The sequence below is a fragment of the Caulobacter sp. 10L414 genome, from assembly GCF_056395525.1.
Map to the genome: position 1 here is coordinate 57,672 of NZ_JBFTJR010000008.1, position 46,940 is coordinate 104,611.

The window sequence follows — 46,940 nt, forward strand, 5'->3', positions numbered from 1 at the left end:
AGAAACTGTGCCTCAGCGCCGCGACCGCCGCCCTGCTGGCCCTGACCGCCTTCGCCGCCGTCGCGCCCCGCGCCGCACCCGAACACGTCGTCGTTTCCGTTCAAGACATCGCCTCGCGACGTTCCGTGAACTAGGGTTCGAAGGACCGCCAGGAGGCCCGCCGTGACCGATATCATCGCGACCAAGCCGCTCGCCGCCGACGACCCCTACGCCCGCACTGCCCAGATCTTTCCCGTGCTGTCGCCCGAGATGGTGCGACGCCTTTCGGGCTACGGCGTCGAGGAGGCGATCGCGCAGGGGCAGGTGCTGTTCCGGCGCGGCGACCGGCGCGCCGACTTCTTTCTGGTGCTGGAAGGGCAGGTCGGCATCACCCGCAGCGGCGAGGAGGGCGACGACGAGATCCTCACCGTCCACGGCCCGGGCCAGTTCAGCGGCGAGCTCGACCAGATCAACGCCCGCGCCCTGCTGGTCAGCGCCCGGGCCCAGACCGACGGCCGGGTGGTGCGGGTGGCCAACAGGGATGTGCCGCGGATGATGGCGGCCGAACCCGACATCGGCGAGATCGTCATGCGGGCCTTCATCCTGCGCCGCATGGGGTTCCTGCATCACGGCGAGGCGGGGATCGTGCTGATCGGCCGGCCCGACGATCCCGACACCCTGCGCATCGAACGCTTCGCGGTGCGCAACGGCTATCCGCTGCGGCTGGTCGACGTGGAGAACGACGAGGCCGCCTCCGGCTGCATGGGCCGTCATGGCCTGGACGTGGCCGACCTGCCGGCGGTGGTGCTGCCCGACCGCAGCCTGCTGCTCAATCCCGACACCATGGCCCTGGCCGACCGCCTGGGCATGACCGAGCGCTTCGATCCGCAGGCGGTGTTCGACGTGGCGGTGGTGGGGGCCGGGCCGGCGGGCCTGTCGGCGGCGACCTACGCGGCGTCCGAGGGCCTGGCGACGGTGATCCTGGAAGGACTGGCGCCCGGCGGCCAGGCCGGGGCCAGTTCGAAGATCGAGAACTACCTGGGCTTTCCCACCGGCATATCGGGCCAGGCCCTGGCCGGCCGCGCCCAGGTGCAGGCCCAGAAGTTCGGCGCGCGGCTGGCGGTGTCGCGAGCCGTGGTCGGGGTCGAATGCGAAAAGCGCCCCTACCGCCTGAAGCTGGAGGACGGCCAGACCCTGCTGGCGCAGGCGGTGGTGATCGCCTCGGGCGCCCGCTACCGCAAGCTGGACGTCGAGGGCTACGGCCGCTTCGACGGCCAGGCCATCCACTACGCGGCCACGGCCATGGAGTCGGACCTCTGCCGGGGCCAGGCGGTGGTGGTGGTCGGCGGCGGCAACTCGGCCGGCCAGGCGGCGATGTTCCTGTCGCGCACCGTCGGCCACGTGCACATGCTGGTGCGCGGCGAGGGGCTGGCGGCGACGATGTCGGACTATCTGGTCCAGCGCATCGAGGGCTCGGCCCGCATCACCCTGCACCCGTTCTGCGAGGTCACCCGCCTGGAGGGCGAGCGCACCCTGAACCGCATCGGCTGGACCAACCATCGCACCGGCCAGGAGACGGTGGTCGACGCCGGGGCGCTGTTCGTGATGATCGGCGCCGTGCCCAACACCGACTGGCTGCGCGGCTGCATCGACCTGGACGAGAGTGGTTTCGTCCTGACCGGCGAGAGCGGCCGCGCGCCTAGCGCCCGGTCGGCCTACGAGACCGAGCGCCCGGGCGTCTACGCCGTCGGCGACGTGCGCGCCGGATCGATCAAGCGCGTCGCGGCCGGTGTCGGCGAGGGCTCGGTGGTGGTCTCGGCGATCCACCGCGACCTGGAGGCCCTGCGGGCCGGGTAGGGACGCCGCGGCGGCGTCCCCGGTCCGGATCAGCCGGCGACCACCTCGATGGTCAGCGGCGCGCCGCCGTCGACGATGGCCAGCAGACGGTCGACGTTCGGGTGCGCGCCGGGGCGCTGGCGGGCGTCCGCCGTGTGCTCGGCGAAGACGGCCAGGCCGTGCTCGGCGGCCTTGGCGTCCAGGGCGCCGAACGCCTGCTTCAGATAGTTGTAGACGGCCAGCGAGCCTTGCTTGCCCGGCTGGTTCTCGATGCTGGCGACGACGGCGCCGGCGGGATCGACGAGGTCGATGCGGCTGATCCCCTCGATGGCCGGCAGTTGCTGAAGGTTGTCCTTGAAGGTCGCGCCAGGTTGAATCATCGCCAGCTTGTCTCGAATTGCGGAGTGAGTTGCGGGCGGGGGCTGTAGCACCCCTTGCCGCCGCTCGGCTACGCGTTCGCGGGCGGCTCTATCCCTCGACCCAGCGCTTGATCGGGCGTGGGTGGGGCGTCTTGTAGGCGGTGAGGTCGAACATCACCTCGTCGACATAGCACCAGCCCCAGCCCTCGGGCGGGTCGTAGCCTTCGATGATCGGGTGCTGGGCAGCGGCGAAGTGGGCGCTGGCGTGGCGGCTGGGCGACTGGTCGCAGCAGCCGACGTGGCCGCAGGCGCGGCACAGGCGCAGGTGCACCCACCAGCCGCCGGTCTTGAGGCATTCCTCGCAGCCGTCGGCGCTGGGCGTCACGACGACGATGGTCGACAGGTGGGTGCAGCTCATCGGGTCGGCCTTTCTCGCGGCGTGCGGGCCTCGCAGCGTCCGGACGATCGGGCGATCATGCCGCCAAACCGCCCTGAGCGCTTGCGTTTCCCGGCCCTTTCTTGGCCGGCCGCGGCTACTTCTTCGGCTTGCGGGCGGCCTGGACCTCGATCTCGACCAGCATGCCGTCGGCGACCAGGGCGGTGACCTGGCTGGTGATGCGCGAGGGCTTGTTGGGCTGCTCGGCGGTGCCGAAGAAGGTCTTGTAGCCCTCCATCATGCCGGCGAAGTCCATCTTGCCGTCCTTGGCCGGGTCGCCGACCAGCAGCACGCGCATCATCACCACGTCCGACAGGCTGGCGCCCTGGCTCTTGAGCGCGTCTTCCAGGCGCTTGATGACGCCGATGGTCTGGGTCTTGGTGTCGCCGAACTTGGCCACGCCCGTGGCGTTGGCGTCGACCACCGGCGGGGTCATGCCGCTGACATAGATGGTGTCGTAGCCGGCCGGCACGGTGACGACGCTGGCGATGGCCGACTTGGGGTCGCCGCCGCGGACGATCTCCTGGGCCAGGGCGGGCGTGGCGACGGCGGCGGTCGCGACGAGGGCGAGGGCGAGGCGTTTCATGGGGCGGCTCCTTGGTTGTTCTTATGAGGCGAAAGATCGTCTCGAAACGGAAGCCCCCTTTTTCCGAGCTTCCCCGCGAAGGCGGGGATCCAAGCGGATTGGGGAGCTGGTTCGGGGGTTGCTTCATCCTGAAAGTCGGCTTGGGTCCCCGCTTTCGCGGGGATTGAGCGGTTTTACGGGGTCTAGTGGGCCTGCAGGCCGCGGGCCTTGGCGCCGGCCTTGGACTGGGAGCGGACGCCGGAGACGTCGGCATAGCTGACGGGCTTGCCCTTGTTGCCCCAGGCGGTGCGGACATAGTTCAGCAGGCCGGTCAGCTCGGCGTCGGACAGGTCGTCCTTGAAGGCGGGCATGCCGGCGCGGCCGTTGAGCACGACATTGGCCATGGCCTTGCCGTCGCCCTGCACCAGGGGCGAGCCGGCCAGGGCCGGGAAGGCGCCCTTGACGCCCTTGCCGGTGACCTGGTGGCAGGCCGAGCAGTTGTCGGCGTAGAGGGTCTGTCCGGGCGGGGCGGCGAGGGCGGGCGAGGCGGCGCCGGCGACCAGACTGAGGGCGGCGAGCGCCGGGAAAGCGTGGCGAAGCATCAGGTCTCCGAAGGTCTGGAAGAGGGTCGTCACGCGGCGCGGACGCGGGCGTGCAGCTTGGCGATCTGCTGCCAGGCCGACTCGATGGCCCCGGCCTGCCAGCCGCCGAGATAGCTGAGGTGCTCGCCGGCCAGGTACAGGCGGCCGTCGGGCTCGCACAGGACGGGGTAGGCGGTCTTGCGGCCTTCCTCGCCCCACTCGGCCCAGCCGCCCAGATTGTGCTCGGCCAGGTGCCAGCAGAACGAGAAGGCGTTCTCGTAGCTGTCGGCGTATTCGGGGAACACCTTCTGGCCGCCGGCCACGGCGAAGGCGGCGCGTTCGGCCGGGCTCTTGGCGCTGATGCGCGCGGCCTCGCCGCCGAACGAGTAGTAGCCCAGCAGCACGCCCTTCTGCGACTGCCAGCCGGTCGAGGGCAGGCTGATCGTGCCGATGCCGGGCATGTCGTTGTAGATGTGGCCGCCGTAGATGAAGTGGTCCTCTTCCCAGAAGCGGCGCTTCATCTGCAGGCCGATCTTGTTGACCGGGGCGTAGGCCACGCCTTCCATCGCCGCCTTGAACGGCTTGGAGGCCTGCAGCTCGACGCTGCGCAGCACGCTGAGCGGGATGGTGCAGATGCAGTAGTCGGCGACGACCTCGGCTTTCTTTCCGGCCGCGTCGCGGTAGCCGATCTTCACGCCCTTGGCGTCCTGGCCGATGGTCTCGACGACGCAGGAATAGCTGATCTTGTCGGCCACCTTGCGCTCGAAGGCCTTGGCCAGCTGGTCCATGCCGCCGATCGGCTGGAGCATGGTGCGCTGCTGCTCGTAGCCGGCCACCGAGGTCAGGGTGCGCCAGGCGCCCGAATGCAGGACGTCGGCCATGCTGCGCGGGGTCGAGGGCTTGCCGGGACCGGGCGAGACGCCGGCGCCGGGATGCACGTCGAAGCCGCGGCCGTCGGTGCCGGTATAGGCCAGGTCCGTCGCCGACAGGCGGCCCTCGTTGACCATGTAGGCGATGAAGAGGTCGCGGTCCTGCGCGGTGATGGCGCTGTCCAGCCCGCCCTTGGAGGCGACCTTGGCCATCAGTTCGGCGGCGTGGCCGCGGGCGTCGGCGGCGATCTCGCCCTTGCGCACCGGCTTGCCCTTCAGCGGGCCCTCGCCCTTCTCGAAATAGACATAGGCGGCGTCGTTGTCGTTGACGAAGCTCTCCAGCGGCACGCCCAGAAGCTTGGTGTAGTGCAGCGTCGAGCGGTGGTGGTACGGGATCCGCCAGGGGCCGTGGTTGATGTAGAGGCCCTCGTCGAACTGGCAGGTCTGGTCATTGCCCAGCAGGTCGACGTGGCGGAAGCCCTTGCGGGCGGTCTGGCAGCGACCGCCGGCGAAGTCGCGGGCCTCCAGCACCTGCACCTCGTAGCCGTGCTTGGTCAGTTCATAGGCGGCGGTCAGGCCCGCCAGGCCCGCGCCCAGGACCACGACCTTGATCCCCTTGCCGCCGCCCTCCAGCGGGGGCGGAGCGGCCTGGGCCGAGGCGAAGCCGTAGCCCAGGGCGTCCATGCCGGCCATGGCCAGCGACACCCCGCCATAGGCCGCGAGACTCTCGAAAAACCGTCGGCGCGTCAGAACCGCGCCAGATGCCGAACCTGCTCGACCGTCCATACGCCACCCCGTGCTCTCATGTCCGCCTGCCGGATGTTTCGGCGGCGGCTCCATCTCGAAATCCCCGTCCTGGCGGGGCAATCCCTTTAAGCCGGCGAGGGCGGGCGACCGGTCGCGGAACGGCGTTGTGCCGTCCGCTTGGGCGCCGTGATCGCGGCTTGGGCGAAGTTGGGGCGCGGCGAGCGCGCCCCGTGGAATCGCCTTCGGAAAAGGAGCCGGGCGGACGCCCGACTCCTCTCTTTCCGGTGCGATGGAAGGGCGGCCTAGAAGGTGTAGGTCAGGCGCCCGTAGTAGTAGCCGCCGTTGATCCCGAACGGCGAGAACGCGGGATACTGGGTGACGCAGCCGCCGCCGGAGGCGACGCAGGCCGACTGGAAGGCGGCCGAGAACTTGTCCGGATACTCGTTGAACAGGTTGTTGGCGCCGACCGCGGCGACCACGCCGCCCGGGAACTTGTAGGAGACCTCCAGGTCGGTGAGCGCGGTGGCGCTGACCACGGTGTTGAGCAGCGGACCGGTGCCCGGGTCGGCCAGGGCCGAGGCCTTGCCGTAGAAGGTCTCGGTCAGGCTGACGGTGAGCGGGCCGAAGCTGTAGAGGCCGTTGAGGCCGATCTTGTACTTCGGCGCGGCGGTCTCGAGCAGCGAGGCGGCGTTGCCGGCGAACAGGACCTGGCCGCTGGGGAAGGCCGTGCTGGTCACGCCCAGGGCGGCCGGCGCCGACTTCACCTTGGTGATCTTGGTCTTGTTGTAGTTGCCGCTCAGGGTCCAGTCGATGCGGCCCCAGTCGCCCAGGTCCGTCGGATAGGACACCACCACGTCGACGCCCGTGGTGCGGGTGTCGAGGCCGTTGGAGAAGATGTTGATGCCGGTGCTGGTGACGGTGCTGTCGAGGATGTTGCCGTTGGCCGCGATGGCGGCGTTGACGTTCGGGTTCACCACCACGCCGTTGCGCAGGCCGTAGACCGAGCTGGAGCCGAAGATGCGGTCTTCCAGCTTGATGCGGTAGGCGTCGATCGTGGCCGTCAGTTTCGGGATCGGGTGGGCCACGACGCCGACGCTGAAGTTGGTCGACTTCTCCGGCTTCAGCTTCTCGATGCCCAGCAAGGCCGCCGCCGCCGAGTTCGGCGCCAATTGCACGAAGGCCGAGGTCGGCGAGACGTTGGTGGCCGAGTAGAACGACTCCGCCAGGGTCGGGGCGCGGAAGCCGGTGCTGACCGTGCCGCGGACGGCGAACATCTCGTTGAAGTCGTAGCGGCTGGTCAGCTTGCCGACCGTGGTGTCGCCGAAGTCGCTGAAGTCTTCGTAGCGCAGGGCCACGTCGACCTTCCACGGCGTGATCGGCGAGACGGCCAGATCGGTGTAGAGCGCCCAGCTGGTGCGGCTGTGGCCGCCGGCGTCGGTCTTGGAGAAGCCCGGATAGGACTGCGAGCCTTCCTTGTAGGTCGAGGCTGCGTCGCCGGCGCCGATCGCATAGGTGTCACGACGCTGCTCGACGCCCACCGCCACGTCCAGCGGCGTGGCCAGGCCCACGTCGAAGCCGCGGGAGAGGTCCAGGTTGTTGGTCCACTGGGTGGTCTGCCAGCTGCCGGCGTGGAACGAGGTGGGGGTGAAGCCCCTGGTCGTGAGGGTCGAGGTGTCGGTGTAGAGGCTGGCGTTGGCCGAGTCCTCGACGCGGACCTCGATGTCGTCCTTGCCGTAGGTGGCGCTGAGGTCGAAGTTCCAGCCCGCGACGACGCCGGACAGGCCCAGCGTCATGGCGTAGTCGTCCTCGATGATCCGTTCGCGCGGGCTGAAGCCGTTGGGGAACGGACGGTCGGCCGCGCCCATCCTGCCCTGGATGCGGTTGTAGCGGCGGTAGTTCTCGTAGGCCGAGGCGTCCTTGTGGCCGTAGGTGCCGAACGAATAGACCTCGAAGTCGCCGGGCAGCTCGACGCCGCCGTTGAAGGCCAGGACGTGCATCCGGTACTCGGCGTCGCCCGAGATCAGGTTCAGGTTCGGATAGCCCTTGATCTGGCTCTCGACGGCGTTGTTGGCGGCCGAGTAGCTGGGGCTGGCGGGGTTGTAGACGCGCTGGTCGGGCAGGCCGCGGTTGGAGAAGCCGTGGTATTTGCTCTCGACCGTGAAGTTCAGGTAGCTGTTCTCGGTCGGGGCCGTGCCCAGGTTGGCCGAGAACGAGGCGGTCTTGCCGCCGCCGTCGAAGTATTCGCCGCCGGTGGCCGAGATCGCGCCGCCCGACTCCGACTTCTTCAGGATGATGTTGACGACGCCGGCGATGGCGTCGGTGCCGTACTGGGCCGCGGCGCCGTCGGTCAGCACCTCGATCCGACCGATCGAGGCCATGGGGATGAAGCCGAGGTCGGCGGCCGCCGCGCCCTGGTAGGGGCCAGACAGGACCGCGAAGTTGCCGGTGGTGTGGCGGCGCTTGCCGTTGATCAGCACCAGGGCCTGGTTCGGCGACAGGCCGCGCAGGCGCGCCGACAGGGTCAGGTTGGCGGTGTCGCCGCCGAAGGCCTGGGCGTTGAACGACGGCACCAGGTTGGCCAGGCCCAGGCGCAGGTCGACCTGGCCGGTGCGCTCGAGGGTGGCGGTGTCGACCACCTGGACGGGGGCCGGGCTGTCGGCGACCCGCAGGCCGGTCTGGCGCGTGCCGGTGACGATGACGGTGTCGAGTTCGACGGAAGGATCAGGCGCGGGCTCGGCCGCGTGCGCGATGGTCGAAATACCCAGAGCAATCGACAGAGTCGAAATGCTCGCAGTCAGGATTTTTTTGAGATTATTGTTCACTAGTGCCCCTCTCCGCATAGTCAATGCATGACTGATGGCTCCTTCGTGGGGTCCGCCCTAATCGTGTTCTTATTGTTGGAACGCGAATACTAGACTGAACAGCGGTTTTGACCGCGGTTCAGCGTTGATCAGGCGGATCGGTTCGGCAATGGGGGAGGGGGCGAGGAAGGGCTTTGCGGGCCTTCTTCGTATACGCCCGCCACATTTCAGGGCGCCGACCGGAGGTTTCCGGAATGTGCTGATCATCACACCGGCAACTCGGATAACGCTGTTTGATTTTACGCGCACGGCGAAAGGGACAGCCGGTTCCCGCCGTCGGCCGTCAGGGTCGCCGGGACCGGGAAATCGCCGCGCGGCCCTGTCGGCGCTGGCGTTCGGCCTGAACGCCGTGTGGGGAAAATTGCCGTTCCAACCCATTTTTTGACGGATCGGCGGCAAACTTGGTCGCAAGCGGTTCAGAAATTCTCGAATTCAATTCCCATCGATTCAGTGGGAATTGGCCGGAGCCGGCAATCAACCGGCACGACCTGTTCGTTTCGTCAGCATCGGGACGACGCGCCGGCATTTCCTGAAATGTGGATTGCGGGCGCGCTCGGGCGGCGGGGAGCGTCGGGTCGCAGTTCTGGAGGGGATACCATGAACACTCGCCTACGCGTCGCCCTGCTGGCGACCACGACTCTCTGCGCCGCCGTCCTGTCGGCGCACGCCTTCGCCCAGGAAGGCGAGGCCGCGACCGTCGAGGAGATCACCGTCGTCGGCTCGCAGATCAAGGGCGCCAAGGTCAACGCCGCCCTGCCGGTGACGGTGGTCGGCGAGGACCAGATCCAGGCCACCGCCGCCGTCTCGGGCGATGATCTGTTCCGCTCGATCCCGCAGATGGGCGACGTCAACTTCAACTCGCAGTACCTGCCGGGCACCAGCAACAGCGCCCGCGGCGACGTCGGCTCGGTGAACCTGCGCAACCTGGGCATCGGCAACACCCTGGTGCTGCTGAACGGCCGCCGCGTGGTGACCCACCCGACCAGCCAGGCCAACGACAACCTGGTGCCGGTGCTGACCTACAACTCCAACGCCATTCCGGTGACGGGCCTGCGCCGCCTGGAAGTGCTGCGCGACGGGGCGGCGGCCATCTACGGCGCCGACGCGGTGGCCGGCGTGGTCAACACCGTGCTGCGCGACGACCTGGAGGGCCTGAACGTCGCGGCCCAGTACGGCTTCGCCGAGGGCACGAACCTCAAGGAGTACAATTTCAACGCCTATGGCGGCCACAACTTCGCGGGCGGCCGCGGCAATGTCAGCGCCTTCTTCTCCTATGACGAGCGCTCGCACCTGCGTTCCTACGAACAGGCCTACACCGCCTCGGCCGACCGCCGCGCGCTGTTCGCCGACACCCGCTTCGCCGGCGCCACCAGCCTGGACGGCCGCGGCACGACCACGCCCTGGGCCTATCTGCAGACGCCGGCCAGCTTCGGCACGGTGCGCCAGGGGACCACGGCCCTGACCAGCAGCGCCGGCTACTTCCACATCCAGCCGACCACCTTCTCGGGCTGCCAGCTGAACATCGGCAACGGCCTGTGCATCGACGACGGGGCGCTGGCGACCTCGGGCGTCGACCGCGACCTGCGCTTCGACCCGGCCTCGCTGGGCACGACGGTGATCCCGTCGGTCAAGCGCGCCAACCTGTTCGCCACCGGCAAGTACGAGATCAACGACAGCGTCACCGCCTTCGGCGAGCTGGGAATCTACCACGCCAAGACCAACGCCGGGCAGGCGCCGATCTCGACCCTGTCGTCGGGCGTGATCACCATCCCGGCCAGCAACTACTGGAACCCGTTCGGCCCGACCGTCTTCGCCAACGGTTCGGTCAACCCCAACCGCCTGCCCAATCTGAACGTCCCGGCCTCGGGCCTGGCCGTGACCCTGCGCGGCTACACCTTCGCGGATCTCGGCCTCACCCAGGTGGACGTCACCAACAAGCAGTACCGCGTGCTGGGCGGCCTGCGCGGCGAGAAGTTCGGCTTCGACTGGGAGTCGGCCTTCGTCTACTCCGAGGCCACCGCGAGGGACGTGGCCGACAACATCTCGACCACCAAGCTCTACGCCCAGCTCGCCCTGTCGACGCCCGACGCCTACAACGTCTTCAACGGCTCGGACCTGACCTACACCAGCGGCGCCGACAGCACCCGCAACAGCCAGGCGGCCATCGACGCCATCCGCGTCAAGACCATCCGCCGCACCAAGAGCACGCTTGCGCTGTGGGACTTCAAGGTCTCGCGGCCCGACCTCGTGACCCTGCCGGGCGGCGACCTGGGCATCGCCTCGGGCGTCGAGTTCCGCCGCGAAACGCAGCTGGACGACCGCGACAGCCGCATCGACGGCACGACCACCTTCACCGACCCGGTCAGCGGGGCGGTGCTGAGCGACCTGATCAATTCCAGCATCAACCCCGACACCAAGGGCCACCGCACGGTGGGCTCGGCCTATCTGGAACTGGCCGTGCCGCTGGTCTCGCCGGAGATGTCGATCCCGCTGGTCCATCGCCTGGAGGGCCAGCTGGCCGGCCGCTACGAGCGCTACAGCGACTTCGGCGACACCGCCAAGCCCAAGGTCGCCCTGGCCTGGGACGTGATCGACGGCGTGCGCTTCCGCGGCTCGTGGGCGCAGGGCTTCCGCGCCCCGAACCTGGAGCAGATCAACGCCTCGGTGATCTCGCGCTCGAACACCCGCACCGACTACGCCTTCTGCGAGGCCGACCTGCGGTCGGGCCGGATCAGCGCCTTCTCGTCGTGCTCGCGCTCGCAGCTGACCACGGCGCGGCGGGCGGGCAATCCGGACCTGGAGCCGGAGGAATCCGAAACCCTGTCGTACGGCGTGGTCTTCGAGCCGAAGTTCGTGCCCGACGCCTTCGGCCGCTTCACCTTCACCGCCGACTACTGGAAGGTGAAGCAGACGGGTCTGATCGGCGTGTTCGGCGAGGGCAACGCCCTGATCCTCGACTACCTGCTGCGCCAGCAGGGCTCGAGCAACCCGAACGTGGTGCGCGCCGCCCCGACGGCCGACGACGTCGCCGCCTTCGCCGGCACCGGCCTGACGGCCGCCGGCCAGGTGCTGTACGTCAACGACAAGTACACCAACCTCCAGCCGCAGGTGGTCGAGGGGCTGGACTTCGGCTTCCTGTGGAAGCTGGGCACGCAGCGGTTCGGCGACTTCGACCTGAACGTCAACGTCGCCCACCTGCTGAAGTACTACCAGTCGCCGTCGCCGGGCATCGCCGAGCTGCTGAAGGCGCGCTCGGACGGCACGATCAACGCCGGCACCACCATCACCGGCGGCGGTGATTTGCTGCGCCAGAACGGCAAGCCGGAATGGAAGTGGTCGGCGGCCCTGACCTGGCGCTACGACCGCTTCACGGTCGGCGGCTTCACCCAGTACATCGGCGACTACGACGACACCGGCCTGATCGACTCCTCGGGCCAGCCGTGGGTGGTCGAGTCGACCCTGACCGGCAACCTCTACGGCGAGGTCGACGTGGCCGAGCACCAGACCAAGCTGCGGGTCGGGGTGCGCAACATCACCGACGAGCAGCCGCCGCTGAGCACGGCCGGCTACGACGGCACGGTCTACACGCCGTACGGCCGCTATTGGTACTTCAACGTCAAGAAGCGGTTCTAGACCGCGCCGCAAGCTCCCGGGCCGCCGCGCGCGGCGGCCCGGGGCGTCTTCCTTTCAAGAGTTCAAGGGAAACCCCATGACATCGCGTTCCGCCCGCATCCTGCTCGGCGGCCTGTGCGCCGCGGCGCTGTCCACCTCGATCGCCGTCGCCCAGACCAAGCCGCTGGCGGTGGTCGACGCCGAGATCTTCGACGCCACGGGCGCGGCGCCGTATCGCGGGACGCTGGTGGTCAAGGACGGGCGGATCCTCGCCGTCGGTCCCAAGGTCAAGGTCCCCAAGGGCGCGACCATCGTCGACGCCAAGGGCGCGGCGCTGATCCCGGGCCTGTTCGACGTGCACACCCACTGGACCCCGGCCGGCGCCCCGGCGGTGATCCCGAAGATCGCCGACGCCTACCTGGCCTCGGGCGTGACGACGGTGAACGACTTCCACCAGCAGCCGGAAAGCTTCGCGCCCCGTCGCGCCTGGCTGGGAACGCTGACCGCGCCGCACGTCAACTTCGTCGCCCGGATGAGCACGCCGGGCGGCCACGGCGCCGACTGGGCCGACCAGGCCACCACCCGCTGGGTCGACACGCCCGAGAGCGCGCGCCTGGCGGTCGACGAGATCGCCGCCTACAAGCCCGACGCCATCAAGGCCTTCACCGACGGCTGGCGCTATGGCAGCGCGCCCGACAACACCAGCATGGACGCCTGGACGCTGAAGGCCCTGACCGAGGCGGCGCACAAGCACAATCTGAAGGTCCTGACCCACACCGTCACCGTCGAGCGCGGCAAGGTGGCGGCGTCCAGCGGCGTCGACGTCATCGCCCACAGCCTGCAGGACGAGCCGGTCGACGCCGACACCATCGCGGCGATCAAGGCCTCGGGCCTGTTCTACGCCCCGACCCTGGCGGTCTACGAGCCGGTCAAGCCGGGGGCCAAGCCGCCTGCCGATCCCGACAGCCCGCGCAACGTGCAGGCGCGCCGCAAGTTCGGCTACGCGCTGGGCAACGTGAAGGCGCTGTTCGACGCCGGCGTGCCGGTGGCGCTGGGCACGGACGCGGGCATGCCCGGCACGCCGCACGGCCCCTCGACCCTGCGCGAACTGGAGCTGCTGGTGCAGGCGGGCCTGACGCCGAGCCAGGCGCTGGTCGCCGGCACGGCCACCAGCGCCAAGGCCATGAACCTGATCGCCGACCGCGGCACGCTGGAAGCCGGCAAGCGGGCCGACTTCGTGCTGGTCTCCGGCAAGCCCTGGGAGACGATCTCGGATGTGCGCAAGACAGAGAGGGTGTTCCTCGACGGCCAGGCGGTGTTCGGCCCCGGCGCGGTGCGTTCGGCCGCCAACGACAAGGCCACGCCGCCGGCGGTCAAGGCTGCGGCCCTGATCGACGACTTCGAGCGCGCCGACGGCCGCACCAGCCTCGACACCCTGCGGCTGGACGATTTCGACGGCGGCCGCGACCGCAGCCTGGAAGTCTCGCAGGTCATCACCCGCGAGGGCGGCGGCAAGGTGCTGAGCGTCGGGGCCCGCATGGCCACCAAGGACGACGCCTCGGCCGGCGTGCTGCTGCCCCTGACCCGGGGCTCGGTGGTTCCTGCCGACGCCAGCGCCTTCAAGGGGCTGAAATTCGCCGTGCGCGGCGATGGCGGGGCCTATGTCGTGACGCTGGTCGGCGCGGCCGGCCGCTGGAGCGCCAAGGTCGAGGCCGGCCCGCAGTGGAAGAGCGTCGAGCTGCCGTTCACGGCCTTCAAGCCGGTCGCGGTCCGCGGCGAGGCCCCGGCCTTCACCGGGACCGACCTGCTGCAGGTCGGCGTCGAGGGCGAGCGCGCGGCGGGAACCAAGCTGTGGTTCGAGCTCGACGACGTGGCGTTTTATTGAGGGCTTGGGTGCTCCTAGGTCGTCATCCCGGGCGGAGGGCCGCGTAGCGGACCGCAGACCCGGGACCCAGGGGGCTGGCGCCGCGTGCAGGTTCGCCGCCGGCAGGCGGTGGAAAGGCCCTGTCGCTTGCCCCTGGGTCCCGGCTCTCCGCTGCGCTACGGCCGGGATGACGATGAATTGGAGGCGGGAAGGGCTCCTGTCGCCGAACCGTCATGGGCGGCCGCTAGAGGGCGGTTTTCCGATCCGCCAGCGCCCGGTCCGCCCATGATGAAGACGCGTCTTTCGCTCCTGCTCGCCGCAGGCCTTCTGGCGCTGGCCCAGCCGGCGGCCGCCGCGCCGCTGGTTCCGCCTCTCGCCCAGAACGGCGGGACCTGGGCCTCGGGCCACGTGCAGGGCGTCGCCGTCGATCTGAAGGGCGGCTACGTCTACTACTCGTTCACGAACCTGCTGGCGAAGTACGACTTCGAGGGCAGGCTGGTGGGGACCCTGGTCGGCTGGACCGGCCATCTGGGCGACCTGGACTTCAATCCGCAGGACGGCCGGCTGTACGGCTCGCTGGAGTACAAGAAGGACCAAGCCTTCTACATCGCCGTGATCGACGTTTCCCGGCTGGACCGCGTGGGCGTCGAGGCGGCCAGGAGCGATCTCTTCCGCACCGTCTACCTGCCCGAGGTCGCCAGGGACTACGCCGCCGACCTGAACGGCGACGGCCGGTTCGACGGCGACACGGCCAGGACGGGCGACCATCGCTATGGCTGCTCGGGCATCGACGGGGTGAGCTTCGGGCCGGCCTTCGGGCGCGCCGACGGCCCGCGCTACCTGACCGTGGCCTACGGGATCTATGGCGACGAGGGCCGGAGCGACAACGACCACCAGGTGCTGCTGCAGTACGACGTCGCCGACTGGGCGAAGCTGGCCCGGCCGCTGTCGGAGGCCCAGCCGCACCATGAGGGGCCGGCCGCGCCGCGCGACAAGGTGTTCGTGCGCACCGGCAACACCCGCTTCGGCGTGCAGACCCTGGCCTATGACGAGACGCTGAAGCGCTGGTTCATGGGCGTCTACCAGGGCGGCAAGCCGGCCTTTCCCAACTACCTGCTGTTCGCGATCGACGCGCGGGCCGAGCCGGCGAGCGGCGACCTGGTCGGCGTGCCGGCGCCGGATGGTCGGGGCTGGGAGCAGGGCAGGCTGCTGTCGCTGGCCGGCGAGGGCCTGAAGGACGAGGCCAGCGGCGTGCGCGGCTGGAACCAGAAGGCCGACGTCGGCTTCCAGCCGATCGGCGGCGGCCTCGTCTATGTGGCGACCAATGCGAAGGTCGACGGCCGGCAGACCGCCGACCTGACCCTGATGCGCTGGACGGATGATGCGGCGCGGCCGCTGGTTGCGGCGACAGCGGCGGACCTGAACTCGCGCGCAGCGAGCGCCCGGGACTGACTGTCACAATCGGCGTCTAGCCAGGGCGCCGACTCGCTATGAGGCCACCAGCCAGCGGAACAGGCATGACCGGCGCCGACAGGGAAAGACAGCGATGGTTCGTGCGCAACGTCCTGCCGCACGAACCGGCCCTGCGCGGTTGGCTGTCGCGCAGCACGCCGGCGGGCGTCGATCCCGAGGACGTCATCCAGGAGGCCTACACCATCCTGGCCGAGCTGGAGACGGTGGAGACCATCCGCTATCCCCGGGCCTATCTCTTCCAGGTGGCGCGCTCGGTGATCATGCGGCACGTGCGGCGGGCCAGGATCGTCTCGATCCACGCGGTGGGCGACCTGGAGCGGCTGGACCATCCCGACGACGCCGCCTCGCCAGAGCAGCACGCGCTCGACAGGGACGAACTGCGGCAGCTGGCCCGGGCGATCGCGGCCATGCCGGCCAAGGTGCGCGAGGCCTTCGTGCTGCGGCGGGTGGACGGGCTTTCGCAGCGCCAGATCGCCGAGCGGATGCGGATTTCGGAGAATACGGTCGAGACGCACATATCGCGCGGCGTTTCGTTCCTGATTGATTGGTTCGGCCGTAGCGGAAACAAGCGGTCCCAAACCTCTAGTACAGTGGATGCGGAGATCGCCTCGCCAGATGGCCGAACGAGACACCAGTCGAGACATTGACGAAGCGGCGTCCAGCTGGACGGCGCGGCTGGATCGTGGGCCGCTGACTCCGGAGGAAGACCAGGCTTTTCAAGGTTGGCTGAAGGGCGATCCCCGCAGCCGGGGCGCGCTGCTGCGCGCCCAGTCGCTGTTCATGATGAGCGAGTCCGCGCAGGCCCTGGGCGCGCACTACGACCCGGCGGACTTCCGGGAGCCGACGGGGCCAAGGCCGCGCGGCCTGTCGCGGCGCGCGGCGCTGTGGGCGGGCGGCGCGGGCGCGGCCGCTTCGCTGGCGGCGCTGGCCGTGGGCGTGCCGGCGGCGGGCGCGGTGACCAGCACCCGGCGCGGCGAGATCCGGCTCGTGCCGCTGAAGGACGGCTCGACCGTGCTGCTCAACACCGACAGCCGCATCCGCGTGCGCTATGGCCAGAACGAGCGCTTCGTCGCCCTGATCAGGGGCGAGGCCTATTTCTCGGTGGCGCGCGACGAGCGGCCGTTCGTGGTCGAGGTGGACGGACGGCGCCTGCGCACCAGCCAGGCGGGCTTTCGGGTGCGCAAGCTGGCGGCCGATCCGGTCGACCTCCTGGTGCAACAGGGGCGGGTGGACGTAGCGATCCCCCGGCTGACGGCGCCGACGACCAACCTGGCCCTGGAGGGCAACACGCGGCTGGTGATGGCCGATCTGGCGCCGCGCCCGCAGCCGATCACGCCTTCGGTGGTCACCCGCGAATTGGCCTGGCGCGAGGGCAAGCTGGCCTTCGAGGGCGAGAGCCTGAAGGAAGCCGCCCAGGCCTTCGCCCGCTACAGCGACACCCGCATCGAGATCCCCGACCAGGCCCTGGCGCGCGAGCCGGTGGCCGGCCTGTTCGCCGCCAACGATCCCGTCGGCTTCAGCCGCGCCATCGCCAGGGTGTTCGACGCCCGGCTGGACCAGAAGGGCGACCTGGTCATCCTGAGCCGGGGCCCGGCCTCGAACTGAGAATTTTTTGTGACCGGTCACGGAAGCCCGTGGCCCGAGGGCTCTCAACCCGCGACGTCGCGATCTGGGCGACGATTGGGGGCTACCTGCCGATGACTTCCCGTTACTCCATCCTCGCCTGCGGCGTCGCCGCCGTGGCGCTCGCCGTCGCCTCGCAAGCCCAGGCGCAGGACCGCGACTTCGACATTCCGGCCCAGCCGGCCGTGCGCGCCATTCCCGAGCTGGCCCGCCAGGGCCAGGTGCAGATCGTGGCTCCGGCCCGCCTGCTGGACGGCGTGCGCACCCCGGCCGTGAAGGGCCGCATGGACGTGCGCACCGCCCTGTCGCGCCTGATCGCCGGCACCTCGCTGCGCATCGACAGCGACGACGGCCAGGTGATCACCCTGAAGTCGGCCGGTCCGGCCGGGACGCGCCCGTCGGCGGCCGTCGGCTCGGGCGTGGTGCGCGGMAAGGTGCTCAACACCGCCACCGGCCAGTACGTGCGCAACGCCGAGATCCGCGTCGAGGGCACGACCATCGTGGCCTTCTCGGAAGACGGCGGCGACTTTCGCCTGACCGGCGTGCCGGCCGGCGAGGTGGCGGTGGTGGCCAAGTACGCGGGCCTGGAGACGGCCCGCACCGTCGTCACCGTCGAGCCTGGCCAGACCGCGGCGGTGACCTTCGACCTGACGGCCTACGCCGCGGCCGGCGGCGACGCGGTCGAGGCGGTGACGATCACGGCCGCCCGCGACGGCCAGGCCGCCGCCATCATGGAGCGTCGCGCCTCGACCAACGCCAAGAACGTGGTGGCCGCCGACAACTTCGGCGCCCTGACCATGGGCGACGTCGGCGAGTTCATGAAGAACATGCCCGGCGTGTCGCTGGACTACACCGAGGTCGACGCCACGGCCGTGCGCATCGGGGGCCTTGATCCCAAGTACTCGACCTTCACCACCGACGGCGCACGCATGGCCACGGCCACCTCGAACAACAATTCGGGCCGCCAGAACTCGTTCGAGCAGATGTCGATCACCGGCATCGACTCCATCGAGCTGAACAATACGCTGCAGGCCAGCATGGACGCCGACAGCCCCGGCGGCTCGATCAACCTGCGCAGCAAGTACGCCTTCCAGCGCAAGAGCCGCCTGCTGCGCTTCCAGATCGGCGGCGTGGGCACCTCGGACTCCACCCTGTCGCGGCAGTACCTGCCTGACGACAAGAAGCACATGACGATCTATCCGTCGGCGCAGATCGGCTATGGCGACGTGTTCCTGGACGGCCGCCTGGGCGTGGCGTTCAACGCCAGCTACAACGCCAACTTCGTCCAGCAGGACCGGGTGCAAACCGACTGGTCCTACCTCGCCGACGGCCGGGTCATGCCCTACCAGGTGATGTGGCGCCCGGGTCCGAAGCTGACCAGCCGCAAGGCCGCCAACCTCAGCGTCGACTACAAGATCACCGACAAGCTGGCGCTGTCCCTGCGCAGCACCTACTCGTTCTACGACGTCGAGTACTTCAACCAGTACACCTACCTGATCTTCGGCACGACGACGGTGTCGCGGGCGACGGCCGACTCCACGCCGACCCACATCGTCGTGAACCCGAGCACGACCAACACCCGCCTGCACACCCAGTACTCGCACCGCTACGCCGGCACGCCGGCCTGGGTGTTCGCGCCGAAGCTGGAATATCGCGGCGACACCTTCGAGGCCCTGCTGCGCGCCAACTATTCCAGTTCGCAGTTCAATTTCGAGGACAACGACCAGGGCTTCTTCGTCCGCACCGACAGCTACCTGACGCGCATCGGCTTCACGCTGGACCGCGCCTCGGAGGACTCGAACGCCTGGACCATCAAGCAGACGGCCGGCCGGTCGTGGAGCGACCCGGCCAACTTCAACCGCGACGACGACATCGGCAACAACATCCGCACCTCGCAGTCGAACGCCAACAACCAGATGTACGGCGCCAACCTGGACCTGAAGAAGCTGCTGGTGGTCGGCGACGTGCAACTCAAACTGCTGGGCGGGGCGGCCTTCCGCACCAACATGTGGAAGACCAACGAAGGCTCGTACAAGCAATTCCAGTATGTGGGTTCCACCGGCGACCTGACCCAGAAGGCCCCCGAGGCCGTCATCCCGTGGACCCAGAACTACCAGTTCAAGATCCACGGCTTCGACGCCGGCAACATGAACGAGCAGGGCTGGCGCGCCGACAACAACTACGCCGTCTACGACATCTACCAGGCCCATCCCGAGTACTTCGTGCCCGACACCGTGGGCAACCTGAAGCGCCAGCTGGATAACAACAAGAAGATCGGCGAGGAGGTCAGCGCCGCCTACGTCGAGGCCCAGCCGCGCCTGGGCAAGGCCCAGTTCGATCTTGGCCTGCGCTACGAGAAGACCAAGACCCAGGCGCGCGTCGCCGACATCCGCTCGGCCAAGGAAGTGACCGCCGCGGGCCTGTCGACCAGCACCGTCGAGGGCCTGATGTACCAGTACCGCAACGGGACCTACACGACCCGCGAGGGCGAGTACGACGACTGGTTCCTAAGCGGCGGGGTGAAGTACGACTTCAACAAGCGCCTGGTGGGCCAGCTGGCCTTCAGCCAGTCGATCCTGCGGCCCGACTACGGCAACCTGGGCGGCGTGGTGGCCGTCGACGACAACAACCTGATCGTCACGGTGCCCAACCCGCTGCTCAAGCCCGAGCACTCGACCAAGTACTACGCCAGCCTGCTGTACTATCTGGAGCCGTCGGGCGTGGTGGGCATCTCGGCCTACCAGCTGGACGTCAAGGACATGCAGGTCACCGGCATCACGGTCGATCCCGAGGACGTCGGCTACAATCCGGGCGACTACGCCGGCTACACCTTCCGCAGCGCCCAGAACCTGCCGGGCACCAGCACCAACAAGGGGATCACGCTGGAGTACGACCAGCAGCTGGTCTTCCTGCCGGGCGCCCTGCGCGGTCTTGGCCTGCGGGCCTCGGTCACCAAGATCGATCCCGACGGCGAGCGCGTGAACCTGCCCAAGACCTCGGCCAACTGGGGCCTGCGCTACAGCTACGGCAAGCTGGACCTGCAGCTGACCGGCAACTGGCAGGATTCCTACCGGACCAGCGCGCTCAGCAACACGCCGACCACGGCCAACAACGGCATCCTCTACCGGGCCGAACGCCAGCTGTGGAACGTCAGCGCCAGCTACAAGATCAACAAGCGCTTCGAGGTGATGCTGGCCGGCCGCAACATCTTCAACGAGCCGGACATCGTCTACTCGAACGTCCGCAGCCGGGTGCAGCAGTACAGCATCTACGGCTCGATGTGGAACGTGGGCCTGAAGGGCGTCTTCTAGGACGCCTTGGGCTCCCTGGCGGTCGCGCTCCCATCCCCTCGGCGCGGCCGCCCTCCTTCTTCTCGTCATTCCATCGTTCAGATCGAAGAGGTCGCTTCGTGGTTCTGCACATCGATCGCCGCAGCCTGGTGCTCGGCGGCCTGGGCCTGGGGGCCCTGTCCCTGCCGGCCGGCCGGGCCGCCGCCCAGCAGATGCTGGGCGCCAGCGGCTTCACCCACAACGTGGCCAGCGGCGAGCCGGGGCCGGATTCCATGCTGCTGTGGACGCGCTACGTCCCGGCCGGCGACGGCGGCGTGACCACGCTGCAGGCCGAGGTGGCGCTGGACCAGGCCTTCGCCAAGGTGGTGGCCGGCGGCGTCGTGCGCACCGGCGCCTATCGCGACTGGACGGCCAAGATCACGGTCGACGGCCTGAGGCCCGGCACGGTCTACTGGTACCGCTTCGTGGCGCCGGACGGTTCGAAGTCGCCGGTCGGCCGCACCAAGACCCTGCCGGTTGGCCCGGTGTCGCGCTTCGGCCTGGCGGTGTTCTCGTGCTCGAACCTGCCCAACGGATACTTCAACGCCTATGGCCACGCCGCCGCGCGCCAGGACCTGGACCTGTGGCTGCACACCGGCGACTACATCTACGAATACGGCGTGGGCTCGACCCGCGAGGGCGATTGGGCGCAGGGCCGCAAGGAGCAGCTGCTGCCGGCCACCGAGATCCTGGCGCTCGCCGACTACCGCCTGCGCTACGCCAGCTATCGCGCCGATCCCGACCTGCAGCGCCTGCACCAGATGGCCCCCATGGTGGCGCTGTGGGACGACCATGAGTCGGCCAACGACAGCTGGGAGGGCGGGGCCCAGAACCACCAGCCCGACAAGGAGGGCGACTGGAACGTCCGCCGCGCGGCGGCCATGCAGGTCTATCGCGAGTGGATGCCGGTGTCGGACGAGCCTTGGAAGGCCTATCCGATCGGCGCCCTGGCCACGCTGTACCGCACCGAGTCGCGCCTGCTGGGCCGCACCAAGCCCGCCGACCTGGGCGCGGCGTTCAAGGCGGCCGATCCGGACGCCGCGCTGAAGGCGTTCCGCGACGGGGCCTGGCGCGATCCGTCGGCGACCATGCTGGGCTCGACCCAGGAAAGCTGGCTGGCTCACGAGTTCAAGGCGTCGTCAAAGGCCTGGCAGCTGGTCGGCATGGGCACGATCCTTGGCCGCACCGTGATGCCCAGGGACGCCGTCGACTGGCTGCGCCCCGAGGTCGCCGACAAGAAGGTCGCCGGCTATCGCAACAACATCCGAGCCGCCCAGCAKGGCGTGCCGATGTGGATGGACCGCTGGGACGGCTATCCGGCCGCGCGCTCGCGCCTGCTGAAGGCGGCCCAGGCCGCCGACGCGGACCTCGTCATGCTGTCGGGCGACAGCCACAACGCCTGGGCCTATGGCCTCATGGAGGACGGCCGTCCGGCCGGGGTCGAGTTCGCCGGCCAGGCGGTGACGTCCAACGGCATGGAAGGCGACATGGGCGCCGACCCCAAGGTCGTGGCCCAGGGCTTCATGGCCGCCAATCCCGAACTGAAGTGGGCCGACACCAGCCGCCGCGGCTACATGATGATCGAGGTGACGCCGAAAAGCGTGACCGGCGAATGGCTGTTCCTGCAGACGATCAAGGCCCGCTCGACGGCGCTGGCCGGCAGCCACCGGATGCGGGTCGATCGCGGCCGGCGGGCGTTTGCGGCTTAGAGCGGATCCATCTTCCACCGAGGTTCCCCGCGAAGGCGGGGATCCAAACTGCCTTTCAGGAGAAGGCGTGGCCTTGGGCGGTCCGCCGGCTCGGCTTGGGTCCCCGCCTTCGCGGGGAAGGACGGATCAAGGGCGGCCGTCGGGTGAATGTCGGCCTGCCCTAAAGCGGCGTGCGGATCATCCGGTCGACCCGGGCGGCCAGGTCCGACACGGCGAAGGGCTTGGTCAGCACCTCCATGCCCGGCTGGATGTGGCCGTGATTGAGGGCGGCGTTCTCGGCGTAGCCGGTGATGAACATCACCTTCAGCTCGGGCCGCAGGGCCCGGGCGGCGTCGGCGACCTGGCGGCCGTTGAGGCCGCCGGGCAAACCAACGTCGGTGATCAGGAGGTCGAAGCGGGCGTTGGACTGCAGCAGGCGCAGGCCGGCCGGGCCGTCGGCGGCCTCAGCGCAGGCGTAGCCCAGCTCCTGCAGCGCATCGACGATCAGCATGCGGACGGTCGGCTCGTCGTCGACCACCAGCACCGTCTCGCCGGCCGCCGCGGGGGCGGGCAGGACAGCGTGGACGTCGGTCTCGGGCGCGGCCTCCTCGCCGAAGTGGCGCGGCAGGTAGATGCAGACCATCGTGCCCTGACCGACCTCGGAATAGATCCGCACGTGGCCGTGCGACTGGCGGGCGAAGCCGTAGACCATCGACAGGCCAAGGCCCGTGCCTTCCCCCATCGGCTTGGTGGTGAAGAACGGATCGAAGACGCGCTCCTGGATCGCCTTGTCCATGCCCACGCCGGTGTCGCTGACGCAGACGCAGACATACTGGCCCGGCTCCATGCCGCGCTCGTCGGCGGCGCGGCGGTCGAGCCACTTGTTGCCGGTCTCGATGGTGATCCGGCCGCCGTCGGGCATGGCGTCGCGGGCGTTGATGCAGAGGTTGAGGAGAGCGTTCTCCAGCTGGTTGTCGTCGACCAGTGTGGCCCACAGGCCCCCGGCGGCGACCGTCTCGACCTTGATCGACGGCCCGACGGTGCGGCGCACCAGCTCGACGAAGTCGGCCATCAGCCGGTTGATGACGATAGGGCGGGGCGACAGGGTCTGGCGGCGCGAGAAGGCCAGCAGGCGGTGGGTGAGGGCGGCCGCGCGACGGGCCGCGCCCTGGCCGGCCGCCAGGTACTTCTCGACGTCGCGCGAGCGTCCCTGCGACAGCCGCGTGCCGATCATCTCGAACGAGCCGGAAATGCCCGAAAGCAGATTGTTGAAGTCGTGGGCCAGGCCCCCGGTCAGCTGGCCGACGGCCTCCATCTTCTGGGCCTGGMGCAGGGCCTCCTCGGCCTCGCGCAGGCGATCCTGCTCCTCCAGCCGCTCGGTGACGTCGTAGACGAACTGATAGGCGCCGGCCTGCAGGCCCATGTCGTCGCGCAGCACGCCGAAGCGCATCTCGTAGAAGCGGCGATAGCCGTTCGGATCGCCGAAGGCCTCGACCTCGACGAACTCCTCGCCGGCCAGGGCCCGCGACCATACCGACCGCACCTGGGCCTGGTTTTCCGGCTGGTCGGACAGCAGGTCGAGCATGCGCTCGCCGACGCGGGGGGTGACGCCGAACACCTGCTCGAACTCGCGCACCGCCGCGCCATTGACCGCCAGCCAGCGGAAGTCGTTGTCGACGACCTGCACGAGCGCGGCCGTCCCCTCGACGATGTCGGCCAGCACCCGGCGCTCGGCCAGGGCCGAGGCGACGCGCTGCTCCAGGGTCTGGTTCAGCTGGCGCAGGGCCAGTTCGGCGCGGCGACGCTCGGTGACGTCCTGGAACAGCACCGCCACCTGCTTGCGCTCGGGCGGCTCGATGCGGAACGACGACAGCGAAAGATAGCGGCCGGTGGCCACCAGCTCCTGCTCGAAGCGGATCGGCTCGCCGGTGCGCAGCACGTGGCCGTAGCGCGCCACCCAGGCGTCGGCCTCGCCCGGCACCATCTCGCGCAGCTTCTGGCCGACGACGTTGGGAATGCCGGCGTGGCGGGCGTAGGCGGCGTTGGCGTCGATGTGGATGTAGTCGCTGTCGGGGCCGTGCGGGCCGTCGAGGAACTCGATGATGCAGAACCCCTCGTCCATCGAGTCGAACAGGGTGCGGTACTTGCGCTCGCTGTCGGCGCTGGCCTGCAGCGACAGGCGAAGCTCCAGCTGGCTCATCACCTGGCGGGCCAGCACCTGCAGGGTGCGCTGCTGCAGGGGCGACAGCGCCTTGGGCGCGGTGTCGAGCACGCACAAGGTCCCGATCGGCAGGCCCTCGGCCGTCTTCAGCAGGGCGCCGGCGTAGAACCGCAGGTGCGGGGCCCCGGTGACCAGCGGATTGCAGTCGAAGCGGTGATCCCGGGTGGCGTCGGGCACCAGCAGGAAATCGTCTTCGAGGATCGCCTTGGCACAGAACGAGCTTTCCAGCGGCGTCTCGCGGACGCCCAGCCCGACCTCGGCCTTGAAGAACTGCCGCTCGCCGTCGATCAAATTGACCACGGCGATGGGCGTTTCGCAGATCTCCGCGGCCAGGGCGGCGATTTCGTCGAACGCGGCTTCGCGCGGCGTGTCGAGAATGTCGTAACGGCGGAGCGCCGCGAGGCGGCGGGCCTCGCGTTCCGACGTGTCGGCGGCGTTCATGCTGGTTGCGGCCCCCCGATCCCCGCAGCATCGTTTCGCCGGGCAATGAAAACCGGCGCGGTCCCTTAGACGCTTGGCGCGTCCAAGGGTTCCACGCAAGTACGGTGAAGCTGATTCAGCCCCAGCCTTCCGACACGCCGGCGCGGCGGGCCATGGGGGTGACGGCGGTCGGCTTCTGCGAAGGCTGCGGCTGGTCGGCCGGCTTGCCGTAGAGCCAGCCCTGGGCGAAATCGACGCCGGCCTTGCGGACCACGTCCTCGACCTCGGCGGTCTCGACCATCTCGGCGACGGTGCGGACATTGAGGTCGCGGCACAGCTCGACCAGGCGGCGGACCATGGCTCCGTCGCGGCTGTTGCCGGCCAGTTCGCGCACGTAGCGGCCGTCGATCTTGACGATGTCCAGCGTCAGTTCCTGCAGGTAGGCGAACGAGGCCGCGCCCGCGCCGAAATCGTCCAGGCAGACCAGCGAGCCCAGGCCGCGCAGGGCCTGGATGTGGCGGTTGGCGCGAGGCAGGTCGTCGATGGCGCTGGTCTCGGTGACCTCGAAGATCAGCTTGCCCTTGGCGGCCGGGGTCTGGGCCAGCAGGCGGCCGATGTGGTCGACGAAGGTCTCGCTGACGATGGTGCGGCCCGAGACGTTGACGGCCAGGCGGACGTTGCCGGCGCGGTCCGAGGCGATCCGGCGCACCGCCTGCTCGGCGATGGCGTGGTCCAGCTCCTCGATGATGTCGAACTCCTCGGCCATGCGGATCAGGGCGAAGGGGCTGGCGCCGTCCTCGAAGCGCACCAGCGCCTCGTGGTGATGGGCCTGGCCGGTCGAGAGGTCGACCACGGGCTGGTAGGCCAGGGTGAAGCGGCGCTGGCTGACGGCCGCGCCCAGGGCGCCGGCGCGGGCCAGGGTGCGCTTTACGGATCGGTTCATCGCCTCCGACAGGGTCATCGGCGGGGTGTCCTTGAGGCCTTCGCGCAGGAAGTCGTCGAGGGCGTAGCGCAGGGCCCGCAGGCCGCGCGAGGAGGCCCCGCCGTCCAGCGGCACCACGTGGGCGCTGGCGTCGAGCGTGGCGATCTTGGTCAGGCGGGCGGCCAGGGCCTCGGGCCGGTCGTCCTTGGCCCGCAGCAGGGCGAAGCGCTCGGGCGAGACCTGGGTGGCCATGGCGCCGGCGTGGGATTCGGCGCGGACGGCGCCGGCGATCTTCATGTCCAGCGCGTGGGCCTCGGTCGGGGCCAGGCCGTCGCGCAGGGCGGCCAGGCCGGCGAACTCGACCATGGCCAGTTCGAGCTCCAGGCCGGTGACCCGCGCGGCCTCGAACAGGCCCTTGGCGATCTCCTCGAAATTCTCGCGCGGACGCAGGCCCGTAGCGTCCAGGCCGCCGGCGGGCGGACGGGCCGCGGTGATCGCGATCGAGGTACGTCCGAAATTGTCGGGCAGGGCGCGCAGAGTGACTCCGACGAAGCGTTCCGGCTCACCGGCGACGCGGACGGTGACCGGTCCCCGGCGCTGGCCTTCGTCGAGAGCGTAGAGCGCCGCGTCCATCAACGGACGGTCGGCGGGGGTGAACAGGTCGCGCCAGACGCGGCCCATCAGGGAGGTTTCGGTCTTGCCCATGATCTTCTGCGCCGCGCCCAGGGCGAGGCTGACGCGATCCCCCTCGAGTTCGAGCAGGAGATCGGCGCTGGCGAAGGCCAGGCCCAGCAGGCGGCGTGGATCGATCGACAAAGGACAGAGCTCCCCAGAGGGGGCCATCCTGGCCCGCCTTAGCTTAAGGAGCCGTGCATGGGGCGCGGCGAGCGGGGTGCGACGGCTCGCCACAGCGGCGGTCGGACGGGCTGAAAAGAACATCTTGCGAACATAGAACAAAATGTGTACGCATTAATCATTCCACAGGCGGTGGGCGTAGCGGCGCCCGAACTTCCGGCCCGGCGGCCGGAATCATGGAATAAGGCGATCAACCAATGACCAGTCAGGCGGCTTTGAAACTCGTGGGCAAGGAAGAAGGCGACAAGGCGCGGGCGCTAGAAGCGGCTCTGGCGCAGATCGATCGGGCCTTCGGCAAGGGCTCGGTGATGAAGCTCGGCGAAAAGGGCAAGGTCGAGATCGAAGCGGTCTCCACCGGCTCGCTGGGCCTCGATATCGCGCTCGGCATCGGCGGCCTGCCCAAGGGCCGGGTGATCGAGGTCTACGGGCCGGAAAGCTCGGGCAAGACGACCCTGGCCCTGCACGCGGTGGCCGAGGTTCAGAAGGCCGGCGGCACCGCCGCCTTCGTCGACGCCGAGCACGCGCTGGATCCGTCCTACGCCCACAAGCTGGGCGTCAATCTCGACAGCCTGCTGGTGGCCCAGCCCGACAACGGCGAACAGGCGCTGGAGATCACCGACACCCTGGTGCGCTCGGGCGCGGTCGACATCGTCATCGTCGACTCGGTGGCCGCCCTGACCCCGAAGGCCGAAATCGAAGGCGAGATGGGCGACAGCCTGCCTGGCCTCCAGGCCCGCCTGATGAGCCAGGCGCTGCGCAAGCTGACCGGCTCGATCAACAAGGCCAACACCATCGTCCTGTTCATCAACCAGATCCGTCACAAGATCGGCGTGATGTACGGCAGCCCGGAAACCACCACGGGTGGCAACGCCCTGAAGTTCTACGCCTCGGTGCGCCTGGACATCCGCCGCACCGGCTCGGTCAAGAACCGTGACGAGATCATCGGCAACAACGTCCGCGTCAAGGTGGTCAAGAACAAGGTGGCCCCGCCGTTCCGCGAGGTCGAGTTCGACATCATGTACGGCGAGGGCATCTCCAAGCTGGGCGAGATCATCGACCTGGGCGTCAAGGCTGGGATCATCGACAAGGCCGGCTCCTGGTTCTCCTACAACAGCCAGCGCATCGGTCAGGGCCGCGACAACGTCCGCGAGTTCCTCAAGAACAACAAGGACCTGGCCAACGAGATCGAAACCGCGGTGCGTCGCGCCTCGCAGAAGATCGAGGAAGAGCTGCTGGTCGGCGGTCCTGAAGAGGGCGAGGAAGACTAAGCCATTCGGCGCGCGCCTGCGCCGAACTTCGCGGCCGCCGCCCCGCCGAGGGCGACCCCGCCTTATTGCCCACGGCGGAACGACACCGCCGTCGACGGCCGCGAGCCCCGGACGCCTGGACCCCATGCCAGGCGTCCGATTTCGTTTGTCCTCTCCCGTGTAACGGGGGAGGTGGCGCGGCGCGAAGCGCCGTGACGGAGGGGGCGGACGACAGGCGCCGCTCCAAGATCCTCCCCCTTTGGGGGAGGTGGCCCGAAGGGCCGGAGGGGGGCCGTTTTCAGCTTCCGAGGCGCTGGAAGGCTGATCAGCGGCCAGGCCGCCATCGCACCGCGCCCCCAGAACTGCCGCCGCTTACCGCAGAGGCTCCTGCCTGCCAGGGCCCGTCGCCCTCAGCCGCCGATGTCGGTCCACGGCCGCTGCACGCAGACCGGCTTGCCGTCGATCACCGCCACCCGAGCCGAGCCGGGCGGGGCATAGAAGGCCTGCGTTCCGCCGACGGCGACGGCCAGGGCGATCGGGCCGCTGAAGTCGCAGACCGGGGCCTCGCGGCGTCCGGCCGCCTGGGCGTAGACGCGGTGGGTGCATTCCATGTGCCCGGCGCGCCGCTGGATGACGGCCTCGTCGAAGGCGAAGGTCATCGGCTTGCGCGACCCGACCGCAAAGGCCGCCGGGGCGAGGGTCGGGCAGGGCGTTCCCGCCAGGCTCCAATAGGCTTCGGCGACGGCGGCGGCCTGGCGCTGCTTGACCAGGGTGAAACCGGTCAGGGGCGCGATGACGATCAGGGCCACGACCGCGAACAGGATCCATATGGTGCGCCGCGCGCGGCCCTCGGTCAGCAAGGGCGTGCTGACGGGGCGGCCCTGCGCCGTGGTGTCGGTGGTGGTGTTCATGGCGTCCCTCTCGGCCGAAGGTTAGCCGTCGTCCTTCCAGACGGGCAAGGCGGCGACGGGGGCGTTCCGTTCCCCAGATCGCGACGTGGCCGTCCGCTCGCCCGTCACTGCCGGACCAGCGGCCGGGGCGAGCGGCCAGGCGTCACGAGCGCCGCGCCAGCCGGCCATTCCGAGGTTGGATTTCCACAAAGCTTGAAACCGCGCTATGCAGCGCCGACTTCCGGTGTCCGCCGGACCTTTCGAGATTCCCGAGACGACGATGCCTAGCCTCAACGAGATCCGCAGCACCTTCCTCGACTACTTCGGCAAGGCCGACCACGCCGTCACGCCGTCGGCGCCGCTGGTGCCGCAGAACGATCCGACCCTGCTGTTCGTCAACGCGGGCATGGTGCCGTTCAAGAACGTCTTCACCGGCGCCGAGACGCCCGCGCACCCGCGCGCGGCCAGCTCGCAGAAGTGCGTCCGCGCCGGCGGCAAGCACAACGACCTGGACAACGTCGGCTACACCGCCCGCCACCACACCTTCTTCGAGATGCTCGGCAACTTCTCGTTCGGCGACTACTTCAAGGAACAGGCGATCCACCACGCCTGGACCCTGCTGACCGGCGAGTTCAAGCTGCCCAAGGAAAAGCTGCTGGTCACGGTGTACCACACCGACGACGAGGCGGCCGATCTCTGGAAGAAGATCGCCGGCCTGTCCGACGACAAGATCATCCGCATCCCCACCAGCGACAACTTCTGGTCCATGGGCGACACCGGCCCCTGCGGCCCGTGCTCGGAAATCTTCTACGACCACGGCGAAGGCATCTTCGGCGGCCCTCCGGGCAGCCCCGATGAGGACGGCGACCGTTTCATCGAGATCTGGAACCTGGTGTTCATGCAGTTCGAGCAGATCGCCGGCGGCGAGCGCCTGGCGCTGCCCAAGCCCTCGATCGACACGGGCATGGGCCTGGAGCGCATCGCCGCCGTCCTGCAGGGCGTGCACGACAACTACGACATCGACCTGTTCAAGGCGCTGATCGCCGCCTCGGTCGAGCTGACCGGCGTCAAGGCCGAAGGCGCCCAGGCGCCCTCGCACCGCGTGATCGCCGACCACCTGCGTTCGTCGTCGTTCCTGCTGGCCGACGGCGTCACCCCGTCGAACGAAGGCCGCGGCTACGTGCTGCGCCGGATCATGCGCCGGGCCATGCGCCACGCCTACCTGCTGGGCGCGAGCGAGCCCCTGATGCACCGCCTGGCCCCGACCCTGGTGGCCGAGATGGGCCAGGCCTATCCGGAGCTGCGCCGCGCCGAAGCCTCGATCGTCGAGACCCTGCGCCAGGAAGAAGAGCGCTTCCGCACCACGCTGGGCCGCGGCATGGGCCTGCTCGACGAAGCCACCGCCAATCTGTCGACCGGCGACGTGCTGGACGGCGAGACCGCCTTCAAGCTGTACGACACCTACGGCTTCCCGCTCGACCTGACCCAGGACGCCGTGCGCGCCAAGGGCCTGACCGTCGACACCGACGGCTTCGACGCGGCCATGCAGAAGCAGCGCGAGATGGCGCGCGCCAACTGGGCCGGTTCGGGCCAGCAGGGCGCGGCGGCCGCCTGGTTCTCGATCAAGGAAAAGGCCGGCGCCACCGACTTCGTCGGCTATGAGGCCACCGAGACCACGGGCGTCGTGAAGGCCATCGTCGCCGATGGCGCCGAGGTCGAGGCCGCTTCGGCCGGCCAGACCGTCGACGTGCTGCTCGACCGCACCAGCTTCTACGCCGAAAGCGGCGGCCAGGCCGGCGACACCGGCGTGATCGAGGCCAATGGCGCCGAGAGCCGCGTGCTCGACACCCAGAAGCAGGCCGGCGAACTGCACGTGCACCGCGTCGAGCTGGCCGGTCCGCTGAAGGTCGGCGACCAGGTCGTGGCCTCGGTCGACGCCGAGCGCCGCCACACCACCCGCTCCAACCACTCGGCCGCGCACCTGGTGCACGCCGCCCTGCACCATGTGCTGGGCCCGCACGTCGCCCAGAAGGGCCAGATGGTCGACGGCGAGCGCATGCGCTTCGACTTCAGCCACGGCGGTCCGCTGAGCGCCGACGAGATCGAGCGCATCGAGGCCGAAGTGAACGCGGTCATCCGCCAGAACGTGGCGGCCCGCACCGAGGAAATGGCTCCTGAAGCCGCCATCGAGGCCGGCGCCGTGGCGCTGTTCGGCGAGAAGTACGGCGACAGCGTGCGCGTGCTTACCCTGGGCGACAGCCTCACCGACGCGGGCAAGGCCTATTCGGTCGAACTGTGCGGCGGCACCCACGTGGCCCGCACCGGCGACATCGCCCTGTTCAAGATCGTCTCCGAGCAGGGCGTGGCCGCCGGCGTGCGCCGCATCGAGGCCCTGACCGGCGAGGCGGCCCGCCGTTTCCTGCTCGACCAGGCCGGCGTCGCCAAGGCCCTGGCCGACCAGTTCAAGACCCCGGTCGCCGAGGTCCTGTCGCGCGTCGACGCCCTGGTGGCCGAGCGCAAGAAGCTGGAGAAGGAACTGGCCGAGGCCAAGAAGCAGCTGGCCCTGGGTGGCGGCGGCGGCGCGGCCTCCGGTCCGGAAGACGTGAACGGCACCGCCCTGATCGCCCGCGTCCTCGACGGCGTCGGCGGCAAGGAACTGCGCGGCGTCGCCGAGGAGTTCAAGAAGCAGCTGACCTCGGGCGTCGTGGCCCTGGTCGGCACGACCGACGGCAAGGCCGCCGTCACCGTGGCCGTGACCGCTGATCTCGTCGGCAAGTTCAGCGCCGCGGACCTGGCCAAGGCCGCCGTGATCGCCATGGGCGGCCAGGGCGCGGGCGGCAAGCCCGACTTCGCCCAGGGCGGCGCTCCCGACGCCACCAAGGCCGACGACGGCCTGGCGGCGATCAAGGCCGTTCTGGCCGGCTGATACGGATGATGGGCGATCTTCCCTCTCTCTTGGAGAGAGGGAGGGGCCCGCCGCCGCAGGTGGCGGGAGGGGGAGAGGTTACAGCCAGGGCTGGAAGGCCCTCGGTCTTCTTGGCGCGCGCCGCCTTCGCCGGATCGACAGCCAATCTACGGCCGTCCCCCAGATCCGTCCTTCCCCGCGAAGGCGGGGACCCAGGCGGAGCCTGCAGGTCACTCGTTGCCGCGCCTCCTCCTGAAACGCAGCTTGGATCCCCGCCTTCGCGGGGACGCTCGGAGAAAAGCGGCCGGCGCCACGGAATGTCGATCCGGCCGGGGGCCTCGCCTAGTTCGGAAAGGGTGAAACCTCTCACCCTCCCGACGATTTGCGGCGGGCCCCTCCCTCTCTCAAAGAGAGAGGGATTTGTTAGGGATCCAGCTGAACCTGCCCCTCGCCCAACTGCAGCCAGTCGGTGAAGGGCCGGTGGTAATAGAGGTCGAAGACCTCGGCCTGCAGCTTGAAGGGCAGGCTGCTTTCGCTGTTCCACAGCATCACGACGCCGGTCTTTTTGGCCGGATCGAACATCATGGTGGCGCGATAGCCGTCGACGGCGCCGCTGTGGCCGGCCAGGCGGTGGCCCTGGTAGCCGAAGCTGCGCATGGCCAGGCCGTAGCCCGGCTTTTCCAGCGTGCGGCCCAGCGGCGAGTTGCCGTAGGGGCGGCCGGTGTTGACGCGCGGTCGCTGGATCTCCTCCAGGACGCCCTCGGGCAGCACGGCGGGGGCCAGGCCCATCTGGGCCTGCATCCAGCGCGCCAGGTCGACGATGTTGGAGTTCACGCCGGCGGCGGCGGGGGTCAGGTAGTAGGCCTCGGCCAGGGTCAGGCGACGGCCGTAGCGGGTGGGGCGGGCCCAGTGCCGGGCGTCGCTCAGCTCGCTCATGCCGATGGTGGCGCTGGTCATGCCCAGCGGCACGAACAGGCGCTGGCGAGCCTCTTCGGCATAGGGGCGATGGGTGGTGGTCTCGACCACCTCGCGGATCGTGTCGAAGGCGACGTTCTGGTAGGTGTGGCAGGTGGCCGGAGGGCACTGGGGCGGCACCTCGCCCAGGGCCTGGCGGATCATCTTGGGCGAGCGGCCGCCCTCCAGCCAGCCGTCATAGGCGTTGCGCGGCAGGCCCGTGCGCTGCGAGAGCAACTGCTCGATGGTCAGGGTGCGTTGCGCGTCGGCCGGCAGGCGCAGGCTGGTGTCGAAGCGCCCCAGCGGGTCGGACAGCGAGAAGACCCCGTCCTGGGCCAGACGCGCGCTGAGCGAACCAGCCACGGTCTTGGACAGCGAGGCCCAGCGGAACACGGTGTCGGCGCCGACCGTCTCGCCGTCGTCCGGCGCGGTGCGGCCATAGCCTTTCACGAACGACAGCCGGCCGTCCTCGACCACGGCGATCGCCAGCCCGGTCATCGAGCGGTCGCGCATCATCGCCCCGATGCGTGCGTCGAGAGCGCGATAGTCGATCTCGCCGCGCCAGTCCTGGGGCTTGAGCGGAAGCGCCACCGGCGTGGCGGCCGCGGCGATGGTCTGCTCGGTCTTGGAGACGCGTGCGCAGCGCGAGAGGGTGAGGGCGGCGGCGCCCAGGGCCGCCACGGCGGCTGCGGCCGCGGCGATCTTCCAGCCGCGGCCCCGGCCGCGCCGGAAGGTGAACCGCGAGGTCTTGATGAACTTGGTCAGGCGTCTTTACCGGTCGAAGCGGCGACACGGGCCGCCGTCGGGGGTCGCGTCGCATGATTACTGAGGGGCTGTCCTACGCGTTTGGCGCGGCGTGACAAACCCCTTAGGCCGCCAACCGGGGCGATTCCGAGGCCCTGGCCGAAGAGTCAGCGGCCATGCCCCCGGACCTGCGCGGTCGCCGCCGCGTAACGGCCGGGCGAGACGCCGAACGAGCGCTGGAACAGCGTGACGAAGCTGCTGGCCGAGGTGAAGCCCAGGTCCTGGGCGGCCTGCTTGACCGACTGGCCGGCCTCGAGGCGCGCGGCCGCCTCGGTCATCCGCAGTTGCTGGCGCCAGGTGGTGAAGCCCATGCCCGTCTCGGCCCTGAAGGTGCGGGTGAAGGTGCGCCGGCTCATGCCCGCCACCTGGGCCCAGGCGTCGATGTCGCGGTCGTCGGCGGGGGCGATCCGCAGGGCGTCGCAGATCCGGCGCACGCGCGGATCGCGGGGCAGGCGCGGACCGGCATAGGCCGAGGCCGGAGCGCGGTCGATCTCGCCCAGCATCAGGCGGACGATCTGGCCCTCGCGCCCGGCTTGGTCATAGGCCGGGTCGAAGGTCAGGAACTCCTCGACCAGGGCGTGGAGGAAGGGCGTCACGTCGATGACCTTCAGGTCGCGCGGCTGGGGATCGGCCTTGGGCGTGACATAGAGGGCGTTGTAGGCGGCGGGGCCGCGGCAGCTGACCTCATGGGTCAGGCCCGGGGGGATCCACACCCCGCGCCCCGGCGGCAGCAGGATGGCCGAACCGCCGGCCCGCACGGCGGCCACGCCTTCCAGCCGATAGGAGAACTGGGCGCGGTCGTGCACGTGCGGCGGATCGTAATAGCCCTTGGCCTGGCGGCCGTGCAGCCCGACCACGGGCCGGATCGGCGGATGGTCGGCGCTGCTCTTGTCGAAAGGCGGTTCGGGGGTTTCGGTGGGCAAGGGGCTCCGGTCCCAGGTGTTCCAGATCGTCTGGTTGAGCCACAACCGCAGCGGTTCGTCAGTTCGCATACGGGCCGTTTTGTTTTCGGATCGGGCCAACCGTCGCCCGCTTCGTTGCGACTAACTCTCAATAACGCTACTCGCACCGCCACGTAAACAGTCGGGCTGGACGAAGGAGCGGGCGTGAGGGCGGCGCAGGGCAGGTGGACAGGCTTGGGGCGGACGGCGGACGTCCTCGCCCGGATCGCGATCGCCATGTTCGGCGGCTACGCGGCGATGGCCGCCTGCACCATGCTGCTGGCCCGCGTGCTGCCGGGAGAGGCGCTGGACCGCACCCTGTGGTCGACCATCCTGTCGTTCGGGATCTATGCGGCCCTGGTGGTCTGGACCTTCGCGGCCCGCAGCGCCCTGCACGCGGGCCTGGTGACGCTGGCCGTCGGCGTCGTCGCCGGCCTGGGCGCGGCGTGGGCGGCATGAAGGGCGCCGGACCCAAGCCCCAGGGCTTCCGCCAGTCGCAGGCCGGGCTGCACACCTGGACCGGGCTGCTGGTCGGCTGGATCCTTTATCTGATCTTCCTCAACGGCGCGGTCAGCTATTGGCGCGAGGAGATCACCCGCTGGTCGCGGCCCGAGATCGGGGCCGCGCGCGACGTCGAGACGGTCGCGCGCGGCGCGGTCGCCCACCTGCAGGCCACCGCCCCAAAGGCGGCGAGCTGGTCGATCAGCCTGCCCGAGGAGCGCGCCAGCGGCGCGATGGCCACCTTCCGCGAGAAGGGCCGGCCGGCCCCGCGGCGAGGCGTGGATCCCAACGCCGTGACCATCGGCCCTGACGGCCAGGTCGCCCAGCCGCGCGACACCGAAGGCGGCGACGTCTTCCACCGGCTGCACTTCGACCTGCGCTATGTGCCGGTGATCTGGGGACGTTGGGTGGCGGGATTCTGCGCCATGTTCATGCTGGTGGCGATCGTCAGCGGCGTGATCACCCACAAGAAGATCTTCGCCGACTTCTTCACCTTCCGTCCGGGCAAGGGCCAGCGCAGCTGGCTGGACGGCCACAACGCCCTGGCGGTGCTGGCCCTGCCGTTCCACGCCATGATCACCTACACCGGGCTGGTCACCCTGATGGTGCTGTACGTGCCCTGGGGCGTGGCGGCCAACTATCCCAGCAAGACGGCGTACTACGCCCAGAGCATCACCCGCGCCAAGCCGGTGAAGCCCTCGGGCGAGGCCGCGCCCCTGGTCGATATCGGCGCCGTGCTGGCGTCCGCCGAACGGGCCTGGGACGGCGGTCATGCGGGCCTGATCCGCATCGACGCCCCCAACGACGCGGCCGCGAGGATCACGCTCACCCGCCGGGCCAGCGACACCCTGGTCGACGGCCGCTGGGAGATCGTCTTCGACGGCGTGACCGGCAAGATCCGCTCGCAGGTCGAGCCGACGTCGAGGGGGATGATCGCCAGGGGCGGCATGATCGGCCTGCACGCCGGACGCTTCGCGCCGATGACCCTGCGCTGGCTGTTCTTCCTGTCGGGCCTGGCCGGCACGGCGATGGTGGCCACGGGCCTGGTCCTGTGGATCGCCAAGCGTCGCCAGAAGCTGGCCGATCCGGACCGCCCGCACTTCGGCTTCCGCCTGGTCGAACGCCTGAACGTCGGCACGATCGCCGGCCTGCCCGCGGCCATGGCCGTCTTCCTGTGGGCCAACCGCCTGCTGCCGACGACCCTGGCCGGGCGCGCCGACTGGGAAGTGCATGCGATGTTCATCGCCTGGGGCGGACTGCTGCTGCACGGCTTCGTCCGGCCGCCGCGCCGGGGCTGGATCGAGCAGCTGTCGCTGACCGCGGCGCTGCTGGCGGGGCTGCCGGTGTTCAATCTGGTCGCCACCCAGCGCGGGGTCCTCGCCAGCCTGCAGGCCGGCGACACGGCCATGGCGGTCATGGACCTGACCCTGCTGGCCCTGGGCGCGGCCTTCGCGGCGATGGCGCTGGGCGTCGTCCGCCACAAGCCGGGCGCCCCCAAGGCGAGGAAGGCGAAGGCCGTCGCGCCGCCGCCGGTCCAGCCCGTCGTCGTCCGCGAGCCGGCAGAGGCCGAGGCGTGACCCTGCTGGCCTTCCTGCTTTGCCTGGCCGGGTTCCTGGCCCTGTCGCTGGCCATGCCCCGCCATCACGCGGCCCTGGTCGGCGGACCTCTGACCAGGCAACGGCGCCGGGTCCTCGAGATCGCCGGCTGGCTGGGCCTCGCGCTCGGCCTGGCCGCCTCGCTGGTCGCCTGGGGCCTGGCCTGGGGCGCGATCGGCTGGCTGGGCCTGCTGACCGCGGCGGCCGCCCCGGTGCTGCTGGTCCAGACCTGGTGGCCGCGCGCCAAGCCCTGATCCCGCCTTTCCGCCGGCCGTGCGCCGGCGCTCTCCGCATCATCCGAACCCGAAGGAAGACCCGTCTTGTCCGCTATCCACCGTCCCGCCCGCCGCGCAGCCCTGCTGGCCGGCGTCGCCGTCCTTTCGCTGGCCGGCGTCGCCCACGCCGAGGGCCAGGCCGTCCAGGACGAGACCGCCGTCGACGCCGTGCTGGTGACCGGCCGCACCGAGGGTTACCAGGTCAAGGGCACCAACACCGCCACCAAGCTGCCGCTGACCCTGCGCGAGACGCCCCAGTCGCTGACCGTCTTCACCCGCCAGCGGATCGAGGACTTCAACCTGATCACGGTGGCCGAGGTCTTCGCCCAGACCCCGGGCGTCAACGTCCAGCAGTACGATTCCAACCGCGTGCTGTTCAACGCGCGCGGCTTTGCGATTACCAACTTCCAGTTCGACGGCGTGCCCACCCAGTACACCACCGGCGCCGGCGGCAATTCGGTGCTGAGCGACACCTCGATCTACGAGCGCATCGAGGTGGTGCGCGGCGCAACGGGCCTGGTCACCGGCGCGGGCGATCCGTCGGCGACGATCAACATGGTGCGCAAGCGGCCGACCGAGGACTTCCGCGCCAGCACCAGCCTGTCGGCCGGTTCGTGGGACTATCGGCGCGGCGAGCTCGACCTGTCGGGGCCGCTGCTGAAGAGCGGCAAGGTGCGCGGCCGGCTGGTCGGCGCCTATACCGATCGCGAGTCGTACGTGCGGTTCCAGCACGACACCTCGCCCAGCCTGTACGGCGTGGTCGAGGCCGACCTGACCGACAGGACCCGCCTGCGCGTCGGCGCCGACTACCTGCGCACCGACTCCAAGGGCGGGGCCTGGAGCGCCGCGCCGATCTTCTTCCGCGACGGGTCGGTCGCCGAGATGCCGCGCTCCTACAGCGCCGCGGCCAAGTGGAACCGCTGGGAGCGCGACAGCCGCAACCTGTTCGCCGTGCTCGAGCACGAGTTCGGCGCGGGCTGGGTGGGGCGCCTGGCCTACAACAACCGCGCCACCGACACCGAGAGCCTGCTGCTGGCCGGCTCCAATAGCGGCGGCTTCGCCGACAAGACCACGGGCCTTGGCCTGACCATCTCCGACACCTATTCGGTCAGCGAGACACGCGAAGAGTCGGTCGACGCCTACGCCTCGGGCCCGTTCCAGATGTTCGGCCGCCAGCATGAGCTGGTCATGGGCGCCAACTTCTTCGAGCGCGACCTGGCCACCATCAACGCCGGCATCACCAGCCGCCCCTACAGCCTGACGGCCTTCTCAAGCATCTACACCTGGGACGGCGAGATCGGCCGGCCGGTGACCTACAACACCGGCAGGCCGCGCAGCATCGTCTCGACCAGCGAGGCGGGTCTCTACGCCGCCGTTCGCCTGAACCCGACCGACCGCCTGAAAGTGATCGCCGGCGCCCGCGTCAGCGACTGGAGCACCCGCACCGAGAACTACAGCACCACCACCGGCGCCCGCACCACGACGACCGGCCGCTACTCGCAGGACCGCGTCTCGCCCTATGTCGGCGTGCTCTACGACCTGTCGACCAACCTGACGGCCTTCTTCAGCTATGCCGACGTCTTCCAGCCGCAGAACCTGTTCGACGCCGACTTCAAGCAGCTGGATCCCAAGGTCGGCGGCAACTACGAGGCCGGCGTGAAGGCCGAGTTCTTCGACAAGCGGCTCTACGCCTCGGTCAACGGCTTCTACATGCAGCAGGACAACGTCGCCGAGCTGGACCCGACCGTGCCGGCCAACTCGCTGCCCGACGGCTCGTCGGCCTATCGCGCGGTGAAGGGCGTCGAGACCCGCGGCGGCGAGATCGAGGCCTCCGGCTCGATCACCCCGAACTGGAGCGTCACGGGCGGCTATACCTACACCCACAACGAAAACGCGGCGGGCGTGCGGGTCTTCACCGTCAATCCGCTGCACATGGTCAAGCTGAACTCGACCTACAAGCTGGGCAAGTGGACGCTGGGCGGCGGGATCAGCTGGCAGACGCAGGTCTATCAGAACATCAACGCCCCCAGCGGCGCCTTCACCTCGACGGGCGCGCCGGTGCTGGCCTCGCGGCGGGTGAGCCAGGACGGCTATCTCCTGGCCGACGCCCTGGTGCGCTACGCCTTCACGCCCAAGGTCAGCGTCGGCGTCAACGTCACCAACCTGTTCGACGAGAAGTACTATCGCAACGTCGGCTACTTCAACGGCGGCTACTGGGGCGAACCGCGCCGGGTGCTGTTCAACGTCCGCGCCCGGTACTGATCGGGCGTCGGGGTGGCCTGGGGCTGCGTGGGGGCGCGCCTCAGGTCACCAGCACCAGCTCGCCGCCGGGCGTGAAGACGTACTCGTAATAGAACCAAAGGTCGGTGGGGCTGCTCGCCTCGATCTTGAAGGCGGTGATCAGGCGCTGGCCGTCGGTCTTCAGGTAGATGGCCCCGTAGACGTCGACATTGGTCTTCGACAGCTTGGCGAGGTCGGCCTTGATGGTCTCGGCCAGGGCGGGAGAGGGGGCGGCGGCCAACTGGGCGACGGCCTTGCCCACCTTCTCGATCAGCGCCTGGTCGGTCTTCTCGCGGGTGGAGCGCTGCAGCTCGGTCGACAGCAGCACCGGCGAGGCGCCGCGGCCGGCGCGGCCCAGCCGGCCCAGAAGGTCGGGGCGCGGGTGGACGTGGCCCTCCTCGTCGCCGGACGAGATGATGAAGCAGGCCGGGTTGACCGCCTCGAGGAAGGCGTCGGTGACCTTCTCTGAGCCGTGGTGGCAGACCTTCATGATGTCTGAGCGGAAGCGCTGGGCGACCTTGCCGACCATCATCCGGTACTCGGTTCCGCCGGCGGCGGGGAAGGCCGAAAGCCCGGCGTAGCGGGTCAGCAGATAGCGCTCGGCCGGCTCGTTGAGGTCGCCGCCGAAGAACACGCTGAACCGGCCGTAGGTCAGGCGCAGAAGGATCGAGTGGCCGTTCTTGGTTTCGCCGTAGGAACCGCCGATGCGGCGCAGGCGCGCCTTGCCGTCCGTGTCGCGCTCGACCGCCGGGCCCAGCACCTCGATGGCGTAGCCGCGGCCGTCGGAGGGCGCGTAGCCGGGCATGTAGCTGCGGCCGTCCTCGATCTGGCCGTGCTCGGTCGACAGCATGCCGATCTCGCCGACCTTGGGATTGTCCAGCGCGGCCTGCATCACGCCGGGAAAGCCGTACCGGGCGTTGGCCTTGCGGTCGGGCAACTGGGCGCGGACGTCGGCCTCGGTCTGCGCCAGCTCGGTCTGGTAGGTGAGCTTGCTGGCCGGATCCTTCACGAAGGCCCCCAGCTTGGCCCAGGTGCCCGACACCGCCCGCTCGACCAGGCCGTTCTGCCAGATGCGCTTGAAGCCGATCTTGGGGTTGGCGAAGATCGCCCCGAAGCCCAGGTAGTGGTCGCTGTCGGGGTGGGTGATCACCGCGGAGTCGAACGAAAAGCCGCGATAGGCCTTGAAGCGGCCGTTCAGGAACCGCTCCATGTTGTCGCCCTCGCCGGCGTCGACGACGATCACGCCCTCCTTCTCTCCGGTCTCGGGAGTGATCAGCACCGCCCCGTCGCCCTGGCCGACGTCGAGGAACACGATCTCCAGCGGCCGGGTCGGCGTGGTGTCGGCCTTGGGCACGTAGAGGGTCTGGGGATTTGTGTTGGGCGACCACTTGATGCGCAGCCAGCCGTCCGGCTCCTCGCCGTCGAGGCTGAGCCAGTCGCCCCACAACACCTGGCGGACCTTGGTCTTGCGGTCGGCCGCGTAGAGAAAGATCTTCCGCCCGTCGTGGCCGAGCCCGGCATAGACGTGAGCCATGACGCCCTCCCTGGTTTTCAACCCATGGGCGTAGTCTAGCGCGGTTACGCTTTGAATTCACGACGATCCTCGCGGACGCCCCGATGGCCCACTTGGCCAAATCGCGGGGCGACTGAACAAGACCGTTCGTGTCGGCCGCGACACATTCCCCGGACTTCTTCCAATCCGCATCCAAGGACAAAGTCGATGCCGATCAAGGCCACCCCGACCCCCGGCCCGCAGCTGCTGACGCCGACCGACCACACCCTGATCATGATCGATTTCCAGTCGCAGATGGCGTTCGCGACCCACTCGATCGACGCGATCACCCTGCGCAACAACGCCGGCCTGGTGGCCAGCGCCGCCGCCGGCTTCGGCGTCTCGACCATCCTGACCACGGTCGCCGAAAAGAGCTTCTCGGGCCCGATGTTCGCCGAGGTCACCGCCCCGTTCCCGGGCAAGACCCTGCTGGACCGCACCTCGATGAACACCTGGGAAGACGCCCCGGTGATCGAGGAGATCAACAAGATCGGCAAGGACCGCATCGTGCTGGCCGGTCTGTGGACCAGCGTCTGCATCGTCGGCCCGGCGCTGTCGGCCCTGGCCCAGGGCTATGAGGTCTACGTGATCACCGACGCCTGCGGCGACGTCTCGGCCGAGGCCCACGAACGCGCCGTCGAGCGCATGATCCAGGCCGGCGCCCGCCCGATCACCGCCCTGCAGTACCTGCTGGAAATGCAGCGCGACTGGGCCCGCACCGAGACCTACGACATGACCACCGGCATCGCGAAGGTGCACGGCGGCGGCTACGGCCTGGGCATCATCTACGCCAAGTCGATGTTCAACGCCCACGAAGGCTAACAGGCCCGCCCGCGCCGGCTCGATCCCGGGCCGGCGCGACGCGCCTCAGCAAGGCGTCCGATGATGAAGATCTACATCCTGTCGCTCGCCGCCGGCCTGGCGGTCGGCGTGTTCTACGGCCTGCTGCAGGTGCGCTCGCCGGCGCCGCCGGTGGTGGCCCTGGTCGGCCTGTTCGGCATCCTGGTCGGCGAGCAGATCCCGCCGCTGGTCAAGGGCTGGATGGCCCGCAAGCCGGCCGCCGTCTCGTGGCTGAACCACCAGGTCAAGCCGCACATGTTCGGCCCGCTGCCCTGCGGCCAGAAGCCGGCCGAGCTGGCGCAAGGCGAACCGCCCGCAGCGCCCAAGGCCTGAAGACCCGTCCCTGAAGAGTTTCCCCCGGAGTTCCGCCCATGACCTCGCCCGACCTGATCCTGCGCAACGGCCGCTTCACCACCCTGGACCGCAGCAATCCGAACGCCGAAGCCGTGGCCGTGACCGAGGGGCGCTTTTCCGCCGTCGGGACCGAGACCGAGGTCATGGCCCTGGCCGGCCCCAACACCAAGGTCGTCGACCTGAAGGGCCGCCGGGCGCTGCCGGGCCTGATCGACAACCACCTGCACATCATCCGCGGCGGCCTGAACTTCAACATGGAGCTGCGCTGGGACGGCGTGCGCTCGCTGGCCGACGCCATGAACATGCTCAAGCGCCAGGTGGCCATCACCCCGCCGCCGCAGTGGGTGCGTGTGGTCGGCGGCTTCACCGAGCACCAGTTCGTCGAAAAGCGCCTGCCGACCATCGAGGAGCTGAACGCCGTGGCCCCCGACACGCCGGTGTTCATCCTGCACCTCTATGACCGCGCGCTGCTGAACCAGGCCGCCCTGCGGGTGATCGGCTACGACCGCGACACCCCCGAACCGCCCGGCGGCCAGATCATCCGCGACAGCCAGGGCAACCCGACCGGCCTGCTGCTGGCCAAGCCCAACGCCCAGATCCTCTACGCCACCCTGGCCAAGGGCCCCAAGCTGCCCTTCGACTATCAGGTCAACTCGACCCGCCATTTCATGCGCGAACTGAACCGGCTGGGCGTGACCGGGGCGATCGACGCCGGCGGCGGCTTCCAGAACTATCCGGACGACTACGAGGTGATCCAGAAGCTGGCCGACGAGAACCAGCTGACCATCCGTCTGGCCTACAACCTCTTCACCCAGAAGCCCAAGGGCGAGAAGGACGACTTCCTGAACTGGACGAAGACGTCGAAGTACAAGCAGGGCGACGACTACTTCCGCCACAACGGCGCCGGCGAGATGCTGGTGTTCTCGGCCGCCGACTTCGAGGACTTCCGCCAGCCGCGCCCCGACATGCCGCCGCAGATGGAAGGCGAACTGGAGGAGGTCGTGACGATCCTGGCTCAGAACCGCTGGCCCTGGCGGATGCACGCCACCTATGACGAGACCATCGACCGGGCGCTGGACGTCTTCGAGAAGGTCAACAAGGACGTCCCGCTGGAGGGCCTGAACTGGTTCTTCGACCATGCCGAGACGATTTCGGAGAAGTCGATCGACCGCATCGCCGCGCTCGGCGGGGGCGTCGCCGTGCAGCACCGCATGGCCTATCAGGGCGAGTACTTCCTGGAGCGCTACGGCCCGGCCGCCGCCGAGGCGACGCCGCCGATCGCCAAGATGCTGGAGAAGGGCCTGAAGGTCTCTGCCGGCACGGATGCGACGCGCGTGGCTTCGTACAATCCGTGGGTCTCGCTGGCCTGGATGATCACCGGCAAGACCGTCGGCGGTACGCGCCTCTATTCGCAGCGCAACTGCCTTGATCGTGAGAGCGCGCTTCGCATGTGGACCGAGAACGTCACCTGGTTCTCCAACGAGGAGGGCAAGAAGGGCCGGATCGTGGAAGGCCAACTGGCCGACCTGATCGTGCCCGACCGCGACTTCTTCGGCGTGCCCGAGGACGAGATCGCCGACATGACCTCGGACCTGACCATGGTCGGCGGCAAGATCGTCTACGGCGCTGGCGACTTTTCCAAGCTCGACGAGAACGAGGTGCCGCCGGCCATGCCCGACTGGTCGCCGGTGCGGACCTTCGGCGGCTACGCCGCCTGGGCCGAGCCCGAGACGGACAAGACCCTGCGCCGCCAGGCGGCCGCCTCGTGCGGCTGCGCCAGCAGCTGCGGCGTCCACGGCCACGACCACGCCACGGCCTGGACCAAGAGCCTGCCGATCGCCGATCTCAAGTCGTTCTGGGGCGCGCTCGGCTGCGCGTGCTGGGCGGTCTGATGAACGCCTCCGTCCAACGTCTGCGCGGGGCCTTCCTCGCGCCGGCGGTGCGCTGGGTCGCGCTTCTGGGCCTTTGCGCCGCCTATATCCAGGGCGGCCTGACCAAGGCGTTCGACTTTCAGGGCGCGCTGGCGGAGATGACCCATTTCGGCCTGTCGCCGGCCGGTTTCTTCGCGGTGCTGGTCATCGTGCTGGAGATCGCCGCCTCGCTGATGATCCTCTCCGGCCGGCTGCGCTGGCTGGGGGCGCTGGCCCTGGCGGCCTTCACCCTGGGGGCCACCTTCATGGCCAACCGCTTCTGGGAGATGGTCCCGCCCGAGCGCTTCGGCGCGACCAATAGCTTCTTCGAGCATCTGGGCCTGATCGGCGGCTTCCTGCTGGTCGCCTGGCACGACCTGCAACCGCGAGAGCGGTCATGAGGACGCTGGCGGCCGCGGCGCTCGTTCTCGTCGCGGTCCCGGCCATGGCGGCCGAGCGTCCAGCGATCAAGGTCAACCGCTGGCAGGAGGAGCGGCCGGAAACGTCGCTCTCGCTCGGCCTCACCCTGCGCGAGCGGATCGAGACGGGCGACGCGGCCAGCTTCGGCGGCGAGCCTACCGACACCAGCCTGTCGCAGCGCCTGCAGGTTCATGCCGACGCGCGCAAGGGCGGCTGGCAGGGCTTCGCGCAGATCGAGGACGTGCGCGCCTTCGGTCGCCGCGACATCGGCCCGGCCGACCAGAACCGCCTGGACCTGCGCCTGGCCTTCGTCGGCTACGAGACGCAGGTCTGGGGCGGCAAGGCCAATGTGCGCGTGGGTCGCCAGGACTTCCCGATCGACCAGCAGCGGTTCCTGTCGGCCCGCGACGGCCCCGGCGTGCGCCAGTCGTTCGACGCGGTCTGGGCCGACTGGTCGCGTGGGCCCTGGAAGCTGGCGGGCTTCGTCAGCCAGCCGGTGCAGTATCACGACGGCGAAGCCTTCGACGACACGTCCAGCGGCAACGTGCGGCTCGACCTGATCCGCGTCGAGCGCAAGGCGCCCGGCGGTGTGGTCTCGGCCTATGCCGCCAGGTTCGCCCGCTCGACCGCCCGCTATGTCGACGCGGTCGGCGAAGAGGACCGCCAGGCCTACGACCTGCGCTATCTGGGCGCGGCCGGGGCGCTGGACTGGGACCTGGAGGCCATGGTCCAGCGCGGCGAGGTAGGGACCAGCGACGCGCGCGCCTGGGCCGCCGGCGGCCGGATCGGCTGGACGCTCAAGGCGCTGGCCTGGAAGCCGCGCCTGGGCTTCCAGGTCGACACGGCCAGCGGCGACGAGCGGTCGGGAGATGGGCGCGTGGGCACGTTCGACCCGCTCTATCCCAACGCGGCCTATTTCACTCGCGCGGCCTACACCGGCTACGCCAACCTCGTGCACGTCAAGCCGTCGGTGACCGTGACGCCCGCCAAGGGTCTTTCGGTGACCGCCGCCCTGGCGGGCCAGTGGCGGCGCGAGACGACCGACGCGATCTACGCCCAGCCCTTCATCCCCCTGTCCGGCACGGCCGGGCGCGGCGGACGCTGGACCGGGGCCTACGCCCACCTGCGGGCCGACTACGCTTTCAACCCGAGCCTGACCGGGACCATCGAGGCCGTCCACTACGAGGCCGGGGCGACCTTGCGCGCCTCGGGCCGGGACGACAGCGACTATCTCGGCGTCGAGCTCAAGTACGGATGGTGACCATGCGATTCCCGAGCCTTTCCCAACTGATGAGCTTCAACGGCGGGTATCTCGACACGGTCGGCTTTCTGGCTCTGCAGGGCGTGTTCGTCGCCCACGTCACCGGCAACTTCGTCACCTTCGGCGCGGCCATGATCCACGGCGCGGAAGGGGCGGTGGCCAAGCTTTTGGTGCTGCCGGTGTTCTGCCTGGCGGTGCTGGTCAGCCGGCTCGTCACCTTCAAGCTGGCGGCCGCCAACCTGCCCACCTTGCGGATCATGCTGGCGGTGAAGACCGTGCTGCTGGTCGCCGGCTCGATCGCGGCCGTCGTCCTGTCGCCGTTCGCCAAGGGCGACAGCTGGCAGCTGATCCTGGTGGCGGTGCTGTTCGTCTGCGCCATGGCCATCCAGAACGCCGCCCACCGGGTGCACATCCCCAACGCCCCGCCGACCACCCTGATGACCGGCTCGACCACCCAGATCATGCTCGACGTGGCCGAGCTGGTGCGGCGTGGACCCGATCGGGACGCCTCGGTCGCGCGGATCAGGAAGCTGTCTGTCGCCGTGGGCCTGTTCGCGGCCGGCTGCGGCCTGGGCGCGCTGGCGTTCGGCTTCGGCGGGCAGTGGGCGTTCTCGCTCTCGGCGGTGCTGGCGTTCCTGTCGCTGTTCTCGGCCGAGGCCCGCAACCAACGCGGATAGCGCTCCCATTCGGGGCGTGGGCTTCACCCGCCTGGGTGGCGGAGGTTCACCCGGGCGGGAATGGTTAGGGCCCCTCCTTTGGTTGAATTTGCTGGTGCGCCGCCTGTCGTCGGCGCGTTCGCGACCAGCCGAAGAGAGCGACGATGCAAGTCCAGACCGTGTCGACCCGCGTTCCCGAACCGGCCCTAGACCTCGCCACGGAGCCCGCCAGGGACCAGATCCGCCTGCTGCTGATGCAGGCCCGTCACGCCCTGGCGACCGACCCCGCCGACGCCGAGCGCTGCATCGCCGTGGCCGTGCGCCTGCTGCCGCAGATCGACGCCGCCGCCGGACAGCAGGCCAAGTCCTTCGCCGCAGCCCCGGCCATGCAGCGCGGGGGGCTGGCGCCCTGGCAGGTTTTGCGGATCAAGGCCCTGGTGGAGGCTCGCCTTACGGGCCGCATCTCGAGCGCCGAGATGGCCGCCGCCGCCCGCCTCAGCCCCAGCCACTTCTCGCGCGCCTTCCGCATCAGCTTCGGCGACGCGCCCAAGGCCTATGTGAACCGCCGCCGCATCGCCCGCTCCAAGACCATGATGCTGGAGGGCGGCGAATCCCTGGCCGCCATCGCCCTGGCCTGCGGCCTGTCGGACCAGGCCCATTTCTGCCGGATGTTCCGCCGCTTCGAGGGCGTGTCGCCCAGCGTCTGGCGGCGACTGCGCGGGGGAACGCCCGAAGCCGTCGCCAATGAGGTCGACTGGCCGGCGGCCGCCGCCGGCTGATTGGAGAGACGAGTGACCGCCGCCGTCATGCTTATCCACGGCGCCTGGCTGACGCCGCGCGCCTGGGACCGCTTCAAGGCCCGCTACGAGGCCCGGGGCCTGAAGGTGGTCGCGCCGGCCTGGCCGCTGCTCGACGCGCCGGCCGAGGACTTGCGTCGCCTGCCGCCGCGGGCGCTGGGCCGGCTGACCCTGGAGGCGGTGGTCCAGGCCTACGCCGCCCAGGCGGTGGCCATGGTCGAGCCGCCGATCGTGATCGGCCACGGCCTGGGCGGCCTGATCGTGCAGCGCCTGCTCGATGGCGGCTGCGGCGCCTGCGGCGTGGCCATCGCCTCGACGCCGCCGCTGGGCCTGCTGGCCCGGCCGCGCGCGGCCTGGGCGCTGCGCCGGCTGCTGGCGCGCTGGAGCGGCGCCATGCCTCTTTCGCCCGACGGCTTCGCCGCCCTGTTCGCCCAGACCCTGACGCGGGACGAGCGCAGGGCGGCCTATGGCGAGCATGTGGTTCCGGCCCCCGCGCGGGTGGTCCGGCAGGCCTTGCT

General features: G+C 69.7%; 35 protein-coding genes and 1 pseudogene (1 of these 36 only partly in view). 23 read left to right on the forward strand and 13 right to left on the reverse strand.

The genetic code is table 11. The features are described 5' to 3' along the window. Both AC1DCG_RS04655 and AC1DCG_RS04660 read left to right on the forward strand, forming a co-directional pair. A protein-coding gene (locus AC1DCG_RS04655) for a hypothetical protein (RefSeq protein WP_477027867.1) crosses the window boundary here: on the forward strand, positions 1 to 134 show its 3' portion. Its footprint begins 13 nt before the window's first position; the window shows 134 of its 147 coding nt (coding positions 14-147); its start codon lies off the left edge, out of view; the stop codon is at positions 132 to 134. Between the two features lie 28 nt (positions 135 to 162). Further along, complete coding sequence (locus AC1DCG_RS04660; RefSeq protein ID WP_477027868.1) at positions 163 to 1,836, forward strand: FAD-dependent oxidoreductase; 1,674 nt, start codon at positions 163 to 165, stop codon at positions 1,834 to 1,836. A 29-nt stretch (positions 1,837 to 1,865) separates the two neighbouring features. Here the strand turns inward: AC1DCG_RS04660 and AC1DCG_RS04665 are convergent, their stop codons facing one another. The 6 genes from AC1DCG_RS04665 to AC1DCG_RS04690 form a co-directional block, all read right to left on the reverse strand. After that, positions 1,866 to 2,195, reverse strand: coding sequence for a DUF2322 family protein (locus AC1DCG_RS04665; protein ID WP_165256755.1), 330 nt, complete (start codon positions 2,193 to 2,195; stop codon positions 1,866 to 1,868). A gap of 88 nt (positions 2,196 to 2,283) precedes the next feature. After that, positions 2,284 to 2,592, reverse strand: a complete 309-nt coding sequence (locus AC1DCG_RS04670) for a UBP-type zinc finger domain-containing protein (protein WP_165256753.1) — start codon at positions 2,590 to 2,592, stop codon at positions 2,284 to 2,286. A 115-nt stretch (positions 2,593 to 2,707) separates the two neighbouring features. Further along, entirely contained in the window at positions 2,708 to 3,196 is a 489-nt protein-coding gene (locus tag AC1DCG_RS04675; protein ID WP_165256751.1) for a RidA family protein, read from the reverse strand. Positions 3,197 to 3,378: 182 nt separating this feature from the next. Then, positions 3,379 to 3,777, reverse strand: coding sequence for a c-type cytochrome (locus AC1DCG_RS04680; protein ID WP_477036818.1), 399 nt, complete (start codon positions 3,775 to 3,777; stop codon positions 3,379 to 3,381). A 29-nt stretch (positions 3,778 to 3,806) separates the two neighbouring features. Then, entirely contained in the window at positions 3,807 to 5,411 is a 1,605-nt protein-coding gene (locus AC1DCG_RS04685; protein WP_477027870.1) for a flavin monoamine oxidase family protein, read from the reverse strand. A gap of 263 nt (positions 5,412 to 5,674) precedes the next feature. Next, the gene (locus AC1DCG_RS04690) at positions 5,675 to 8,194 is read right to left on the reverse strand and encodes a TonB-dependent receptor plug domain-containing protein (RefSeq protein ID WP_477027871.1); all 2,520 of its coding nucleotides are present in this window, start codon (positions 8,192 to 8,194) and stop codon (positions 5,675 to 5,677) included. Positions 8,195 to 8,830: 636 nt separating this feature from the next. Between AC1DCG_RS04690 and AC1DCG_RS04695 the strand changes: the two genes are divergently transcribed. From AC1DCG_RS04695 to AC1DCG_RS04725, 7 genes are all read left to right on the forward strand, one after another. Continuing rightward, the gene (locus AC1DCG_RS04695; RefSeq protein ID WP_477027872.1) at positions 8,831 to 11,866 is read left to right on the forward strand and encodes a TonB-dependent receptor domain-containing protein; all 3,036 of its coding nucleotides are present in this window, start codon (positions 8,831 to 8,833) and stop codon (positions 11,864 to 11,866) included. Positions 11,867 to 11,942: 76 nt separating this feature from the next. After that, complete coding sequence (locus tag AC1DCG_RS04700; RefSeq protein ID WP_477027873.1) at positions 11,943 to 13,730, forward strand: amidohydrolase family protein; 1,788 nt, start codon at positions 11,943 to 11,945, stop codon at positions 13,728 to 13,730. Between the two features lie 267 nt (positions 13,731 to 13,997). Then, complete coding sequence (locus AC1DCG_RS04705; protein WP_477027874.1) at positions 13,998 to 15,161, forward strand: hypothetical protein; 1,164 nt, start codon at positions 13,998 to 14,000, stop codon at positions 15,159 to 15,161. Between the two features lie 65 nt (positions 15,162 to 15,226). Continuing rightward, positions 15,227 to 15,829: an RNA polymerase sigma factor gene (locus AC1DCG_RS04710; protein ID WP_116487981.1), complete on the forward strand. Its 603-nt coding sequence runs from the start codon at positions 15,227 to 15,229 to the stop codon at positions 15,827 to 15,829. Beyond that, positions 15,798 to 16,787: a FecR family protein gene (locus tag AC1DCG_RS04715; protein ID WP_477027875.1), complete on the forward strand. Its 990-nt coding sequence runs from the start codon at positions 15,798 to 15,800 to the stop codon at positions 16,785 to 16,787. The genes AC1DCG_RS04710 and AC1DCG_RS04715 overlap by 32 nt, the downstream gene beginning before the upstream one ends. Before the next feature lie 92 nt (positions 16,788 to 16,879). Next, the gene (locus AC1DCG_RS04720) at positions 16,880 to 20,116 is read left to right on the forward strand and encodes an outer membrane beta-barrel protein (protein WP_477027876.1); all 3,237 of its coding nucleotides are present in this window, start codon (positions 16,880 to 16,882) and stop codon (positions 20,114 to 20,116) included. A 98-nt stretch (positions 20,117 to 20,214) separates the two neighbouring features. Next, positions 20,215 to 21,843, forward strand: a complete 1,629-nt coding sequence (locus AC1DCG_RS04725; RefSeq protein ID WP_477041395.1) for an alkaline phosphatase D family protein — start codon at positions 20,215 to 20,217, stop codon at positions 21,841 to 21,843. Positions 21,844 to 22,003: 160 nt separating this feature from the next. On the opposite strand, the gene AC1DCG_RS04730 is transcribed toward AC1DCG_RS04725, so the two are convergent. From AC1DCG_RS04730 to AC1DCG_RS04740, 3 genes and pseudogenes are all read right to left on the reverse strand, one after another. After that, the gene (locus AC1DCG_RS04730; RefSeq protein WP_477041398.1) at positions 22,004 to 23,656 is read right to left on the reverse strand and encodes an ATP-binding protein; all 1,653 of its coding nucleotides are present in this window, start codon (positions 23,654 to 23,656) and stop codon (positions 22,004 to 22,006) included. After that, positions 23,630 to 24,484, reverse strand: a pseudogene (locus AC1DCG_RS04735) (GAF domain-containing protein); the annotation flags it as partial. The pseudogene AC1DCG_RS04735 and the gene AC1DCG_RS04730, both read right to left, overlap by 27 nt. Before the next feature lie 115 nt (positions 24,485 to 24,599). Beyond that, on the reverse strand, positions 24,600 to 26,201 hold the full coding sequence (locus tag AC1DCG_RS04740) for an EAL domain-containing protein (protein ID WP_477027878.1): 1,602 nt from the start codon (positions 26,199 to 26,201) through the stop codon (positions 24,600 to 24,602). Between the two features lie 236 nt (positions 26,202 to 26,437). Here AC1DCG_RS04740 and recA point away from each other — a divergent pair, with 236 nt between their 5' ends. Next, positions 26,438 to 27,508: a recombinase RecA gene (recA, locus tag AC1DCG_RS04745; RefSeq protein WP_477037226.1), complete on the forward strand. Its 1,071-nt coding sequence runs from the start codon at positions 26,438 to 26,440 to the stop codon at positions 27,506 to 27,508. 389 nt (positions 27,509 to 27,897) lie between these two features. Here the strand turns inward: recA and AC1DCG_RS04750 are convergent, their stop codons facing one another. Continuing rightward, positions 27,898 to 28,398 carry a hypothetical protein gene (locus AC1DCG_RS04750; protein WP_477027880.1) on the reverse strand — a complete coding sequence of 167 codons (501 nt, stop codon included), beginning with the start codon at positions 28,396 to 28,398 and terminating at the stop codon, positions 27,898 to 27,900. A gap of 259 nt (positions 28,399 to 28,657) precedes the next feature. Between AC1DCG_RS04750 and alaS the strand changes: the two genes are divergently transcribed. Continuing rightward, positions 28,658 to 31,303, forward strand: coding sequence for an alanine--tRNA ligase (gene alaS / locus AC1DCG_RS04755; RefSeq protein WP_477027881.1), 2,646 nt, complete (start codon positions 28,658 to 28,660; stop codon positions 31,301 to 31,303). Positions 31,304 to 31,705: 402 nt separating this feature from the next. Here alaS and AC1DCG_RS04760 read toward each other — a convergent pair whose 3' ends face one another. Further along, the gene (locus AC1DCG_RS04760; protein WP_477027882.1) at positions 31,706 to 32,917 is read right to left on the reverse strand and encodes a serine hydrolase domain-containing protein; all 1,212 of its coding nucleotides are present in this window, start codon (positions 32,915 to 32,917) and stop codon (positions 31,706 to 31,708) included. A gap of 230 nt (positions 32,918 to 33,147) precedes the next feature. Further along, on the reverse strand, positions 33,148 to 34,032 hold the full coding sequence (locus AC1DCG_RS04765; protein WP_477027883.1) for an AraC family transcriptional regulator: 885 nt from the start codon (positions 34,030 to 34,032) through the stop codon (positions 33,148 to 33,150). 186 nt (positions 34,033 to 34,218) lie between these two features. On the opposite strand from AC1DCG_RS04765, the gene AC1DCG_RS04770 reads away from it, so the two are divergent. The 4 genes from AC1DCG_RS04770 (at position 34,219) to AC1DCG_RS04785 (ending at position 38,614) form a co-directional block, all read left to right on the forward strand. Further along, complete coding sequence (locus tag AC1DCG_RS04770) at positions 34,219 to 34,440, forward strand: hypothetical protein (RefSeq protein WP_477041396.1); 222 nt, start codon at positions 34,219 to 34,221, stop codon at positions 34,438 to 34,440. After that, positions 34,437 to 36,059: a PepSY-associated TM helix domain-containing protein gene (locus tag AC1DCG_RS04775; RefSeq protein WP_477027885.1), complete on the forward strand. Its 1,623-nt coding sequence runs from the start codon at positions 34,437 to 34,439 to the stop codon at positions 36,057 to 36,059. The genes AC1DCG_RS04770 and AC1DCG_RS04775 overlap by 4 nt, the downstream gene beginning before the upstream one ends. Beyond that, positions 36,056 to 36,331, forward strand: a complete 276-nt coding sequence (locus tag AC1DCG_RS04780; protein ID WP_477027886.1) for a DUF3325 domain-containing protein — start codon at positions 36,056 to 36,058, stop codon at positions 36,329 to 36,331. Before AC1DCG_RS04775 ends, AC1DCG_RS04780 begins: the two co-directional genes overlap by 4 nt. A 66-nt stretch (positions 36,332 to 36,397) precedes the next feature. Next, positions 36,398 to 38,614 (forward strand): TonB-dependent siderophore receptor, encoded by a 2,217-nt coding sequence (locus AC1DCG_RS04785; protein WP_477027887.1) that lies wholly within the window; start codon positions 36,398 to 36,400, stop codon positions 38,612 to 38,614. Positions 38,615 to 38,654: 40 nt separating this feature from the next. Here AC1DCG_RS04785 and AC1DCG_RS04790 read toward each other — a convergent pair whose 3' ends face one another. Beyond that, on the reverse strand, positions 38,655 to 40,166 hold the full coding sequence (locus AC1DCG_RS04790; protein WP_477027888.1) for a ComEC/Rec2 family competence protein: 1,512 nt from the start codon (positions 40,164 to 40,166) through the stop codon (positions 38,655 to 38,657). 186 nt (positions 40,167 to 40,352) lie between these two features. On the opposite strand from AC1DCG_RS04790, the gene AC1DCG_RS04795 reads away from it, so the two are divergent. From AC1DCG_RS04795 to AC1DCG_RS04830, 8 genes are all read left to right on the forward strand, one after another. Further along, the gene (locus AC1DCG_RS04795; RefSeq protein WP_165256709.1) at positions 40,353 to 41,006 is read left to right on the forward strand and encodes a hydrolase; all 654 of its coding nucleotides are present in this window, start codon (positions 40,353 to 40,355) and stop codon (positions 41,004 to 41,006) included. Between the two features lie 63 nt (positions 41,007 to 41,069). Continuing rightward, positions 41,070 to 41,357, forward strand: a complete 288-nt coding sequence (locus tag AC1DCG_RS04800) for a XapX domain-containing protein (RefSeq protein ID WP_165256707.1) — start codon at positions 41,070 to 41,072, stop codon at positions 41,355 to 41,357. Positions 41,358 to 41,395: 38 nt separating this feature from the next. Beyond that, positions 41,396 to 43,270 carry an amidohydrolase gene (locus tag AC1DCG_RS04805; protein ID WP_477027889.1) on the forward strand — a complete coding sequence of 625 codons (1,875 nt, stop codon included), beginning with the start codon at positions 41,396 to 41,398 and terminating at the stop codon, positions 43,268 to 43,270. After that, the gene (locus AC1DCG_RS04810) at positions 43,270 to 43,689 is read left to right on the forward strand and encodes a DoxX family protein (RefSeq protein ID WP_477027890.1); all 420 of its coding nucleotides are present in this window, start codon (positions 43,270 to 43,272) and stop codon (positions 43,687 to 43,689) included. Before AC1DCG_RS04805 ends, AC1DCG_RS04810 begins: the two co-directional genes overlap by 1 nt. Further along, positions 43,686 to 44,969 (forward strand): alginate export family protein, encoded by a 1,284-nt coding sequence (locus AC1DCG_RS04815; protein WP_477027891.1) that lies wholly within the window; start codon positions 43,686 to 43,688, stop codon positions 44,967 to 44,969. Before AC1DCG_RS04810 ends, AC1DCG_RS04815 begins: the two co-directional genes overlap by 4 nt. Positions 44,970 to 44,971: 2 nt before the next feature. Then, the gene (locus AC1DCG_RS04820) at positions 44,972 to 45,646 is read left to right on the forward strand and encodes a YoaK family protein (RefSeq protein WP_477027892.1); all 675 of its coding nucleotides are present in this window, start codon (positions 44,972 to 44,974) and stop codon (positions 45,644 to 45,646) included. A gap of 143 nt (positions 45,647 to 45,789) precedes the next feature. Then, positions 45,790 to 46,404: a helix-turn-helix domain-containing protein gene (locus AC1DCG_RS04825; RefSeq protein WP_477027893.1), complete on the forward strand. Its 615-nt coding sequence runs from the start codon at positions 45,790 to 45,792 to the stop codon at positions 46,402 to 46,404. Positions 46,405 to 46,416: 12 nt separating this feature from the next. Next, positions 46,417 to 46,940, forward strand: a 524-nt coding sequence (locus AC1DCG_RS04830) for an alpha/beta fold hydrolase (RefSeq protein ID WP_477041397.1), incomplete at its 3' end; no start/stop codon positions are given.

What these genes read in the sequence shown, in the direction of transcription:
- AC1DCG_RS04770 (WP_477041396.1), top strand. Translation starts at nt 34,219, where the DNA reads ATGTTCGGCGGCTACGCGGCGATGGCCGCCTGCACCATGCTGCTGGCC.
- AC1DCG_RS04800 (WP_165256707.1), top strand. Translation starts at nt 41,070, where the DNA reads ATGAAGATCTACATCCTGTCGCTCGCCGCCGGCCTGGCGGTCGGCGTG.
- recA (WP_477037226.1), top strand. Translation starts at nt 26,438, where the DNA reads ATGACCAGTCAGGCGGCTTTGAAACTCGTGGGCAAGGAAGAAGGCGAC.
- AC1DCG_RS04670 (WP_165256753.1), bottom strand. Translation starts at nt 2,592, where the DNA reads ATGAGCTGCACCCACCTGTCGACCATCGTCGTCGTGACGCCCAGCGCC.
- AC1DCG_RS04680 (WP_477036818.1), bottom strand. Translation starts at nt 3,777, where the DNA reads ATGCTTCGCCACGCTTTCCCGGCGCTCGCCGCCCTCAGTCTGGTCGCC.
- AC1DCG_RS04795 (WP_165256709.1), top strand. Translation starts at nt 40,353, where the DNA reads ATGCCGATCAAGGCCACCCCGACCCCCGGCCCGCAGCTGCTGACGCCG.
- AC1DCG_RS04790 (WP_477027888.1), bottom strand. Translation starts at nt 40,166, where the DNA reads ATGGCTCACGTCTATGCCGGGCTCGGCCACGACGGGCGGAAGATCTTT.
- AC1DCG_RS04705 (WP_477027874.1), top strand. Translation starts at nt 13,998, where the DNA reads ATGAAGACGCGTCTTTCGCTCCTGCTCGCCGCAGGCCTTCTGGCGCTG.
- AC1DCG_RS04775 (WP_477027885.1), top strand. Translation starts at nt 34,437, where the DNA reads ATGAAGGGCGCCGGACCCAAGCCCCAGGGCTTCCGCCAGTCGCAGGCC.
- AC1DCG_RS04810 (WP_477027890.1), top strand. Translation starts at nt 43,270, where the DNA reads ATGAACGCCTCCGTCCAACGTCTGCGCGGGGCCTTCCTCGCGCCGGCG.
- AC1DCG_RS04825 (WP_477027893.1), top strand. Translation starts at nt 45,790, where the DNA reads ATGCAAGTCCAGACCGTGTCGACCCGCGTTCCCGAACCGGCCCTAGAC.
- AC1DCG_RS04695 (WP_477027872.1), top strand. Translation starts at nt 8,831, where the DNA reads ATGAACACTCGCCTACGCGTCGCCCTGCTGGCGACCACGACTCTCTGC.
- AC1DCG_RS04815 (WP_477027891.1), top strand. Translation starts at nt 43,686, where the DNA reads ATGAGGACGCTGGCGGCCGCGGCGCTCGTTCTCGTCGCGGTCCCGGCC.
- AC1DCG_RS04715 (WP_477027875.1), top strand. Translation starts at nt 15,798, where the DNA reads ATGGCCGAACGAGACACCAGTCGAGACATTGACGAAGCGGCGTCCAGC.
- AC1DCG_RS04700 (WP_477027873.1), top strand. Translation starts at nt 11,943, where the DNA reads ATGACATCGCGTTCCGCCCGCATCCTGCTCGGCGGCCTGTGCGCCGCG.
- alaS (WP_477027881.1), top strand. Translation starts at nt 28,658, where the DNA reads ATGCCTAGCCTCAACGAGATCCGCAGCACCTTCCTCGACTACTTCGGC.
- AC1DCG_RS04750 (WP_477027880.1), bottom strand. Translation starts at nt 28,398, where the DNA reads ATGAACACCACCACCGACACCACGGCGCAGGGCCGCCCCGTCAGCACG.
- AC1DCG_RS04765 (WP_477027883.1), bottom strand. Translation starts at nt 34,032, where the DNA reads ATGCGAACTGACGAACCGCTGCGGTTGTGGCTCAACCAGACGATCTGG.
- AC1DCG_RS04805 (WP_477027889.1), top strand. Translation starts at nt 41,396, where the DNA reads ATGACCTCGCCCGACCTGATCCTGCGCAACGGCCGCTTCACCACCCTG.
- AC1DCG_RS04820 (WP_477027892.1), top strand. Translation starts at nt 44,972, where the DNA reads ATGCGATTCCCGAGCCTTTCCCAACTGATGAGCTTCAACGGCGGGTAT.
- AC1DCG_RS04675 (WP_165256751.1), bottom strand. Translation starts at nt 3,196, where the DNA reads ATGAAACGCCTCGCCCTCGCCCTCGTCGCGACCGCCGCCGTCGCCACG.
- AC1DCG_RS04710 (WP_116487981.1), top strand. Translation starts at nt 15,227, where the DNA reads ATGACCGGCGCCGACAGGGAAAGACAGCGATGGTTCGTGCGCAACGTC.
- AC1DCG_RS04685 (WP_477027870.1), bottom strand. Translation starts at nt 5,411, where the DNA reads ATGGACGGTCGAGCAGGTTCGGCATCTGGCGCGGTTCTGACGCGCCGA.
- AC1DCG_RS04665 (WP_165256755.1), bottom strand. Translation starts at nt 2,195, where the DNA reads ATGATTCAACCTGGCGCGACCTTCAAGGACAACCTTCAGCAACTGCCG.